The 56,272-nt window shown below is 72.8% G+C and carries 50 protein-coding genes (2 of these 50 cut by a window edge); 23 read left to right on the top strand and 27 right to left on the bottom strand.

The genetic code is table 11. The features are described 5' to 3' along the window. A protein-coding gene (locus ACZ6W9_RS00800; RefSeq protein WP_470116488.1) for a sigma factor-like helix-turn-helix DNA-binding protein crosses the window boundary here: on the top strand, positions 1-643 show its 3' portion. Its footprint begins 893 nt before the window's first position; the window shows 643 of its 1,536 coding nt (coding positions 894-1,536); its start codon lies off the left edge, out of view; it ends in the stop codon at positions 641-643. Positions 644-830: 187 nt separating this feature from the next. Here the strand turns inward: ACZ6W9_RS00800 and ACZ6W9_RS00795 are convergent, their stop codons facing one another. The 3 genes from ACZ6W9_RS00795 to ACZ6W9_RS00785 all read right to left on the bottom strand — a co-directional run bounded on the left by ACZ6W9_RS00795 (position 831) and on the right by ACZ6W9_RS00785 (position 3,651). Then, positions 831-2,048 carry an NADP-dependent isocitrate dehydrogenase gene (locus ACZ6W9_RS00795; protein WP_389958286.1) on the bottom strand — a complete coding sequence of 406 codons (1,218 nt, stop codon included), beginning with the start codon at positions 2,046-2,048 and terminating at the stop codon, positions 831-833. 129 nt (positions 2,049-2,177) lie between these two features. Beyond that, complete coding sequence (locus tag ACZ6W9_RS00790) at positions 2,178-2,462, bottom strand: DUF3017 domain-containing protein (RefSeq protein WP_389958283.1); 285 nt, start codon at positions 2,460-2,462, stop codon at positions 2,178-2,180. 67 nt (positions 2,463-2,529) lie between these two features. Next, complete coding sequence (locus ACZ6W9_RS00785; RefSeq protein WP_470116487.1) at positions 2,530-3,651, bottom strand: citrate/2-methylcitrate synthase; 1,122 nt, start codon at positions 3,649-3,651, stop codon at positions 2,530-2,532. A 180-nt stretch (positions 3,652-3,831) separates the two neighbouring features. Here ACZ6W9_RS00785 and ACZ6W9_RS00780 point away from each other — a divergent pair, with 180 nt between their 5' ends. After that, a complete protein-coding gene (locus ACZ6W9_RS00780; protein ID WP_362945181.1) occupies positions 3,832-4,485 on the top strand; it encodes an FHA domain-containing protein in 654 nt (217 codons plus the stop codon). 22 nt (positions 4,486-4,507) lie between these two features. Here the strand turns inward: ACZ6W9_RS00780 and ACZ6W9_RS00775 are convergent, their stop codons facing one another. From ACZ6W9_RS00775 to purN, 4 genes are all read right to left on the bottom strand, one after another. Continuing rightward, a complete protein-coding gene (locus tag ACZ6W9_RS00775; protein WP_389958276.1) occupies positions 4,508-5,365 on the bottom strand; it encodes a bifunctional methylenetetrahydrofolate dehydrogenase/methenyltetrahydrofolate cyclohydrolase in 858 nt (285 codons plus the stop codon). A 71-nt stretch (positions 5,366-5,436) separates the two neighbouring features. Beyond that, complete coding sequence (locus ACZ6W9_RS00770) at positions 5,437-5,619, bottom strand: hypothetical protein (RefSeq protein WP_389958274.1); 183 nt, start codon at positions 5,617-5,619, stop codon at positions 5,437-5,439. Between the two features lie 229 nt (positions 5,620-5,848). Beyond that, positions 5,849-7,393: a bifunctional phosphoribosylaminoimidazolecarboxamide formyltransferase/IMP cyclohydrolase gene (purH, locus tag ACZ6W9_RS00765; protein ID WP_389958272.1), complete on the bottom strand. Its 1,545-nt coding sequence runs from the start codon at positions 7,391-7,393 to the stop codon at positions 5,849-5,851. Between the two features lie 82 nt (positions 7,394-7,475). Next, on the bottom strand, positions 7,476-8,096 hold the full coding sequence (purN, locus tag ACZ6W9_RS00760) for a phosphoribosylglycinamide formyltransferase (RefSeq protein ID WP_362945173.1): 621 nt from the start codon (positions 8,094-8,096) through the stop codon (positions 7,476-7,478). A 79-nt stretch (positions 8,097-8,175) separates the two neighbouring features. Between purN and ACZ6W9_RS00755 the strand changes: the two genes are divergently transcribed. The 4 genes from ACZ6W9_RS00755 (at position 8,176) to ACZ6W9_RS00740 (ending at position 11,121) form a co-directional block, all read left to right on the top strand. After that, positions 8,176-8,586, top strand: coding sequence for a hypothetical protein (locus ACZ6W9_RS00755; RefSeq protein WP_389958266.1), 411 nt, complete (start codon positions 8,176-8,178; stop codon positions 8,584-8,586). Between the two features lie 305 nt (positions 8,587-8,891). Continuing rightward, positions 8,892-9,506, top strand: a complete 615-nt coding sequence (locus ACZ6W9_RS00750) for a dihydrofolate reductase family protein (RefSeq protein ID WP_389958263.1) — start codon at positions 8,892-8,894, stop codon at positions 9,504-9,506. Between the two features lie 62 nt (positions 9,507-9,568). Continuing rightward, the gene (locus ACZ6W9_RS00745) at positions 9,569-9,892 is read left to right on the top strand and encodes a YciI family protein (RefSeq protein WP_389958260.1); all 324 of its coding nucleotides are present in this window, start codon (positions 9,569-9,571) and stop codon (positions 9,890-9,892) included. Beyond that, on the top strand, positions 9,889-11,121 hold the full coding sequence (locus ACZ6W9_RS00740) for an RNA polymerase sigma factor (RefSeq protein ID WP_389958257.1): 1,233 nt from the start codon (positions 9,889-9,891) through the stop codon (positions 11,119-11,121). Before ACZ6W9_RS00745 ends, ACZ6W9_RS00740 begins: the two co-directional genes overlap by 4 nt. Before the next feature lie 147 nt (positions 11,122-11,268). Here ACZ6W9_RS00740 and ACZ6W9_RS00735 read toward each other — a convergent pair whose 3' ends face one another. From ACZ6W9_RS00735 to ACZ6W9_RS00720, 4 genes are all read right to left on the bottom strand, one after another. After that, positions 11,269-12,990, bottom strand: coding sequence for a cell division protein PerM (locus tag ACZ6W9_RS00735; RefSeq protein WP_389958254.1), 1,722 nt, complete (start codon positions 12,988-12,990; stop codon positions 11,269-11,271). Positions 12,991-13,300: 310 nt separating this feature from the next. Next, complete coding sequence (sucD, locus tag ACZ6W9_RS00730; RefSeq protein ID WP_362945160.1) at positions 13,301-14,176, bottom strand: succinate--CoA ligase subunit alpha; 876 nt, start codon at positions 14,174-14,176, stop codon at positions 13,301-13,303. Next, entirely contained in the window at positions 14,176-15,357 is a 1,182-nt protein-coding gene (gene sucC / locus ACZ6W9_RS00725) for an ADP-forming succinate--CoA ligase subunit beta (protein ID WP_362945158.1), read from the bottom strand. The genes sucD and sucC overlap by 1 nt, the downstream gene beginning before the upstream one ends. A 228-nt stretch (positions 15,358-15,585) precedes the next feature. After that, positions 15,586-15,993 carry a cobalamin B12-binding domain-containing protein gene (locus ACZ6W9_RS00720; RefSeq protein ID WP_362945156.1) on the bottom strand — a complete coding sequence of 136 codons (408 nt, stop codon included), beginning with the start codon at positions 15,991-15,993 and terminating at the stop codon, positions 15,586-15,588. Between the two features lie 259 nt (positions 15,994-16,252). Here ACZ6W9_RS00720 and ACZ6W9_RS00715 point away from each other — a divergent pair, with 259 nt between their 5' ends. After that, a complete protein-coding gene (locus ACZ6W9_RS00715; RefSeq protein WP_389958249.1) occupies positions 16,253-17,008 on the top strand; it encodes a hypothetical protein in 756 nt (251 codons plus the stop codon). 448 nt (positions 17,009-17,456) lie between these two features. Continuing rightward, positions 17,457-18,326: a hypothetical protein gene (locus ACZ6W9_RS00710; RefSeq protein WP_389958247.1), complete on the top strand. Its 870-nt coding sequence runs from the start codon at positions 17,457-17,459 to the stop codon at positions 18,324-18,326. A 203-nt stretch (positions 18,327-18,529) separates the two neighbouring features. Here the strand turns inward: ACZ6W9_RS00710 and pcrA are convergent, their stop codons facing one another. Then, a complete protein-coding gene (gene pcrA, locus ACZ6W9_RS00705; protein WP_389959252.1) occupies positions 18,530-20,788 on the bottom strand; it encodes a DNA helicase PcrA in 2,259 nt (752 codons plus the stop codon). A 141-nt stretch (positions 20,789-20,929) separates the two neighbouring features. Between pcrA and ACZ6W9_RS00700 the strand changes: the two genes are divergently transcribed. Beyond that, the gene (locus ACZ6W9_RS00700; protein ID WP_389958244.1) at positions 20,930-21,649 is read left to right on the top strand and encodes a PIG-L deacetylase family protein; all 720 of its coding nucleotides are present in this window, start codon (positions 20,930-20,932) and stop codon (positions 21,647-21,649) included. A gap of 186 nt (positions 21,650-21,835) precedes the next feature. Here the strand turns inward: ACZ6W9_RS00700 and ACZ6W9_RS00695 are convergent, their stop codons facing one another. The 6 genes from ACZ6W9_RS00695 to ACZ6W9_RS00670 all read right to left on the bottom strand — a co-directional run bounded on the left by ACZ6W9_RS00695 (position 21,836) and on the right by ACZ6W9_RS00670 (position 27,842). Next, positions 21,836-22,696 (bottom strand): CPBP family intramembrane glutamic endopeptidase, encoded by an 861-nt coding sequence (locus ACZ6W9_RS00695; RefSeq protein ID WP_470116486.1) that lies wholly within the window; start codon positions 22,694-22,696, stop codon positions 21,836-21,838. A 187-nt stretch (positions 22,697-22,883) separates the two neighbouring features. Further along, a complete protein-coding gene (locus ACZ6W9_RS00690; protein ID WP_389958238.1) occupies positions 22,884-23,147 on the bottom strand; it encodes a WhiB family transcriptional regulator in 264 nt (87 codons plus the stop codon). Between the two features lie 188 nt (positions 23,148-23,335). After that, entirely contained in the window at positions 23,336-24,028 is a 693-nt protein-coding gene (locus ACZ6W9_RS00685; RefSeq protein ID WP_470116485.1) for a neutral zinc metallopeptidase, read from the bottom strand. A gap of 239 nt (positions 24,029-24,267) precedes the next feature. Beyond that, positions 24,268-25,737 carry a glutamate-cysteine ligase family protein gene (locus tag ACZ6W9_RS00680; RefSeq protein ID WP_470116484.1) on the bottom strand — a complete coding sequence of 490 codons (1,470 nt, stop codon included), beginning with the start codon at positions 25,735-25,737 and terminating at the stop codon, positions 24,268-24,270. A gap of 184 nt (positions 25,738-25,921) precedes the next feature. Then, positions 25,922-26,560 carry a response regulator transcription factor gene (locus tag ACZ6W9_RS00675; RefSeq protein ID WP_362942529.1) on the bottom strand — a complete coding sequence of 213 codons (639 nt, stop codon included), beginning with the start codon at positions 26,558-26,560 and terminating at the stop codon, positions 25,922-25,924. Positions 26,561-26,624: 64 nt separating this feature from the next. After that, positions 26,625-27,842, bottom strand: a complete 1,218-nt coding sequence (locus ACZ6W9_RS00670) for an ATP-binding protein (protein ID WP_362942526.1) — start codon at positions 27,840-27,842, stop codon at positions 26,625-26,627. 143 nt (positions 27,843-27,985) lie between these two features. Here ACZ6W9_RS00670 and ACZ6W9_RS00665 point away from each other — a divergent pair, with 143 nt between their 5' ends. The 3 genes from ACZ6W9_RS00665 to ACZ6W9_RS00655 all read left to right on the top strand — a co-directional run bounded on the left by ACZ6W9_RS00665 (position 27,986) and on the right by ACZ6W9_RS00655 (position 30,914). Beyond that, entirely contained in the window at positions 27,986-29,902 is a 1,917-nt protein-coding gene (locus tag ACZ6W9_RS00665) for a PspC domain-containing protein (RefSeq protein ID WP_470116483.1), read from the top strand. Then, positions 29,892-30,098, top strand: coding sequence for a hypothetical protein (locus ACZ6W9_RS00660; RefSeq protein WP_470116482.1), 207 nt, complete (start codon positions 29,892-29,894; stop codon positions 30,096-30,098). The genes ACZ6W9_RS00665 and ACZ6W9_RS00660 overlap by 11 nt, the downstream gene beginning before the upstream one ends. Before the next feature lie 150 nt (positions 30,099-30,248). Further along, entirely contained in the window at positions 30,249-30,914 is a 666-nt protein-coding gene (locus ACZ6W9_RS00655) for a CGNR zinc finger domain-containing protein (RefSeq protein WP_389958223.1), read from the top strand. A gap of 138 nt (positions 30,915-31,052) precedes the next feature. Here ACZ6W9_RS00655 and ACZ6W9_RS00650 read toward each other — a convergent pair whose 3' ends face one another. Further along, on the bottom strand, positions 31,053-31,724 hold the full coding sequence (locus ACZ6W9_RS00650; protein WP_470116481.1) for a hypothetical protein: 672 nt from the start codon (positions 31,722-31,724) through the stop codon (positions 31,053-31,055). Positions 31,725-32,039: 315 nt separating this feature from the next. Here ACZ6W9_RS00650 and ACZ6W9_RS00645 point away from each other — a divergent pair, with 315 nt between their 5' ends. The 8 genes from ACZ6W9_RS00645 (at position 32,040) to ACZ6W9_RS00610 (ending at position 39,606) form a co-directional block, all read left to right on the top strand. Then, the gene (locus ACZ6W9_RS00645; protein WP_389958217.1) at positions 32,040-32,483 is read left to right on the top strand and encodes a VOC family protein; all 444 of its coding nucleotides are present in this window, start codon (positions 32,040-32,042) and stop codon (positions 32,481-32,483) included. 19 nt (positions 32,484-32,502) lie between these two features. Beyond that, positions 32,503-33,444, top strand: coding sequence for a pyridoxamine 5'-phosphate oxidase family protein (locus ACZ6W9_RS00640; protein ID WP_389958214.1), 942 nt, complete (start codon positions 32,503-32,505; stop codon positions 33,442-33,444). Next, positions 33,441-33,641, top strand: coding sequence for a ferredoxin (locus tag ACZ6W9_RS00635; RefSeq protein ID WP_389958212.1), 201 nt, complete (start codon positions 33,441-33,443; stop codon positions 33,639-33,641). Before ACZ6W9_RS00640 ends, ACZ6W9_RS00635 begins: the two co-directional genes overlap by 4 nt. Then, entirely contained in the window at positions 33,638-34,066 is a 429-nt protein-coding gene (locus ACZ6W9_RS00630; RefSeq protein WP_389958209.1) for a nuclear transport factor 2 family protein, read from the top strand. The genes ACZ6W9_RS00635 and ACZ6W9_RS00630 overlap by 4 nt, the downstream gene beginning before the upstream one ends. A gap of 104 nt (positions 34,067-34,170) precedes the next feature. After that, positions 34,171-34,725 carry a (2Fe-2S)-binding protein gene (locus ACZ6W9_RS00625; RefSeq protein ID WP_470116480.1) on the top strand — a complete coding sequence of 185 codons (555 nt, stop codon included), beginning with the start codon at positions 34,171-34,173 and terminating at the stop codon, positions 34,723-34,725. A 53-nt stretch (positions 34,726-34,778) separates the two neighbouring features. Beyond that, positions 34,779-37,244: a xanthine dehydrogenase family protein molybdopterin-binding subunit gene (locus tag ACZ6W9_RS00620; RefSeq protein ID WP_470116607.1), complete on the top strand. Its 2,466-nt coding sequence runs from the start codon at positions 34,779-34,781 to the stop codon at positions 37,242-37,244. Then, complete coding sequence (locus ACZ6W9_RS00615; RefSeq protein WP_470116479.1) at positions 37,241-38,125, top strand: FAD binding domain-containing protein; 885 nt, start codon at positions 37,241-37,243, stop codon at positions 38,123-38,125. The genes ACZ6W9_RS00620 and ACZ6W9_RS00615 overlap by 4 nt, the downstream gene beginning before the upstream one ends. A 269-nt stretch (positions 38,126-38,394) precedes the next feature. Beyond that, positions 38,395-39,606, top strand: coding sequence for an SRPBCC family protein (locus ACZ6W9_RS00610; protein WP_470116478.1), 1,212 nt, complete (start codon positions 38,395-38,397; stop codon positions 39,604-39,606). A gap of 153 nt (positions 39,607-39,759) precedes the next feature. On the opposite strand, the gene ACZ6W9_RS00605 is transcribed toward ACZ6W9_RS00610, so the two are convergent. The 4 genes from ACZ6W9_RS00605 to ACZ6W9_RS00590 form a co-directional block, all read right to left on the bottom strand. Then, positions 39,760-40,893 carry a CU044_5270 family protein gene (locus ACZ6W9_RS00605; protein ID WP_470116477.1) on the bottom strand — a complete coding sequence of 378 codons (1,134 nt, stop codon included), beginning with the start codon at positions 40,891-40,893 and terminating at the stop codon, positions 39,760-39,762. Beyond that, positions 40,890-41,429: an RNA polymerase sigma factor gene (locus tag ACZ6W9_RS00600; protein ID WP_470116476.1), complete on the bottom strand. Its 540-nt coding sequence runs from the start codon at positions 41,427-41,429 to the stop codon at positions 40,890-40,892. Before ACZ6W9_RS00600 ends, ACZ6W9_RS00605 begins: the two co-directional genes overlap by 4 nt. Positions 41,430-41,552: 123 nt before the next feature. Beyond that, complete coding sequence (locus tag ACZ6W9_RS00595; protein ID WP_389958193.1) at positions 41,553-42,083, bottom strand: GNAT family N-acetyltransferase; 531 nt, start codon at positions 42,081-42,083, stop codon at positions 41,553-41,555. A gap of 172 nt (positions 42,084-42,255) precedes the next feature. Next, positions 42,256-42,822 (bottom strand): hypothetical protein, encoded by a 567-nt coding sequence (locus ACZ6W9_RS00590; protein ID WP_389958190.1) that lies wholly within the window; start codon positions 42,820-42,822, stop codon positions 42,256-42,258. Between the two features lie 455 nt (positions 42,823-43,277). On the opposite strand from ACZ6W9_RS00590, the gene ACZ6W9_RS00585 reads away from it, so the two are divergent. Both ACZ6W9_RS00585 and ACZ6W9_RS00580 read left to right on the top strand, forming a co-directional pair. Further along, positions 43,278-46,559: a bifunctional glycosyltransferase/CDP-glycerol:glycerophosphate glycerophosphotransferase gene (locus tag ACZ6W9_RS00585; protein WP_470116475.1), complete on the top strand. Its 3,282-nt coding sequence runs from the start codon at positions 43,278-43,280 to the stop codon at positions 46,557-46,559. After that, entirely contained in the window at positions 46,556-47,782 is a 1,227-nt protein-coding gene (locus ACZ6W9_RS00580; protein ID WP_389958185.1) for a glycosyltransferase, read from the top strand. The genes ACZ6W9_RS00585 and ACZ6W9_RS00580 overlap by 4 nt, the downstream gene beginning before the upstream one ends. A gap of 155 nt (positions 47,783-47,937) precedes the next feature. Here ACZ6W9_RS00580 and ACZ6W9_RS00575 read toward each other — a convergent pair whose 3' ends face one another. The 4 genes from ACZ6W9_RS00575 to ACZ6W9_RS00560 all read right to left on the bottom strand — a co-directional run bounded on the left by ACZ6W9_RS00575 (position 47,938) and on the right by ACZ6W9_RS00560 (position 54,464). After that, positions 47,938-48,981 (bottom strand): sulfotransferase family protein, encoded by a 1,044-nt coding sequence (locus ACZ6W9_RS00575; protein WP_389958182.1) that lies wholly within the window; start codon positions 48,979-48,981, stop codon positions 47,938-47,940. 3 nt (positions 48,982-48,984) lie between these two features. Beyond that, positions 48,985-49,995 (bottom strand): sulfotransferase family protein, encoded by a 1,011-nt coding sequence (locus ACZ6W9_RS00570; protein ID WP_389958180.1) that lies wholly within the window; start codon positions 49,993-49,995, stop codon positions 48,985-48,987. Positions 49,996-50,020: 25 nt separating this feature from the next. Beyond that, positions 50,021-50,848, bottom strand: a complete 828-nt coding sequence (locus tag ACZ6W9_RS00565) for a CDP-alcohol phosphatidyltransferase family protein (protein ID WP_362942484.1) — start codon at positions 50,846-50,848, stop codon at positions 50,021-50,023. A gap of 202 nt (positions 50,849-51,050) precedes the next feature. Further along, a complete protein-coding gene (locus tag ACZ6W9_RS00560; RefSeq protein WP_470116474.1) occupies positions 51,051-54,464 on the bottom strand; it encodes a bifunctional glycosyltransferase/CDP-glycerol:glycerophosphate glycerophosphotransferase in 3,414 nt (1,137 codons plus the stop codon). 464 nt (positions 54,465-54,928) lie between these two features. Between ACZ6W9_RS00560 and ACZ6W9_RS00555 the strand changes: the two genes are divergently transcribed. Continuing rightward, on the top strand, positions 54,929-56,272 hold the 5' portion of the coding sequence (locus tag ACZ6W9_RS00555) for an NAD(P)/FAD-dependent oxidoreductase (protein ID WP_389958174.1). Its footprint extends 147 nt past the window's final position; only the first 1,344 of its 1,491 coding nucleotides appear in the window; its start codon is at positions 54,929-54,931; its stop codon lies off the right edge, out of view.

Below are 56,272 nucleotides of genomic sequence, written 5' to 3'. Positions count from 1 at the left end.
GGCGCAGCGACTGGCGGGAGGCGGCGAGAAGGGCCTGCGGGTGGAGCCGGCCGTGAGCCCGGACGGTCACCGCGTGGCCTACCTCAGTGCCGCCGAGCGCAGGTACGTCGCCCATGACCTGCGGACCGGGGTCAGGCGGTATCTGTCCCCGGTGCTGGCTCCCTCCGAGGTCGCGGCGGGCACCCGGGTGAGCGTCTCGGCGGACGGCCGCCGGTTCACCGTGGAGCTGGGCGGGCGGCGGCTGCGGACCGACTTCGCGACCGGGAGGACCACGTCCCGGCCGGACGGGCGTCGGGCGGCCTCCGTCCAGACCGCCGGGTGGCTCCGGCAGAACTACCGCGCCTGGTGCGACTCCCCCGACGGCCGGCACTCGGCGGCGGTCAAGGGCGCCGGGGACCTGCACATCATCGACGCCGGGTCGCGGCAGGTGGTCAGGCGCCTTCCGCTGCCCGTCGCGAAGCGTCCGTCCGAGCCCGGGGTCGTCGGCTGGCTGGGCACCCGGGAGGTCGTCGTCAGGCTGAAGGAGAAGGACGGCGGCCGGACGGCCTTCTACCGGGTGGACACCGTCACCGGTCAGGCCCGGCCGGTGGAGGGCCTCCCCGACGGGGAGCCCATCGTGTTCGGCGCCCTGACGGCCCCCTGAGCCCCTCCACACGGGCCTGGAAACGCGAGAAGGGCCGGGGGTACGCGAGAAGGGCCGGAAGCCGCGGACGGACCACGGGAGACGCGAGAAGGGCCGCCCCCGCGGGGACGGCCCTCTCCGTGTCGTTCCGCGCCCCTCCGCGTTCGGGAAGGGACCGGGACGGGTCACGCGGGTCCTTCGGACGGCTTCAGACGGCCATCTTCTTCTTGAGGTTCTCGTCCAGGGCCGCCAGGAAGTCCTGGGTGGTCAGCCACTGGGCGTCGCCGCCGACGAGGAGGGCGAGGTCCTTGGTCATCTGGCCGCCCTCGACGGTCTCGACGCAGACCTGCTCCAGCTTCTCGGCGAACTCGATGACCGCGGGGGTGTTGTCGAGCTTGCCGCGGTGGGCCAGGCCCCGGGTCCACGCGAAGATCGAGGCGATCGGGTTCGTGGAGGTGGGCTTGCCCTGCTGGTGCTGGCGGTAGTGGCGGGTCACGGTGCCGTGGGCCGCCTCGGCCTCGACGGTGCGGCCGTCGGGGGTCATCAGCACCGACGTCATCAGGCCCAGCGAGCCGAAGCCCTGCGCGACGGTGTCGGACTGGACGTCGCCGTCGTAGTTCTTGCAGGCCCAGACGTAGCCGCCCTCCCACTTGAGCGCCGACGCGACCATGTCGTCGATCAGGCGGTGCTCGTAGGTCAGGCCGGCGGCCTCGAAGTCGGCCTTGAACTCGCTCTCGAAGACCTCGGCGAAGATGTCCTTGAAGCGGCCGTCGTAGGCCTTCATGATGGTGTTCTTCGTCGACAGGTAGACCGGGTAGTTGCGGGTCAGGCCGTACCGCATGGAGGCGCGGGCGAAGTCGCGGATCGACTCGTCCAGGTTGTACATCGCCATCGCGACGCCGGGACCGGGGAAGTCGTAGACGTCCAGCTCGATCGGCGCCGAGCCGTCCTTCGGCGTGTAGGTGAGGGTCAGCGTGCCCTCGCCCGGGATCTTCAGGTCGGTGGCGCGGTACTGGTCGCCGAACGCGTGACGGCCGACGACGATCGGCTTGGTCCAGCCGGGGACGAGCCTCGGCACGTTGGACATGATGATGGGCTCGCGGAAGATGACGCCGCCGAGGATGTTGCGGATGGTCCCGTTCGGGGACTTCCACATCTTCTTCAGGCCGAACTCCTCGACCCGGGCCTCGTCCGGCGTGATGGTGGCGCACTTGACGCCGACGCCGTACTGCTTGATCGCGTTCGCCGCGTCGATCGTCACCTGGTCGTCGGTGGCGTCGCGGTGCTCGATCCCGAGGTCGTAGTACTTAAGGTCGACGTCGAGGTAGGGAAGGATCAACTGGTCCTTGATGAACTGCCAGATGATCCGGGTCATCTCGTCGCCGTCAAGCTCGACGACGGGACCCTCTACCTTGATCTTGGGCATGCGTGTGGTTCCCCTTCTGAACTGATCACGGGCCAGAAGTCCTTTTGAGGCTCACTGGCCGTTGAGGCTATCGGACGGGCGGGAACGTCCCGCGCTCCGCCCGTCGCTCCGGCATCGCCGCTTTCGTGCTCATCGCGAGGTGAGCTCCGTCCAGGCGAGTGCGACGGCGCCGCCCATCAGGGCGGCGCCGAAGACGGCGAGGGTCAGGGCGTCGGTCGCCCTGCGGCGTACGGCCAGGATGCCGCCACCGCCCGAGAGCCGGATGAGGGCGGCCAGCACCATGATCATGCCGAGTGCGAACCCGCCCCACCGGGGGTCGCCGACCACGGCCGTGGACGCCACGGCCAGGACGGCGCCCAGCAGGACGAGCGGGTAGGCCCCCCATCGCTCCTGCCGCGGTCTGCTTCGGCTCATCGCTCGCCCCCGTGGCCGCGGCCCCGTCCGGGGGCGGCCGGTTCGTTCTTCGTCACGTCCGTCCGGCTCATCGCTCGCCTATCGGCTTCCACTTCCGGTCGCGCTCGCCGATGTACTCGCTGTCGGGGCGGATGAGGCGGTTGTCGGAGTGCTGCTCGATGACGTGCGCCGTCCATCCCGACATGCGGCTGATCGAGAAGACCGGGGTGAACAGGTCGGTCGGTATGCCAAGGTAGTGGTAGACGGTCGCGGCGTAGAAATCGACGTTGGGGTAGAGGCCCTTCGTCTCGAAGACGACCTCCTCCATCTCCTTCGACATGCGGTGGAGGGTGTCGTCGCCGGAGGCCTCCGCCAGTTCCCGCGACATCCGGCGCAGGTGCGTGGCGCGGGGGTCCTCGGTCTTGTAAACCCGGTGCCCGAATCCCATGATCTTCTCGCCCGCGGCCAGCTTCTCCCGTACGGCCCGCGCGACCCCGGACGGGTCCATGGCCTGGAGGGTGCGCATGACCTGCTCGTTGGCGCCGCCGTGCAGCGGGCCCTTGAGGGTGCCGATGGCCGCGACGACGGCCGAGTGCATGTCCGACAGGGTCGCGGCGCAGACGCGGGCGGCGAACGTCGAGGCGTTCATCGTGTGGTCGGCGTGCAGCACCAGGCAGGCGTCGAAGATCTCCACCGCGCGCCGGTCGGGGATGCGGCCGGTGATCTGCAGCAGGAAGCCGGCCGCGATCCCGAGCTCGGGGTCGGGCCCGGGGAGGTCGGCGCCCGTCCTCGCCGCGTGGTAGCGGGCCACCAGCACCGGCTGCCGGGCGGTCAGCCGGGCCGCCTTGCGCAGGTCGGCCTCGGCGGCGTTGGAGTCCTTGTCGGGGTCGTCCGCGCCGGTCAGCGAGACCAGCGTGCGCAGCGCCTCCATCGGCGACTGGCTCCCGGCGACCCGCGGGAGGCACGACTCGGCCAGCTCGCCCAGGTCCCGCCCTCCGGCGAGCTCCGCCCCGTAGGCCGCGAGCCCCCCGGCGTCGGGGAGCCCGCCGTACTGCAGCAGATGGGCGGTCTCTTCGAAGGTGGCCCGGCCGGCCAGGTCGTGGATGTCGTAGCCCCGGTAGAAGAGGCGACCGGCCTGACCGTCGATGTCACTGATCGCCGTGGAGGCGGCCACGACATCGGCGAGGCCTTTGGTGGGCTTGTCCGCCATAAGTGTTTCCTCCGCTTATCTTGTACGGAGTCTACCTGTGAGCAGGGGAAACCCTCCCCGCCGGGTAAAACTAATTTCAGAACCGATTCTCCTTCTGGCAAAGGAGATTCCCCATCACCTCGTCTGGGTAAGCCGACGCTGTAGGAATAGTTACGGCGGGCTACCTGGGGAGGAACTGCCGTGGAGGGGCCGTTCATACGCATCGAGGACACAGGCGAGGTGGTCCCGTTGCGCCCCGAGATCACGACCATCGGTCGTGGCCGGGGAGTCGACATCCGGCTCACCGATCCGAGTGTTTCTCGGCTGCACGCGGAATTCGTCCGGCGCGGACCCTACCTGTACGTCGTTGATCTGGGCCTGTCCCGCAACGGCACGCGGGTGAACGGCAGGCCGATCGCCCGGAGGGTCCTGGACGACGGTGACGTCGTCTCGTTCGGCGCCGCGCGGGGCCGGATCGGCGGGGTCCCGCGTGAGGACTTCGTCCCGGAGGTCGAGCTCCGCAGGGCCGCGGCACCGGAGCTGACCAGGCGGGAGGTCGACGTGCTGACGTCGCTGTGCCGCCCGGCGCTCTCCGACGAGGCGTTCGTCGCGCCGGCCACCGCGCGGGAGATCGCCGACGACCTGGTGGTGACGGAGGCGGCGGTCAAGCAGCACCTCCTGCGTCTCTACCAGAAGTTCCGCATCCCGGAGGGGACCAACCGGCGCACCAGGCTGGCCAACGAGGTCGTCGCCCTGGGGCTGGTCAGGCCCACCCCCGTGGTGCCGCCCCAGCGCTCGGGCGGTGCGGCGGAGACGCAGGCGGCGGGCACGTCCGGCGGGCGCCGGGCGTCCTGAGCCCGGCCCGGGGCGATCCGGCTCAGCCCGCGGCGGCCTGCTTCTCGGCCGCCTCGACCACGTTGCTGAGCAGCAGGGCCCGGGTCATCGGCCCCACCCCGCCGGGGTTGGGGGTGAGGAAGCCCGCGACGTCGGCGACGCCGGGGTCGACGTCACCGGCGATCCTCCCCTCGACGCGGGAGACGCCGACGTCGAGCACGGCGGCGCCGGGCTTGACCATGTCGGCGGTGATCAGGTGCGGTACGCCCGCCGCGGCGACGACGATGTCGGCGCGCCGGGTGTGCGCCGCCAGATCCTGGGTGCCGGTGTGGCAGAGGGTGACGGTGGCGTTCTCCGTACGGCGGGTCAGCAGCAGGCCGAGCGAGCGGCCCACGGTGATTCCGCGGCCGACCACCACGACCTCGGCGCCCTTGGTCGGCACGCCGTACTCCTGCAGGAGCAGGACGATGCCGTGCGGGGTGCACGGCAGCGGCGCGTCCACCGTGTGGACCAGCCGGCCGAGGTTGATCGGGTGCAGGCCGTCGGCGTCCTTCGCCGGGTCCATCCGCTCGATCAACGCCATGGTGTCGAGGTGGCGCGGCAGCGGGAGCTGGACGATGTAACCGGTGCACTCGGGGGAGGCGTTGAGCTCGTCGACGACGGCCTCGACCTCGGCCTGCGCGGCGGTCGCCGGGAGATCCCGGCGGATGGAGGCGATGCCGACCTCGGCACAGTCACGGTGTTTGCCCGCGACGTAGATCTGGCTGCCCGGGTCGTCGCCGACGAGGACCGTGCCGAGACCGGGGACGACGCCCCGCTCCCGCAGCGCGGCCACCCGCCGCGCGAGGTCCGCCTTGATCTTCGCCGCCGTGGCCTTGCCGTCCATAATCCGCGCGCTCATGGGCCCCATCCTTCCACGGGGCCGCCCACGGCCCGCTCCCGCCATGGGACCGCGGGCCGCGCGCTCCCGCCTCAGGTGAGGTCGTCGGCCGCGCGCTCCCGGCGCTCGATGATCCGGCGGGTGAAGGGGATGATCTCCACGATCTTCGCCCCCAGGTAGGCGGCGCCGACGGCGACGATCAGCAGGAGCCAGGGGCTCTGCCAGAGTCCGCTCATGATCACAAAAGCGTTCAGGACGACGGCAAGCAGCGACATGAGCGATCTCCACGCGCAGACGACACGAATCGCTTCACACTATCCGCGCCCTAAACATGTTTTGGCCAAAGATTTCTGTCCTGTTGGCCACTTCATTGTCTCCCGTACACGGCCGTCCCAGACGCGACGCCCGCCGGGGACACCGCCGAAGCGCCCCGTGAGCACCGCATGAGCACTTGTGCGCCCGCCGCACGGCCCTCGGACGCGGGCCGTACGGCGGGCGGAGGCGTCAGTGGAAGAAGTGCCGGGTCCCGGTGAAGTAGAGGGTGATCCCGGCGGCCTCGGCCGCGGCGATCACCTCGTCGTCCCTGACCGACCCGCCGGGCTCCACGACCGCCCGCACCCCGGCCCCGGTGAGCACCTCCAGGCCGTCCGCGAACGGGAAGAACGCGTCGGAGGCCGCCACCGAGCCGCGGGCCCGATCGCCGGCCCGGGTGACGGCGAGCCGCGCCGAGTCCACCCGGTTGACCTGGCCCATGCCCACACCGACGCTGGCGCCGCCGGAGGCGAGCAGGATCGCGTTGGACTTCACCGCGCGGCACGCCTTCCAGGCGAAGGCCAGATCGGCGAGGACCTCCGGGGAGGCCGCGGGACCGGCCTTCAGCTCCCAGGCGGAGGGGTCGTCGCCGGAGGCGTCCACCCGGTCGGCGGTCTGCACCAGCAGGCCGCCGTCGATCCGCCGGAACTCCGTACGGTTGCCCGGTCCCTTCGGGCAGGTGAGCAGCCGGATGTTCTTCTTGCGGGTGAGCGTCTCCAGCGCCCCGGCGCTGAACGACGGCGCGACCACGACCTCGGTGAACACCTCGGCGATCTGCCCGGCCAGCTCCTCGGTGACCTCGCCGTTGACCGCGATCACGCCGCCGAAGGCGGAGACCGGGTCGCAGGCGTTGGCCCTGCGGTGCGCCTCGGCGACGTCGGCGCCGACCGCGATGCCGCAGGGGTTCTGGTGCTTGATGATCGCCACGGCGGGCTCGGCGAAGTCCCAGGCGGCCCGCCAGGCGGCGTCGGCGTCGAGGTAGTTGTTGTAGGACATCTCCTTGCCGTGCAGCTGCTCGGCATTGGCCAGGCCGTCCCGCTCGCCGGAGTAGAGGGCCGCGCCCTGGTGCGGGTTCTCGCCGTAGCGCAGCGGCGTCCGAAGCTTCCAGGCGGCGCCCAGGTAGCGCGGCCAGGCGCCCTCCTCCGCCGCGTAGACGCCGGAGAACCAGGAGGCGACCGCGGTGTCGTAGGAGGCCGTGTGGGCGTAGGCCGCCGCGGCGAGGCGGCGGCGCTCGGTCACGGTGAAGCCCCCCTCGGCCACCGCTGCGAGCACGTCACCGTAGGCGTCGGGATCGACCACGACCGCGACGGTGCCGTGGTTCTTGGCCGCGGCGCGGATCATCGCGGGGCCGCCGATGTCGATCTGCTCCACGCACTCGGCGTCGGACGCGCCGGAGGCCACCGTCTCCTGGAAGGGGTAGAGGTTGACCACCACCAGCTGGAACGGCTCGATCTCCAGCTCCTCCAGCTGCTTGACGTGCGCCGGGTTGCCGCCGTCTGCCAGCAGGCCCGCGTGCACGCGCGGGTGGAGGGTCTTGACGCGGCCGTCGAGGCACTCGGGGAAGCCGGTCAGCGTCTCGACCGGGGTGACGGGAACGCCGAACGAGGCGATCCTCGCGGCGGTGCCGCCGGTGGAGACGATCTCCACCCCCGCGGCGTCGAGGCCCCGGGCCAGCTCCTCCAGCCCGCTCTTGTCGTACACGGCGATCAACGCGCGCCGGATGGCGATGCGGCTCACTTCCTGGTCCTCCTGATCGGTTCCGGTCATGTCCGGGGCGCCCGGCTCATGTGCCGGGTCGTCCTCCAACGGCGCGCCCGGCTCACCGGCCGGAGCGTCCGAAGCGAAAGGTCCTGCCGGTGACGGTCCAGCCCTCGCGGGCCATCCGGCCGACGACGCCGACGAGCAGGCCGCGCTCGACGGTCTTGATGCGCTCGTGCAGGGCCGCCTCGTCGTCGCCGTCCAGCACGGGCACGGCCTCCTGGGCGATGATCGGCCCGGTGTCGACGCCGGCGTCGGCGAGCATCACGGTGCAGCCGGTGACCCGCACGCCGTACGCCAGGGCGTCGCGGACGCCGTGCGCGCCTGGGAACGCCGGCAGCAGGGCGGGGTGGGTGTTGAGCACGGGGAAGGCGGAGAGCGTCGGCGCGCCGAGGATCTTCATGAACCCCGCGCAGACCACGAGGTCCGGACGGTGCGCGGCGATCCGGGCGGCGAGGGCGCGGTCCCAGTCGTCGCGCGCGGGGTGGTCGGCCAGTCTCTCGACGAAGACCGGGACGCCCGCCCGCTCCGCGCGGGCCAGACCCTCGATCCCGTCGCGGTCGGCTCCCACCGCGACGATTTCGGCACCGTACGCCGGATCGGCCGCGGCGTCCAGAAGGGACTGTAGGTTGGTTCCAGAACCGGACACGAGAACCACGAGCCGAACGGCCTGGGATGACACCGACAAACTCCATTCGGACGGGGATTCACGCCGCTGCAAGGGTATCTGCCTGTCCGCAACCGCTACACAAGGAGGTCAGGTGACGACACCGGTCAAGACGCGTCCTGAGGAGGGGGCGGGACGGCGGGCGCTCTGGCTCGCGGTCGCCGCGGCGGTCCTGACGGTTCTGCTCCCCCCCGCGGGAATCGTCATGTCGGCCATCGCCCTCGTGGTCTCGGTCCGCGCGATCCGGACCCTCCGGTCGGCGACCAGGCCCACGGGCTCCGGCGTGGTCGCGGTGGTCGTGTCGGCCCTGGCGCTGGTGCTGGCGATGGCGCTGGCGGCCACGCAGTTCTACTTCCGCGACGAGCTGGCCGCCTACACCGACTGCCGCACGGGCGCGGGCACCGTCGCCGCGCAGGACGAGTGCCAGCAGCGCCTGGAGCGGGCGATGGAGAAGAAGCTCCCGTTCGTCCGGCCCGGCGAGCTCCACCTGCCGATCGCCCCCTGACCCCGCCGCCGGTCCCGCCGGTACGGCCTCGCGGGTCGTCCGGCGGGCCGCGCGCCGTCCCACCGGTCCGCCGATCCACGACGCCGTCTCCGTCCGGCCGGACGGACCCGTACGCCACGTCCGTGGGCACGACCCGGCCGCTCCCGGGCCCGCCCGGCGGAGACGTACGCGATCCCCGGCCGGGTCCCGCCGGAAATTCTCCGAAGGAATTCCGGGATGCGGTGTCGGATCCGGGCGGAGGCGTTCGTGGTGATGGTGAACGGCCGCCCGCGAGGGGCGCGCCCCCAGAAGAGGGAGCCACGACCATGAGGCTGACGACCATGACGCAGGTCACCATCGACGGAGTGATGCAGGGGAACGGCGGGGTGACGGGCGAGGACCGCGCGGACGGGTTCGATCGTGGCGGGTGGGCCCTCGGGGCGGGCGACGACGAGACCAGGGCTCTCATCGCCGAGACCTACCGGCGCGCCGACGCCTTCCTGTTCGGCCGGCGGACCTACGAGCTGTTCGCCGGCTACTGGGGGGCGACCGAGGAAGGGCGCGCCCACCCCATCGGCGTGGCGTTGAACGAGAAGCCCAAGTACGTCGCGTCGACCTGGCTCACCGGCCCGCGGTGGGCGGACACGACCGTCCTCTCCGGCGACCTCGCCGCCGCCGTCGGCGAGCTGAAGGCCAGGCCGGGCGGTGAACTGCAGGTGCACGGCAGCGGATCCCTGTTCCGCTGGCTGCTCCGCAAGGGGCTGATCGACGAGCTGACCCTCCTCACCGTCCCCGTGGTCCTCGGCCAGGGAGCGCGGCTGTTCCCCGACGCGGGCCCCGACATCGCGCTCGACCTGGTCGACTCGCGTGTCGACTCCAAGGGCGTGACGATCCAGGTCTTCCGGCCCGGCGGGCGTCCGCAGTACGCGCAGACCCGGTGACACGCCGGCCGCAGGGCCGGATACCGCACCGGGACGAGAAGACCACAGGAGATGATCCGCAGATGCGATACCTGCTTTCCGTGATCCACGACAGGAACGACCTCTCCACCCCGGAGGAGGACGCGGCGATCGACGTGTTCAACGACCGCCTGGTGGCCGAGGGCCACTGGGTCTTCGCCGGCGGCCTCGGGGCGCCCGTCGCGGCCACCGTGGTCGACAACCGGGGCGGGGAGGCGATGCTCACCGACGGGCCCTTCCTGGAGTCGAAGGAGTATCTCGCCGGCTTCTGGATCATCGAGGCCGCGGACCTCGATGTGGCGCTCAAGCTCGCCGTCGAGGGTTCGAGGGCCTGCAACCGGAAGGTCGAGGTGCGGCCGTTCCTGTGAACGGGACCGACGTCCAGGCGGCGATCACCCAGGCGCACCACACGGAGTGGGCGCGGGTGGTCGCCACCCTGACCAGGCGCTTCGGTGACCTCGACATCGCCGAGGAGGCGACGGCCGAGGCGTTCGCGACCGCCGTCCAGCGGTGGCCGGCCGACGGCGTGCCCCCCAATCCGGGCGCCTGGCTGACCACCACCGCCGTCCGCAAGGCCATCGACCGGATCCGGCGTGAGAACAGGCGCGACGACAGGCATAAGGAGGCTCAGCTGTTGTACGACGACGACCCGCCCGAGCCTGCCGGCGTCATCGGCGACGAGCGACTCCGGCTGATCTTCACCTGCTGTCACCCGGCGCTGGCGATGGAGAGCCGCGTGGCGCTGACGCTGCGCATGGTCGCCGGTCTGACCGTGCCCGAGATCGCCCGCGCCTTCCTGGTGCAGGAGAGCGCCATGGGACAGCGGATCACCCGCGCGAAGGCCAAGATCAAGGCCGCCCGCATCCCCTACCGGGTGCCGTCCGCGGAGGATCTCCCGGGCCGTGTCGCCGGCGTGCTCGCCGTCCTCTTCCTCGTCTTCAACGAGGGCTACCTGGCGACCGGCCCCGGCACCGACCCCGTGCGTCACGACATGACCGCCGAGGCGATCCGGCTCACCCGCCTGGTCCGTGCCCTCATGCCCGAGGACGGCGAGGCGACCGGGCTGCTGGCCCTGATGCTCCTCACCGAGGCCCGCCGCGCCGCCCGGGTCTCGGGCGGCGGCGAGCTGGTCGCCCTCGGTGAGCAGGACCGCGGGTCCTGGGACGCGGCGCTGATCGCCGAGGGCCACCGGCTGGTGCGCGAGCGCCTGGCCTCCGGGGAGGCCCCGGGCAGATACCAGATCCTCGCGGCGATCAACGCCGTGCACACCTCCGCCCGCGACGTACGCGACACCGACTGGTCGCAGGTCGTCGCCCTCTACGACCAGCTCGCCCACCTGGATCCCTCGCCGATCGTCGCGCTCAACCGGGCCATCGCGGTCGCCGAGCTCGACGGCCCGGAGGTGGCGCTGGCGGCCGTCGACCGGCTCGGGGACAGGCTGGCCGGCTACCACGCCTACCACGCGACCCGCGCCGACCTGCTGCGCCGGCTGGGCCTCGGCCGGCAGGCGCACGCGGCGTACGGCGAAGCCATCGGGCTCGCGGGCAACACCGCCGAGATCGCCTACCTGAGACGCCGCCGCGACCAGCTGGGCTGACGCGCTCCCCGGCCTGGGAGCCGGGGAGCCGGCCCGTGCCGCGCGTTCACGCGGCAGCTCTGAGGCTTCCCGCTTCGCCGCACCCGGCGACGGTCACCCGGGCGGGCCGGGACCCGGCCCGCCCCCGGCGGACCGGGCGGGGCGTCGTCAGTCGCGGTCCCAGGCGTAGGGGTCCACGTAGATCACGTGGCCGCCCCGGTCGTCCGACTCGTCCACGATGTCGCGCCGGGGCGGTCGCGGCGGCGCGGGGCGCGGCACCCTGGGGCCGGTCTCCGCCGGTTTCCCGGCCTCCGGGGCCTTCGGAGCCTTCGGGGCCGTCGCGGGTTCCTGCGGGTCCGCCGCCGAGGCGTGCTCGTCCTCCCAGTCGTCCCTGATCACCGGGATCGGCTGGGTGTCGCACTCGGTGGCGTCCAGCCAGTGACCGGGCAGCGCGCGGTGCTCGTCCGGCTCGGCCAGCCCGACCCGGCCGGCGACCGCCCCCGCCGCCCGGAACAGCCTGGTCCCGGCCCGGCGGACCGGTGCGGTGGCCGTGCCGACCCTGGCGGCGGCCCGGACCACGGCCGCGTTGTGCCCCCGGAAGATCAGCCACCAGTTGGTCAGGCCCGCCGAGATGCCGGCCGCGACGCCCACCTCCAGCGTCACCGACAGCATCACCTCCCAGCCCGCGGGTCCGACCGCGGAGAGGCGCGCCCCGCCGAGCGAGCCGCCGGACAGCGCGGCCAGCGCCCCGGCCGCCGCGCCGGTCACCACCCCGCAGACGAAGCCCCACAGCGGCGCGCCCTCGTAGGAGGGCGAGGGGGCGATCCGCGCCCCCAGCACGCCGGCCACCGTCCCCGCCGCGAACGGCAGCGCGATCACCGCCATCACCCACGCCGGGGTGGGGCCCGCCTCGGGCAGCGCGCCCAGGATCGGCAGGCTCGGCACCGTGCCGAGCTGGACGCCGGTGGGCGCGACCAGCGTGCCGGCGCCGAGGCTGAAGCCCGGTCCCGCGATGTAGGCCATGCCCCAGACGACGGCGTTGAGCAGGTAGAGGCCCTGCAGCAGCAGGAGCAGCAGTCCGCCGACGAACCCGGGGGCGAGGACCTCCGACAGCCTCTGGACCTGGTCGAAACCGGCCGCGACGGCGCCGAGCACCAGGGCGGCGCCCGCGACCAGCATGATCCCCAGCGCCGCGGCGGAGCTCACCACGAGCGAGCGCACCCGCTCGGGCAGCAGGCGCAGCATCGACCGCCACGGCCCGATCGTCCGGGCGACGGCCGCCGAGCCCGCGAGGAAGGCCAGCACCAGGTGGCTTACCAGGGTGTCGCCGAGATAGGGCTGGGTGATCTCGTTCCGGGTGACCAGCGCGATCATCCCGGCCAGCAGCGCGTACGGCGCGGCCAGCGAGACGCCCGCCTGTGCGATCAGGGCCAGCTGCGCCCGGCGGCGGGCGTCGGCCTGCTCCTTGGGGCTGTTCCTCGGCAACCGGGCGGGCAGGCGCAGCCGCAGGTCGGCGTCGCGGGCCATCCAGATCCCGGCGCGGTACAGCAGGAAGGCCGGCAGGACCGTCAGGCCGAGCGGGAGCAGACCGATCGAGCCCCCGGGGATCGCGAACCCGGCGTGGTGGGCCGCCAGCCAGAGCTGCGCCGCGGCGCGGAACACCCCGGGCAGCCCCGGGCCGAGCGAGCCGCGGGGGGAGGCGATCCAGCCGACCAGGGTGAGCGTGGTGAGCACCGCCAGTCCCACGCCCAGGGTCCACGCGGCGGCGAGCATCCCGGAGACGGGAAGCGGGCGGCGGACGTCGTCGTCGTCACCCGTGACGCCGGGCAGGGGGAGGCGGCTGAGGACGTTGCGGGGAGCCGTCCGGAGCTGATCTAGAAGGGCCGTCACGATAACCGATGGTCTCAGGATCTTCCGCGCGGACGAGACTCATCGTCCCGCGTGTCGCGGGCCGTACCGAAAACGGGACGGCGGGCCGTACGGAGAATCGGGACCGCGGGGCGTGCGGGACGGCGGAGAGGCGCACCGCGGGCGTACGGCGGGCGGCGCGCGGGCCGGGCGTACGGCGGAGCGGGCCGGGAGACGGTGAGAGGCGCCCGCGGACGGCGGGCGCCTCTCACCGGTGAGCCGGATGGACCGTCGGACCGGATCGGCCGGACCGGATCGGCCGGGCCGGGCCGCGGTACGGCCCGAGGGCCGGCTAACGGTTCTGCATGATCTCGCGCATCAGGCGGGCGGTCTCGCTCGGGGTCTTGCCGACGCGGACGCCGACCTTCTCCAGAGCCTCCTTCTTCGCCTGCGCGGTGCCGGCCGAGCCGGACACGATCGCACCGGCGTGACCCATGGTCTTGCCCTCGGGGGCGGTGAAGCCCGCGACGTAGGCGACGACCGGCTTGGTCACGTGCTGCTCGATGTAGGCGGCGGCCCGCTCCTCGGCGTCACCGCCGATCTCACCGATCATGACGATCGCGTCGGTGTCCGGGTCGTCCTGGAACGCCTGGAGAGCATCGATGTGCGTGGTGCCGATGACCGGGTCGCCGCCGATGCCGACGGCGGTGGAGAAGCCGAAGTCACGCAGCTCGTACATGAGCTGGTAGGTCAGCGTGCCCGACTTCGAGACCAGGCCGATGCGGCCGGCGGTGGTGATGTCGGCCGGGATGATGCCGGCGTTGGAGGCGCCGGGCGAGGCGATGCCGGGGCAGTTCGGGCCGATGATGCGGGTCTTGTTGCCCTTGGCGACGGCGTAGGCCCAGAACTCGGTGGTGTCGTGGACCGGGACGCCCTCGGTGATGACCACGCAGAGCGGGATCTCGGCGTCGATGGCCTCCTTGACCGCGGCCTTGGTGGCCGCCGGCGGCACGAAGACGACCGACACGTCGGCGCCGGTCTGCTGCATGGCCTCGGCGACGGTGCCGAAGACGGGCAGGCCCTCGTGGGTGATGCCGGCCTTGCGGGCGTTCACGCCGCCGACGACCCTGGCGCCGGAGGCGAGCATGCGGCGGGTGTGCTTGGTGCCCTCACCGCCGGTCATGCCCTGGACGATGATCTTGCTGTTCTCGTTGAGCCAGATGGCCATTACGCACCTACCGCTGCGAGCTCGGCGGCACGCTTGGCCGCATCGTCCATCGTGTCGACCAGCTCGACGCCGGACAGGGCGGCGTCGGCCAGGATCTTGCGTCCGAGCTCGGCATTGTTGCCGTCCAGCCGGACGACCAGGGGGCGGCTGACGGTCTCGCCGCGGCTCTCCAGGAGCTGGAAGGCCGAGACGACTCCGTTGGCGACCGCGTCGCAGGCGGTGATGCCGCCGAAGACGTTCACGAAGATCGACTTCACCGACGGGTCGGAGAGGATGATCTCCAGGCCGGCCGCCATGACCTCGGCGGAGGCGCCGCCGCCGATGTCGAGGAAGTTGGCGGGCTTGGGCTGCCCGGGGAACGCCTCGCCGGCGTAGGCGACGACGTCGAGGGTCGACATGACCAGGCCGGCGCCGTTGCCGATGATGCCGACGCTGCCGTCGAGCTTGACGTAGTTGAGGTCCTTGGCCTTGGCCGCGGCCTCCAGCGGGTCCTCGGCCGCCTTGTCCGCGTAGGCCTCGTGCTCGGCCTGGCGGAAGACGGCGTTGTCGTCGAGGGTGACCTTGCCGTCGAGGGCCTTCACCTGGCCGTCGGCGGACAGGATCATCGGGTTGACCTCGACCAGGGAGGCGTCCTCGTCGACGAAGACGGCCCAGAGCTTCTCGATGATCTCGGCGGCGCCGTCCAGCGCCTTCTCCGGCAGGCCGCCGGCCACGGCGATCTCACGGGCCTTGTCGCGGGTCACGCCGTCCAGCGGGGACACGGGGACCTTCGCGACCTTCTCGGGGGCGGTGTGCGCGACCTCTTCGATGTCCATGCCGCCGGCGGCGGAGCAGATGGCGATGAAGGTGCGGTTGGCGCGGTCGAGCAGGAAGGAGAAGTAGTACTCCTCCGCGATCGCGCTGGCCTCCTCGATCAGGACCTTGTGGACCGTGTGGCCCTTGATGTCCATGCCGAGGATCTGGGTGGCCTTCTGCTCGGCGTCGGCGGCGTCGTCGGCGACCTTGACGCCGCCCGCCTTGCCGCGACCACCGGTCTTGACCTGTGCCTTGACGACGACACGGCCGGTCAGCTGCTCGGCTGCCGCGCGCGCCTCCTCCACGGTGTGCGCGACGATGCCGCGCGGCACCGGGATGCCGTACTCCGCGAAGAGCTCCTTCGCCTGATGTTCGAACAGGTCCACGAGGGTCCGTCCTTGCTTGTCCGGCTGGTGTACTGAAAATGTCGGCGGGCCGGCTCCGTGGTGTGAGGGGAGCCCGGCGGTTTTGCGCCAATGAAGCCTAGCCCCCCGCGCGCATGACCAGGTCACCGGGTCCGCGAACGGCTACGGGCGAGGCCAATGAGGCGAGGGTGGCGAACGTCCTGGGGATCATATCGGGACGCGGCGGGGAAGCGTCCGCGTCCCGCGGGGTCAGACCCGCGCGGGGATCGCCCCCCGCACCCACTCGACGATCTCCTGGGTGGTCGCCCCGGGCGTGAAGACCCGGGCCACGCCCATCCGCTCCAGCTCGGGCAGGTCCGCCTCCGGGATGATCCCGCCGCCGAAGACGACGATGTCGCTCGCGTCGCTCTCCGCGAGCAGCTCGATCACCTTGGCGAACAGCGTCATGTGCGCGCCGGAGAGGATGGACAGACCGATCGCCGCGGCGTCCTCCTGGATCGCGGTGCGCACGATCTGCTCGGGCGTCTGGTGCAGGCCGGTGTAGACGACCTCCATCCCGGCGTCCCGCAACGCCCTCGCGACGATCTTCACACCCCGGTCGTGCCCGTCCAGGCCGGGCTTGGCGATGACAACGCGGATCCTCGGCTCGGCGTCCATCCAGACCTCCTTGTCCGTGTCCCACGCGTGACGTGGGAGCTGAGCTGACGGCAGCCTAACGGCCGCGCCCGGAGCGCTCCGGACCGCGTGCCCGTCACCTCCTCGGGCGCGTGCCCGTCACGCTCCTCCGGGGCCGCGCTTTCCGGTGGGTCTTTCCCACCATCAGTGCTTTTCACCACTTTTATTGTTATGAATGCCTACATTCCATAGGACATGCCATAGGGTTTCTGATCTTCTAGCCTCAGGAGGAAGCTCCCCCATGAAGCGATGGATCATCGTGGCGGCCACCGCGCTGGCGGTGCCCACCGCCGCCGTCCCCGCCACGGCCCAGGCCGCGCCCGCCGACCCGGCGGCCGCGCTGCAGGCGCGGTTCGTCGCGGGCCACGGCGTACGGATCACCGAAAGCGGCCGGACCTACTCCGGGCGCGAACTCCTCTCCGCCCAGATACGCCGGGGCACCGTGGAGTTCGGCCCCTCCGGCGTCACGGGTCACGACATCCGGTCGAAGTCCGCCCTCCCCGGGGACGACACCGCGCCGCTGCGCACCCTCAGCGCCGGCGGGGACACCTACCTCAGCGGCGGGATGGTCGGCAGGAGATGGGTCAAGTCCTCCCGCGCCGCCTCCCCCTTCTTCACCCCGGTCATGCTCCTGGAGCCGGACACGCTGAAGTCGCTGCTGCCGGCCTCGGGGAAGGGCGGTTCGGCCGGGAAGAAGGCCGGTCCGTCCACGCTCAAGGGGACCACCACCCTCGGCGAGCTCTACCGCGTCTCGCCGTCCTACCGCGCCTCCCTCGGCGGGAAGCGGCCCATCGCCGCCATGGCGGCCACGAAGGTGAGCTGGCGCCTGTGGCTCGGCCGCGACCGTCTCCCCGCCCGGCTGGTCACCTCCTGGACCGTGCCGCCGCGCGGCATGCACGTGACCCGCGTCAGCGACGTGCGCTTCACCTCCTGGGGCACCCCCGTCACCCTCACCGCGCCCACCCCGGCCCCCGCCTCCGGAGAGCCGACGAGCTGACATCCGGAGCGACCGGCGGAAACCCGGTGGGCCGAAGCCGTACGGGCTGACACGCCGGAAGAACACGGGCCGGTGAGCCGGAACCGCACGGCCAATGGGCCGAAACCAGATGAGCCGGTGAACCGAAACCATGCGGACCGATGAACCGAACCCATATGGGCCGATGATCCGGAACCGTACGGGTTGATGATCCGAAATCGTGCGGGCCGATGAGCCGAAACCGTACGGACCGGCGAACCGGCGGCAGACGGGCCGGCACGAAATCGCAGAAAGCGAAAGAAGCCGGAAAAGGGCCGGTGGCCGGGGCGGACGATCCCCGGCCACCGGCCCCGCCGGTCTTCGACTTCCCGCTGTTCCCTTTATTTCCCTTTATTTCGTGATCTTTCCTGATAGAAATACTTCCGCCCCTCCCACGCAGGGTGGAGGGAACATTCAGGAGGACTTTCCTTTGAAGCGACACATCGCCGTTCTGGCATGCGCCGCGACGGCCGCGCTGGGCGTCCCCGCGATCGCCACGACCGCGCACGCCCAGACCGCCCGGGCCAAGGACCCGCTCGCCGCGCTGCGGAGCCAGATGGGCGGCGGCCGCGGCGTGTCCTTCGTCGACAAGACGAAGGTCACGAGCCCCCAGGGGAGCCGCGTCCTCGCCCAGCGCGACGGCGTCCTCGGATTCGGCGCCTCCGGAATCGCCGCGTCCGACCAGACGGGCAAGATGCGGATCAAGCTGAGCGATCTCGGCATCGATCCCGACGACGAGGACACGAAGGGCATCGCCGGGTTCGCCAAGCCGGAGAGGGTCGTGCGCGTCGGCAAGGCGAGCTACATCTCCGGCGGATACTTCGGCGAGTTCCTGCCGGAGGGAAAGACCTGGCTCCGCTACCCCGCCGAGACGCTCGGCATGCTCGGCGTCATAACCCAGAAGGTCAACGCCGCCGAGCCCGCGACGCTCAAGGCACTGCTGGCGCACGCCACCACCGAGCGTCCCGGGTTCTACTCCGGAAAGATCACCTACGGCGAGCTGAACAAGATCTCGCCGTGGTTCCGGGCCTCGGTGAGCGGCGCGAGGATCACCGGCAGGTACGCCAAGATCAAGGTGAGCTGGAAGCTCTTCCTCGGCTCCGACCGCCTTCCCCAGCGGCTCGTGACCAGCGAGGCCAGTACGGCCGACGACGGCAGGTCGACGATGGAGACCGACACCCGCTACACCGGCTGGGGCGCCGAGGTGTCGGTCAAGGCTCCGGCTCCTGAGGATGTCGCGACGGCCAAGGACCTCCAGGACGGCGCGACGGCCGAGGTGCCCACCCCGATCGGCAGATGACCGTCTCTCCCCGGAGGCGCTGAGCCGCATCCGGTCCCGGACCGCCTTCGGTTCGGGACCGCGTACGGCTTGGAACCGCGTACGGTTCAGGACCGCGCCCGGTTCCGCGCCGCGCCCGGAACCGGACCTCGTCCGGCCGTGGACCGGCCGGGCGTCACCGGTCCGGTGAGCACCCGCTCACCGGACCGGCGGGCGGGCGCCCGTCAGAGCTTCTCCACCGGCGCGTAGGCGAGGAGCAGGGTCTTCTCGCCGCCGCTACCGAAGTCGATCTTCACCTTGGTCTTCTCCGCGACGCCGTCCACCGACACGACCGTGCCGAGGCCGAACTTGTCGTGGGTGACGCGGTCGCCGGGGGTGAGGCTGGGGATCTGACGTCCGCCGGGCTTCTTCGCGGGCGCGGCGGCACGCGGCTCCCGCCGGGTGGCCGCGACCCAGGCGTTCTTGCCCGGATCGGTGCGCCAGTCGACCAGCTCACCGGGGATCTCGGAGACGAACCGGGACGCCGGGTTGAACGCGGGCGCTCCCCACGCGCTGCGCACGGCCGCCCGGGAGACGTAGAGCCGCTTCTGGGCCCGGGTGATGCCGACGTAGGCCAGGCGGCGCTCCTCCTCCAGTTCCTTGGGCTCGCCCAGCGAGCGCACGTGCGGGAAGACGCCGTCCTCCATGCCGGTGAGGAACACCACCGGGAACTCCAGACCCTTGGCGGTGTGCAGGGTCATCAGCGTGACCACTCCCTGGCCGCCGTCGTCGGCGGGGATCTGGTCGGCGTCGGCCACCAGCGAGACCTGCTCCAGGAACTCCACGAGGGTGCCCTCGGGGTTGGCCTCCTCGAACTCCGACGCCACCGAGATCATCTCGTCGAGGTTCTCCAGGCGGCTCTCGTCCTGGGGATCGCCGGAGGCGGCCAGCTCGGCACGGTAACCGGTGGCCTCCAGCACCTCCTGGGCCAGCTCCGACGGCGGCATGGTGGCGGCCTTGGCGGTCAGGTCGTCCAGCAGGGCGAGGAACTCCTTGATGGCGTTGACCGAGCGGGTCGCCATCCCCGGCGCCTCGCCGGCCCGCCGGAGCGCCTCGGCGAAGGGGATCCGCTCCCGGGCGGCGAACGCCTCCACCATCGCCTCGGCCCGGTCGCCGATGCCGCGCTTGGGCACGTTGAGGATGCGGCGCAGCGAGACGACGTCGCCGGGGTTGGCCAGCACCCGGAGGTAGGCCAGCAGGTCACGGACCTCCTTGCGCTCGTAGAAGCGCACCCCGCCGACCACCTTGTACGGCAGGCCGGTGCGGATGAACACCTCCTCGAACACACGGGAGGCCGCGTTGGTGCGGTAGAACACCGCCACCTGGCCGGGCGTGACGTCCTCCTCGTCGGAGAGCCGGTCGACCTCCTGCGCGACGAACATGGCCTCGTCGTGCTCGTTGTCCGCGACGTAGCCGACGATCTTCGGGCCGGAGCCCTGGTCGGACCACAGGTTCTTCGGCTTGCGGCTCTCGTTGCGCGCGATCACCGCGTTGGCCGCGGTCAGGATCGTCTGGGTGGAGCGGTAGTTCTGCTCCAGCAGGATCGTCTTGGCGTCGGGATAGTCGCGCTCGAACTCCAGGATGTTGCGGATCGTCGCGCCGCGGAAGGCGTAGATCGACTGGTCGGCGTCGCCGACCACGCACAGCTCCGCCGGGGGGATCCCGGCGGTGCCCTCCCTGACCAGCTCGCCGTCGGCGGTGCGCAGCTCGGGGGTGCCGACCAGCTCGCGGATCAGCGTGTACTGGGCGTGGTTGGTGTCCTGGTACTCGTCGACCATGACGTGCCGCCAGCGACGGCGGTAGTGCTCGGCCACGTCGGGGAAGAGCTGGAACAGCGTGACCGTCATCATGATGAGGTCGTCGAAGTCCATCGCGCCGGCCTCGGTCAGCCGCCGCTGGTAGGTGCGGTACGCCTCGGCGAGCGTGCGCTCCAGGTGGCTCGCCGCCTGCCCTGCCGCCGTCTCGTAGTCGATCAGCTCGTTCTTGAAGTTGCTGACCTGCGCGGAGAAGGACCGCGGCGGATAGCGCTTGGGGTCGAGGTCCATCTCGCGGCAGACCATCGCCATCAGCCGCTGGGAGTCGGCCTGGTCGTAGATCGAGAAGCTCGTGGGGAAGCCCAGCCGCCCCGCCTCCCGGCGCAGGATCCGCACGCACGCGCTGTGGAAGGTCATCACCCACATCGCCGCCGAGCGCGGCCCGATGAGCCGGTCGACCCGCTCCTTCATCTCCCGGGCGGCCTTGTTCGTGAAGGTGATCGCGAGGATCTCCTGCGGCCGCGCGCCCCGCTCCTCCAGGAGGTAGGCGATGCGGTGGGTCAGCACCCGCGTCTTGCCCGACCCCGCGCCCGCGACGATGAGCAACGGGCTGCCGTGGTGCACCACGGCCTCGCGCTGCTGGAGGTTGAGCCCGTCGAGCAACGGGTGGGTCACTGAGGCGGCTGGGATCGACACGTCACCTAGATTAGGCCGACCGGCCGACAACCGCGGCCCGCGCCCCGGAGGAATGCCCGCGGACACGCGGGAAGTTGCCAGAATCACGTACAGCTGGATATGAGCGGAAACCGGAAAGCATCGGAAGGGTCAGGCATGCTGTCTGAGAATGAGATAAACCGGGTGCTCGTCGTGACCGCCCATCCCGACGACGTCGACTTCGCCGCCGCGGGCACGATCGCCGGGTTCACCGACCGCGGGGTGGAGGTCGTCTACTGCGTCGTGACGGACGGCGACGCGGGCGGATTCGACCGCGAGCTGGACAACACGGGCATGGCCGAGCTGCGCCGTACCGAGCAGACGGCCGCCGCCAAGGCCGTCGGCGTGACCGACCTGCGCTTCCTCGGTCACCGCGACGGCACGCTGGTGCCCGGCCTGGAACTGCGGCGCGACATCACCCGGGTCATCCGCCAGGTGCGGCCCGACCTGGTCATCACCCACAGCCCCGAGCGCAACTACTCGTTCATCGCCCCCAGCCACCCCGACCACCGCGCGGTCGGCGCCAGCGCACTCGACGCCGTCTACCCCGACGCCCGCAACCCCTACGCCTTCCCCGAACTGCTGCGCGACGAGGGCCTGGACGCCTGGACGGTCCGGGAGGTCTGGCTCAACGGCGGCCCCTCCCCCGACCACTTCGTCGACGTCACCGGCGCCTTCGACCGGAAGATCGCCGCGCTGCGGGCCCACGCGAGCCAGGTCTCCCACGTCGAGGGCTTCGAGGAGTTCCTGCGGTCGCGCTTCTCCCAGGCCGCGTCCGAGGCCGGGCTGCCCGAGGGCAGCTACGCCGAGGGCTTCCAGCGGGTCGCCACCGACTGACCGGCCGACCGACCGCTCGCCACCGACTGACCGCGACCCGGTCGCGTCCGGCGGGCCTGAGCCGTCCGGGTGCCCGGCATCCTCCGGGACCGTACGGCTCAGGCCCGCCCAGGCCGCAGAGGGTTCCACTCAGGCCCGCTCAGACCGTACGGAGGTCTCGCCCAGGCCGTACGGCGGAGGCCCCGCTCAGACCGTACGGCGGGCCGTGCCGCCGGGGTCGCCGGGGGCCAGCCGGGCGAACAGGTAGCCCAGCGAGTTGGTGGCGAGGTGCAGCAGCGCCGGCGCGGCCAGCCCGCCCCGGCGGCGCAGCTCACAGAAGAGCAGCCCGGCGAGCGCGGTCGTCGCCACCGACCCGGCCACCACCCGCGTCGTCTCCACCGCCGTCCCATCGGACATCTCAGCGGACGTCTCACCGGCCCCCTCACCGACCGTCTCGGCAGACGTCTCGGCGGACGTCTCGGCGGACGTCTCGGCGGACGTCTCGGCGGACGTCTCACCGGTGGCCAGGCGGGTCAGCGCGGGGTTGGCGGCGGCCATGTCCGTCGCCGGGAGCACATGCCACAGGCCGAACAGCACCGAGGAGACGGCGGCCGCCACCCGGGGGCCGTGCGCCCGGGCGACCAGGGCGGGCAGCACTCCGCGGAAACCGGCCTCCTCCAGCAGGACCGTGCCGAACGGCACCTGCAGGAGCGCCTCCTCCAGGACACGGGCGCGCGACAGCGACAGCGCCCGCTCGTCGCGGAAGAGAGGGCGGGTGGCCGGGAGGACGATCCCCACCGCGTAGCCGCCGGCGACGGCCGAGGCCAGGAGACCGCCGATCCGCAGTCCCCGGGCGGGGTCGCGGAACCCGATCTCGGCCCAGGTGATCCCGCGGTGCCGGGCCAGGGCCAGCAGCGCGCCGGTGGCCGCGGCCGAGGTCAGCGGGGCCAGACGCGGCGCGACCCGGTTGTTGAGCACGTTGGCCGCCGCCAGCACGGCCACCGCGCCCGCGAGCGCGGCCCCGTCACCTCCGCCGCCCGCCTTCCGGCCCACCCGCACCTCGCCCATGTCTCCCCTTCCGCCTGCTCACCTGCTCACCTGCCGAACCTTCGTCCCGGACCGGTCCCGTCCGCGGCCGGCCCCGGACCGACCCTGCTCGCGGCCCGCCTCAGCCCGATCCCGCCCGCGGCCCGATCCCGCCCGCGGCCCGCTCCGGACCGGTCCCGCCCCCGGGCCGTCTCAGCCGGTTCCGGCGTCAGCCGGCCGCGGGCCGTCGCCATCCGGTGGGGAAGCGCAGGCCGCGCCGCTCCCGCACGGTCAGGCCGCCCCAGATGCCCTCCGGTTCCCCGCTCCGTACGGCGTAGGCCCGGCAGTCGGCCAGCACCGGACATCTGGCGCAGACCGCCTTGGCTCGCGCCTCCTGCTCCGCCGACTGGGTCAGCGGGAAGAACAGCTCGGGATCGCTCGCGCGGCAGGCGCCCCGTACGGCCCAGCCGATCTCGGGCGTCATCCTGCGCATGGCCCACACCCCCCTGGTCGATCACCGGACCTCAGCGTAGGCCGCGCACGGCGGTGCGGCATCAGCCTTCCGGCGTATTCACCGGTGGTCCCGGCGGCTCGCCGGAACCCGGCAGGACAGAGCGGAACCCAGCGGAACCCGGCAGGACCCAGCGGGACCCGGCAGGACCAGGCCGGACCGAGCGGGGCTCAGCAGGAGGAGGTCCCCTCGTTGTAGCCCCGGGCGAAGACCTGCTGGCGCTGCTGCGCCGTACCGTGGGCGTCGGGGCGCAGCCAGTCGTCGGTGGGGTCTCCGGCGGCGGCGAGGTTGAGCAGCAGCTCGTCCTTGTCGCCCGGTTCGGCCTGAAGGGCGTTGCCCCTGACCAGGGCGCCCAGCGTGCCGCCCGCGTAGCAGTCGGCCTGCAGCTCCCGCTGGATGCTCAGGCCGCCCGCGTTGTTCAGCTGGGCCTGCACGGCGTGCCCCAGCTCGTGCGGGATGATCACGTAGACGGAGCCGTCGCCCATCCGGTCGTACAGCCCGCGCATCCAGTTCTCGTCATAGGCGACGAAGTGCCCGAAGGGGCAGTAGAAGGCGTTGTCCGGCACCGCGGGCTGGTTGCCGCAGGCGGGGCCGTTCTGCCCGGTGTAGGGGATGAAGGCGCTGATGGGCCGGTAGCTCATCCCGGCGGCGGCGAAGGTCTGCTTCCAGTACTGCTCGCTGAGCCCCCTGGCCAGGCTGACGTCCGACTCGAAGTCCTGTCCGAGCGGGGCGGGCGTGGTGGCCTCGACGCTTCCCCGGTCGTCGTCGGGCCGCTCCCCGCCGCTCCCCGTGGGTTCGCTGCCGCAGGACACGGTGACGGCCAGCAGGAGGAGCGCCAGGACGACGCGGCGGAAGGTGCTCATGTCCCCATCGTGGCCCAGCGGGCGGCGGCATGCGGGGTACACGCGCGATTACACTCCGGCGCATTCGCTGATCACGACGCACGGGGCGGGCGGGGCCGGTGGGACAGGCGGGACGGGCGGCGCGGGACAGGCGACCCGACGGCGTGAGGGGCTGGTGGGCGGGCGGGCCGTGCGGGCGGACGGGATCAGGAGGACCGGCTCAGGGAGACCGGCTCGGGGGGCCGGATCAGGGAGCCGGATCAGGGGGACGGCCAGGTGTGCACGGGCTCGTTGGTGTGCATGTGCTCGACGTAGCTCAGGGTCATCCGGCGCAGGGCCTCGTGCCGGTCGGCGCCGCCGTACGCCTCCACCGTCTCGGCCTGCCAGTGGGCCCCGGTCCTGCCGGTCACGCAGCGCCGCTCGATGATGCCGAGGAGGCGGTCGCGGACGGCCGGGTCCACCTCCCACCGGTCGAGCCCCTCGTGGGCGAGCGGCAGCAGCCGCCGCAGGACCAGCTCGGCGGCGGCCACCTCACCGATCCCCGGCCAGTAGAGCCGGGCGTCCAGGCCGTGCCGGGCGGCGGCGTGCAGGTTGTCGGCGGCGGCGGCGAAGGACATGCGCGTCCACACCGGGCGCTCGGCGTACGGCAGCACCCCCATGAGGCCGTAGTAGAAGGCGGCGTTGGCGGCGATGTCCGCGACCGTGGGGCCCGCGGGCAGCACCCGGTTCTCCACCCGCAGGTGCGGGACGTTGCCGACGACCGCGTAGACCGGCCGGTTCCACCGGTAGACGGTCCCGTTGTGCAGGGTCAGCTCGCCGAGCTGCGGGGTGACCCCGCGGGCCAGTTCCTCGCGGGGGTCGGCGTCGTCGCACAGAGGCAGCAGTGCCGGGAAGTACCGGGCGTTCTCCTCGAACAGGTCGAAGACCGAGGTGATCCACCGCTCCCCGAACCACACCCTGGGCCGCACCCCCTGCGTCTTGAGCTCCACCGGGCGGGTGTCGGTGGCCTGCTCGAACAGCGGGATCCGGGTCTCCTGCCAGAGCCTGCGGCCGAACAGGTACGGCGAGTTGGCCGCCACCGCGACCTGGGGGCCCGCGATGGCCTGCGCCGCGTTCCAGTTGGCGGCGAACGCCTGGGGGCTGATCTGGAGATGGAGCTGGAGGCTCGTGCAGGCGGCCTCGGGGGTGATGCTGTCGGCGTAGGCGTCGAGGACCTCCTCGCCCTCGATCAGCAGGTGCAGGTCCTCGCCCCTGGCCGCGAAGACCTGCTCGTTGAGCAGCCTGTAGCGGGGGTTGGCCGACAGCGTGCCCTCGTGCACGTCGCCCTCGCGCAGCGTGGGCAGGATGCCGACCATCATCAGGTGCCCGCCGACCGTCCGGGCCCGTTCCTCGGCGTGGTTGAGGCGGTCGCGCACCACCTTCTCCAGCCGGGCGACGCCGTCTCCCGACAGGGTCTCCGGGCTGACGTTGATCTCCACGTTGAACCGGCCGAGCTCGGTGCCCCAGTCAGGCTGCGCGATCGCCGCCAGCACCTCGGCGTTCCTCATGGTGGGCTCGCCGCGCTCGTCGACGAGGTTGAGCTCTATCTCCAGCCCGGCCCTGGGACGGTCGAACTCGAACCGGGACTCTCGCAGCATCTGCGCGAAGACGTCGAGGCACCGGCGGACCTTGTCGCGGTATCGCCGCCGGTCCTCCCGGCTGAACACCATCGCGGGTACGTCACGACCCATACTTCGCAGAGTCGCATATAAGCAACAAGTCGTACAGACCGGGTCTCGTTCCCAGGTCAGAACCGGTCCGGACCCGCCGTACCTCCGGACCGTCACGGCGGTGCGGACCGTACGGCGGGCGGACGGCGGCCCCGTCAGAGCAGGCCGGCGCGACGGCCCCCGTCAGAGCGGGAGGGCGGCCCCGTCAGACCAGGCGGCGCGCGGTGGCCCAGCGGGACAGCTCGTGGCGGTTGGAGAGCTGGAGCTTGCGCAGCACCGACGAGACGTGGGTCTCCACGGTCTTCACCGAGATGAACAGCTCCTTGGCGATCTCCTTGTAGGCGTAGCCTCGGGCGATCAGGCGCAGGACCTCCCGCTCGCGCTGGGTCAGCGAGTCGAGCTCGGGGTCGATCGGCGGGGCCTCGCTGGAGGCGAAGGCGTCCAGCACGAAACCGGCCAGCCGCGGCGAGAACACCGCGTCGCCCTCGGCCACCCGGCGGATCGCGTCGGTGAGCTCGCGGCCGCTGATGTTCTTGGTGACGTAGCCCCGGGCGCCGCCGCGGATCACCCCGATGACGTCCTCGGCGGCGTCGGAGACCGACAGCGCCAGGAACCGGACCTGTGAGCCCGCGCCCAGGACGCGGCGCAGCACCTCCTGGCCGCCCCCGCCGGGCATGTGCACGTCGAGCAGGACCACGTCCGGCGTCAGCTCGCCGATCGCCCGGACGGCGGACTCGACGTCCTCGGCCTCGCCCACCACCTCGATGGAGTCGCCCAGCTCCGCGCGGACCCCCGAGCGGAACAGCCGGTGGTCGTCGACGATCAGAACCCTGATGGCGCCCATGCACCCTCCCCAACGCGCCTCGCGGACCGCCCGCGCCGGCCGCCGCCGCTCCGGGCCCGCTCGATCACGCCTTCTCCAGCTTCATGGTCAACATGACTTCGGTGCCCTCTCCGGGCTCGGTCCGGATACGGGCGCCGCCTCCGTTGCGCTCCATCCGGCCGATGATCGACTGGCGGATGCCCATCCGGTCCTCGGGCACCTGATCCATGTCGAACCCGGCGCCGCGGTCCCGGACGAAGACGGTGACCTCCTCCGGCTCCGCCTCGGCGTAGACGGAGATGACGGAGGATCCAGAGTATTTCGCCGCATTGACCATAGCCTGTCTGGCCGCCTGCATCATCGACGACAGCTCGGGGGTCAGCGGGCAGTCGCCCACGCAGACGACCTCGATCGGGACGCCGTGCGCGTCCTCCTCCTCGGCCGCGACCCGGCGCACGGCCGCGGCCAGGGACGCGTCGGCGTCCTGCTTGGGCTGGTAGAGCCAGTTGCGCAGCTCACGCTCCTGGGAGCGGGCCAGCCGCGCCACCTCGCGGGGATCGTCGGCGTTGCGCTGGATCAGCGTCAGCGTGTGCAGCACGGAGTCGTGCACGTGCGCGGCCACCTCGGCGCGCTCCTCCTGCCGGATGCGCTCGCGGCGCTCGCGCTGCAGTTCCTTCCACAGCGCGGCCAGCCAGGGGGCCGCGATGAGCGCGACACCGCCGACGACGACGAGCGTGAACACGATGCCGGGCCGGGCCGCGTCCAGCTCGTCGGTGGCCACCAGGAAGCCGATCGCGCCCACGACGACCAGCACCAGACCGGCGAACGTGCGCACCCGGTTCCGGCGCACCTGGCCGACCGTCGTGCTCATCCAGCGTCGCCGCCGGTCGGGGTCGGCCTGCTGCCACAGGATCAGCGAGCCGATCCCGCCGACCGCGATCGGCCAGGCGCCGATCCCGCCGGTCCGGGCGCCCGTGAGCCAGCCCAGCGCCAGCAGCGCCAGCCCGACCGCCGCGTAGGAGGCGACCTGACTCCAGTCGCGGGCGGGCTCCTTGCCCTCGTACGGCTCGCGCGACGTGAACAGCCACAGCGCCGCGTACGCCACAGCGCCGATCCCGTCCAGGACGGTGAGCAGCACGAACGCCAGCCGCAGCACGACGGGGTCGAGCCGCAGCTGTGCGGCGGCGCCCTCGGCCACCCCGGCGACCAGGCGTCCCTGGACGGGGCGCACCAGCCGGGGGAAGGGGGCGGGCTCTCCGGAGGTCACCGGGGCCGCGTCACGAATAGTCTCTCGGTCAGCCATATCGTCTGCATCGTCACATGTGAGAGTCTGCCAGCGCATCAGGCGTTCCCCTGATGCGACCCTGACGGCGGCCCGCATCCTCGGGGACCGTTCAGGGGTGTCCCGGATGCGGCCCGGGAGGCGGGAAGGCCACGATGGGTGACATGACCGATTCCGGGAACGCCCACGACCCGGCGAGCCCCCCCACCGGCTCGTCGTCCCACTCCGCCTCCGGGACCGGCCCGTCGTCCCCCCTCGCGTCCGGCGAGCGGGGACCGCTCCGGCGCAGCGACGAGGGCCGCATGCTCACCGGCGTCTGCGCCGGTCTCGGCCGCCACGCCGGAGTCGACCCGCTGCTGTTCCGCATCGGCTTCGCGATGCTGGTCCTCGGCTCCGGCATCGGCATCATGCTGTACGTGGCGGCGTTCCTGCTGATGCGGGAGCCGGACGGCGGCCCGGGATACATGGAGCAGTGGACCCGGCGGTCCTTCGACGGCGAGACCGTGCTGGCGCTGCTGGCGGGGGTGTTCACCCTCGGCCTGATCGTGAACGTGTCCTCCGGCGGCATCGGCACCGGAACGGTCGTGGTCGGCACGCTCTTCGCCATCGCCCTGATGGCCGCGCACGCGCGCGGGGCCGACCTGCTGGCCACGATGCGGTCCCTGCCGGAGCGGCTGCGCGGCAGCCGCGTCCCCGCCGGGTCCGGCACGCCGTACGGTGACCCTCGCGGCCCCCACGGCGGCCCGTGGCACGAGCGGCACGCCGGTCCGTACGGCGGGCCCCTCGCGGGGACGGCCGTCTTCGACCCGGCCGGGTCGTCCGCCTTCGGCTCGGAGGCGCCGCACGCCGCGCCGCGGGAACCGGCCGCGCCGGCCCGGCCCGGCGGGCCCGCCGGGAGCCGTCCCGCGGCGGCGCCGGGCGCGTCCGGGGTCACCGAGCGCCTCCCGGAGCCCGCCGCCCCGCCCGCCGAGCCTCGGCCCGAGTCCGTGACCGGGGTCTCCCCCGCCGAGCCCGTGACCGGGGCCTTCCCCGCCGGGCCGCCCGCCGGGGCCTCTCCTGCCGGGGACTCCCCCGCGGAGCCGCGGACCGAGGCGTTCCCCGCGACCGGCCTGGTCCCGGAACCGGCGTCCGCGTCCTCCGCGGGGCCGGCCCGCGAGGACGACCGGCCCGCCGGGCCGTGGCCCGGCGAGGGCGACCGGCTCACCGGACCGCCGTACCCCGGCTCTCCGGCAGGGCCGGCCACCCCCTCCTACGACTCCTCCGGCGAGCCGTTCTCCCCCTACGGGCCCTACCGGCCGCTGGACCCCCGCATGCGGCAGCCGTACGACCGCCGCTACGGCGGCCCTCCCGGCGACTACGGCGCCCCCTACGACCTCTCCCTGATCGGCGGGCCGGTCGAGACGTCCGCCCGGCGCGAGCGGATCGAACGGGCCGACCGGCCCCGGCGGCCCAGGTCGTTCGTGGCGGGCGTCACCCTGATCCTCGCGCTGATCGTCGGCGGGCTCACCCTGGCGGCCCACCCAGCCTTCGGGACGGCGGACATGACGGCCGCCGTGACGACCGCCGGCGGCGCGGCGCTGATCACCATCGGCTGTGGTCTTCTCGTCGCCGCGTGGTTCGGCCGGGGCGCGGCCCTCGTCGCGGTGGGCACCCTCGTCTCGATCGCCGTGGTGACGGCGTCGCTGCTGGCCGGCATGCCGGGGCGCTTCGGCACCTACGAGTGGGCGCCCACCACGATGTCGGAGGTCACCGAGGAGGGCGGCGGAGGCTACGCGATCGGCGTCGGCGACGGCACCGTCGACCTGAGCACGCTGCCGCTCCCCGCGGGCTCGCGCACGCTCGTGGAGGCGTCGGTGACGATAGGCGAGATGCAGGTGATCGTGCCGCCGACGGCACGGGTCGAGGTCGAGGGGTACGCCAAGGTGGGCGATGTGAAGATCGATCAGATGACCCAGGGCGGCACCGGCGTCCGGCACGTCAGGGTGCTGGAGCCGGAGGTGCGGCCGAAGGGCGACGTGGCGACCATCGTCCTGCGGGTCAGCGTGGGCATCGGGGACGTGGAGGTGCGTCGTGCGGCCTGAGGTGGAGCGGCCCCGCCGCGGACGGGTGCACCGTACGGACTGGATGGCCCTGCTCAGCGGCATAATCTTCATCGCCGCCGGGGTCGTCCTCATCGGCCGGCCGTCGATCGAGCCGCTGATCATGCTTCCGGCCGTCCTGGGGGGCCTGGGCGTCGCGGGGCTGATCACCATCCTCGCCCGGCTGATCCGCCGCTGACCGCTCCGGTGTCCCCGAGGCGCCGACGAGGACCCGGCGGGTCCGCAGGTCGTGGGTGAACGCATGTCCAGGGGCCCTCACCGCCGGGCCGGTGACCCGGCGGTCCCGCGTCTCACGGTTGGAAGTGCCGCCACGCGTTAGAGTGGGACGATGCCGGTCCTGGAGTTCGTCAGCACGATCCGCGCGACGCGGACCGGGCCGGTGGACGTGCTCTCCGATGTCGCGGGCGCGACCGCCTGGTGCCGCGAGCACGCCGCCGACCTGGACCTCCCCGCCGGGTTCACCGCCTCCGAGGAGTTGCGCCGCGAGCTGGTCGGGCTGCGGCAGGCCGTACGGGCCCTGTTCGCCAGGGCCGTCGCCCCCGGCCCGGCGAGCCGCGCGGACGCCGGCCGGCTGCCGGGGTTCGCCGAGTCCCTCGACCTGGTCAACGCCACCGCGCTCGCCGTCCCGACGGCTCCCCGGCTGGAGTGGCCCGCCGGGCCGGCGCCGGCGGGTCCGGCGGGTCCCTCCGACCTGTCGAGTCCGTCGGACCCGGCGAGCCCTTCTGGCCCTTCGGCCCTTTCCGTCCTCCCGGCCCCTTCGGTACGGAAGGTCCCGGCCGTGGCGGCGGACGACTCCGCCCGCGCCCGCGCCGCGCTCGCCGCCGCGGCGATCGGCTTCCTGGCCGGCCCGCACCGCGAGCGGCTCCGCGCCTGTCCGGCCCCCCGCTGCGTGCTGTATTTCGTCAAGGAGCACGCCCGCCAGGAGTGGTGCTCCGTGGCGTGCGGCAACCGGGCCCGCGCCGCCCGCCACTACCGCCAGCACCGGGACGACTGAGCCTCGGCCCCTCCCTCGCCCGGCACACGTCCTCAGGTACGGCCCGCTCGCCCTCGCCGTCCGCTCCTCGTCGCGGCATGCGTCGGCCCGGGTACGGCGGGGCTCCGCCGTACCCGGGCCGTCCGGCCGCCGTCACCGTCAGCGGGCCGCGTCCACGGTCACCGCTCCGGACGCCGTCCCGGCCGGGGCTATCACGCGGCCGTTCACCCTCCACAGCTCGTACGCCAGCCAGAGACCGCCCGCGGCGAGCAGCGCGCCGTGCGCGATCCGGATCGCCGGCGAGCCGTAGAACTGCGGGATGAACAGGACGAACCCCACCGCCAGCGGGACGCCGCTCCACCGCGGGAGAGCACCGGAGCGCCGGATCTCCGCCGCCGCCATGACGACGCCCACGGCGAGCAGCGCGAGGCCGGCGGCGAACATGGCGACCGCCGCGGGTGTGAAGCGGAACTGGTCGACGAGCTCGATCAGGCCGGCGTCGTGGTCCCGTACGGCCCGCGCCCCGATCACCCGCAGGCCGAACGTCTCGGCGCCGTAGTAGGGCAGCGTCAGCCCCGCGCCGAGCCAGGTCACGACCGCGGCGGGCAGGAGGCGGCTCCGGCCGAGCACGAGGTAGAGGCCGAGGATCCCCAGCGAGACGAGGACGAACCCGACCGACGCGGCCAGGTGGACGGCCGTCCAGGAGGGAGAGGCCATCGCCGCGGCGCCCTCCAGGGTGCTCTCGTCGGCGTAGGGCCGGGCGGCCTGGTAGATCAGAAAGAGGACGCCGCCTGCGGCGAAGGCCGAGGCGGTGAGCCGGGCACGGTTCATGGGGGCTCCTGGGACCAAGGGGAGGAACAGCGCTTCTTTGCGAGAGCAATGCTCTCACTATGGAGCGACAGACTCAAGAGCGGTGCTCTCTTTTGTGACCGGCGATTCTCCCCTTCCCTCCAGGGGACGGCGCGCACTCGGACATCTCCCCCACCCCACCAGGGAGAACACCCCTGTCCGACCAGAAGGACGGTCACCCCTCCGGGCATTCCTGTGACGCACATCACTTTTTTCTAACGGAAAAACTTCGCTCTTTGCGTTACATTCTTCCCAGCACCTAACGGAACGATCCGTTAGAAACAGCGAAGGGAACCCATGAGCCTCCGGACCGGCCACATCGGCCTCAACGTCTCCGACCTCGACCGGTCGAGGGACTTCTACGTCAAGGTCTTCGGTTTCGAGGTCGTCGGGGAGTCCGGCCGGGAGGACCGCCGCTTCGCCTTCCTGGGCCTCGACGGCACGCTCGTGCTGACCCTCTGGCAGCAGAGTGAGGGCCGCTTCGCCACCGGTCTGCCCGGCCTGCACCACCTGTCCTTCCAGGTGCCGGACGCCGAAGCCGTACGGCGGGCCGAGAGCGTGGTCCGGGAGCTCGGCGCCACGCTCCACCACGACGGCGTGGTGCCGCACGGCGAGGGCGCCTCCTCCGGGGGGATCTTCTTCGAGGACCCGGACGGCATCCGGCTGGAGATCTTCGCCCCCGACGGGGCCGGTGATCGCCCTGCCCCGACCACCGACGCCCCGACCTGCGGCTTCTTCTAAAATGATCACGAGAGCGGCCATGAGGCACCCGGGAGAGCTGGCGGTGCGGCGACGGGCCGGGGTGGACGCCGGCGACTGGGGCTCGGCCGGGACCCGGCCGGAGATACCGCCGGTGGCGATGGGCTTCCTCGCCGCGCAGCGGATGCTGCTCATCGGGGCGACCGGCCGGGACGGGCGGCCGTGGGGGACCCTGCTGACGGGCCCGGCGGGGTTCGCCCGCGCCGTGGACGACCGGACCGTCGTGATCGACGCCGTGCCCGGCGGGCATGACCCGCTGGCCGGTCTGGAGGAGGGTGAGATCGGGATCCTCGCCGTCGAACCCCACACCCGGCGGCGGATGCGGATCAACGGCACGGTGCGCCGGGACGGCGGACGGCTGACGGTCCGCACCGACCAGACCTACGCCAACTGCCCCAAGTACATCCAGTCGCGGGCCGTCACCGGGGAGGTGGCCGGGCCTTCCACGGGGGCCTCCGCGACCGGCTCCCTCACCGCGGGTCACCGGGCGTGGATCGAGGAAGCCGACACGTTCTTCGTCGCCACCCGGGCCGCCGGGTTCGGCGCCGACCTGTCCCACCGGGGCGGCGCCCCCGGGTTCGTCCGGGTGACCGGCGAGCGGAGGCTGGTATGGCCCGACTACGCGGGCAACGCGATGTTCATGACGCTCGGCAACCTCGAGCTCGACGACGCCTGCGGCCTGCTCTTCCTCGACTGGGAGGGCGGCGACGCGCTGCACCTGACCGGGCGGGCCCGCGTGGAGTGGGAACCGGGCGACGTGCCGGGCGCGCAGCGGCTGGTCGCGTTCGACGTCGAGCGGGTCGTGCACGTGCGCCGGGCGAGCCCGTTGCGCTGGACGTTCGAGAGGCACTCCCGCTTCAACCCGCCGGTCCGCCCCGTGCCCCGCACGGATCCGGCGGGAGCCGTAGGGGCGGGACCCGGGGAGAGAGGGGACGTCCGATGAGGGTCGTGGTGGACCGGGAACTGTGCCAGGTGCACGCCCAGTGCGTGTTCGCCGCGCCGGAGGTCTTCGAACTGGACGACGACGACCGGCTCGTCCACGTCGCCGAACCGGGCGACGAGCTGATCGGCGCGGTCGAGGAGGCCGCGCGGGCCTGCCCCGTGCAGGCGATATCCCTGGAGGACCTGGAGGAGACGTGAACTTCACCGAGGAGACGGCCCGGGCCAAGGTGCGGGCCGCCGAGGACGCCTGGAACACCCGCGACCCCGAACGGGTCGCGCTCGCCTACACGCCGGACTCCGTCTGGCGCAACCGCGACGAGTTCCTCACCGGCCGGGAGGAGATCCGGGGGTTCCTGACCCGCAAGTGGGCCAGGGAACTGGACTACGCGCTGCGCAAGGAGCTGTGGACGTTCGGCGGGAACCGCATCGCCGTACGGTTCCAGTACGAGTGGCACGACGCCGGCGGCCGGTGGTGGCGCAGCTACGGCAACGAGCTGTGGGAGTTCGCCGACGACGGGCTGATGCGGCGGCGCGAGGCGAGCATCGACGACGTCCCGATCGGCGAGGCCGACCGCCGCATCCGCGGCCCGCGCACCGGGGAAGCTGACCTTCCGCTGGCGTGAACCCCGGCTTGGCGAAAACCTTGACCGGGCAGGACAGGGGCGTACGTTCACTCATGTCGGCTTCCATCTCTCCCGCCCCTTTCGGGGGCGTGCCTGGAGGACGTATGCCTCGGATCACCGTCAGCGTCGACGGAGTCACCTACGAGGAGGAGGTCGAGCCGCGCCTCCTCCTCGTCCACCTGCTCAGAGACCGCCTCGGCAAGACGGGGACCCCCGTCGGCTGCGACACCGGCAACTGCGGCGCCTGCACGGTGACGCTCGACGGCCGCAGCGCCAAGAGCTGCTCGGTGCTGGCCGTACAGGCCGACGGGAGCGAGGTCGTCACGGTCGAGGGCCTGGCACAGGGCGGCCGGTGGCATCCCATGCAGGAGGCCTTCCACGCCGAGCACGCCCTGCAGTGCGGCTACTGCACCCCGGGCATGATCATGGCGGCGATCGATCTGCTCCGCGACGACCCCGACCCCTCCGAGGAGGACGTCCGCCGGGGCCTGGAGGGCAACCTGTGCCGGTGCACCGGCTACACCAACATCGTCCGGGCGGTACGGCGCGCCGCGGCGGAGATGGCGCGGGCGCCGGGCGAGCGGGCTCCGGAGGAACGGGCTCCGGAGGAGCGGCCGTCCCCGGGGGCCTCCGGGGAACAGGAGGTGACCGCGTCATGACCGAGGAGCTCGACGCCGGCCTGATCGCCGCACGGATCGCCGAGAGCGACCAGATGAACGAGCCCTCCGCCGCGCGCGAGATGGGCCGGGCGCGCAGGCGCAAGGAGGACGCCCGGCTCGTCACCGGCCGGACCATGTGGACCGACAACATCCAGCTCCCGGGCATGCTGTACGTGGCGTTCCTGCGCAGCCCCATGGCGCACGCCAGGATCACCGGGATCGACGTCTCCGCCGCGCGCTCCCGGCCCGGCGTGGTCGCCGCCTTCTGCGGCCGCGACCTCGCCGGGGAGCAGGGCAGCCTGCCGTGCGCCTGGCCGGTCACCCCCGACATCGTCATCCCCGACCACCCGCCCATGGCGGTGGACGAGGTCCGCTACCCCGGCGAGGCGGTGGCCTGCGTGGTCGCCACCGACCGGTACAAGGCCGCCGACGCGCTGGAGGCCATCACGGTCGACTACGAGCCGCTTCCGGCGGTGCTCGACATGACCGAGGCGCTCGCCGAGGGCGCCCCGAAGGTCCACGAGGCCGGGAACCGCGCCTTCACCTGGAAGTTCGCCGGGGGCGACATCGACGCGGCGTTCCGCGACGCCCCCGTGGTGATGAGGCGCACCTACGTCCAGCAGCGCCTCATCCCGACCGCGATGGAGCCCAGGGCGGTCGTCGCGACCACCGACGGCGACGGCTTCACCCTCTACTCCGCCACGCAGATCCCGCACGTGCTGCGCGTCATGCTGGCGATGACCACCGGCATCCCCGAGCACAAGCTGCGCGTGGTCGCCCCCGACGTGGGCGGCGGCTTCGGCTCCAAGCTTCAGGTCACCGCCGAGGAGGTGCTCGCCCTGCTGCTGACCCGCAGGCTCGGCAGGCCGGTGAAGTGGACCGAGTCCCGCTCGGAGGGCAACCTGACCGTGCACCACGGCCGCGACCAGCTCCAGCGGATCGCCGTCGCCGCCGACCGCGACGGGCGGATCAGGGGCGTGCGGGTGGAGCTGCTCGCCGACATGGGCGCCTACCTGATGCTGGTCACGCCGGGCGTGCCGCTGCTCGGCGCGTTCATGTACAACGGCATCTACAAGATGGACGCCTACGACTTCACCTGCACGGGCGTCTTCACCACCAAGATGCCGACCGACGCCTACCGGGGCGCCGGCCGTCCCGAGGCGACCTTCGCCATCGAGCGGGCCGTGGACGAGCTGGCCTGCGAGCTCGGCATGGACCCCGTCGAGCTGCGGCGCCGCAACTGGATCACCCGCGAGGAGTTCCCGTACACCACGATCGCCGGGCTCACCTACGACTCCGGCGACTACGAAGCCGCGACCGACAAGGCGCTGGCCATGTTCGGCTACGACGGGCTCCGCGCCGAGCAGGCCGCCCGGCGCGAACGGCGCGACCCGGTGCAGCTCGGCATCGGCGTCTCCACCTACACCGAGATGTGCGGGCTGGCGCCGTCGCGGGTGCTGGGCTCGCTCAGCTACGGCGCGGGCGGCTGGGAGCACGCCGCGGTCCGGCTGCTGCCCACCGGCAAGGTCGAGGTCGTCACCGGCACCAGTCCCCACGGCCAGGGGCACGAGACGGCCTGGAGCCAGATCGCGGCCGACGCCCTCGGCGTGCCGTTCGAGGACGTCTCGGTGCTGCACGGCGACACCTCCGTCGCGCACCGGGGCATGGACACCTACGGCTCCCGGTCACTGGTCGTCGGCGGCGTCGCCGTGCTCGCCGCCTGCGAGAAGGTCAAGGAGCGGGCCCGCGAGCTGGCCGCGCACCTGATGGAGGCGTCCGCCGACGACATCGAGTTCGACGGCGGGAGGTTCCTGGTGCGCGGGACCGACGAGGGGCGGACCATCCAGGAGCTGGCGCTGGCCTCCTTCGCCGCGCACGACCTGCCCGGCGGTTTCGAGCCCCGGCTGGACGCCGAGGCGACCTTCGACCCGGACAACTTCTCCTTCCCGCACGGCACCCACCTGTGCGCGGTCGAGGTGGACACCGAGACGGGCCGGTGCGCCATCCGGTCGTACGTCGCCGTGGACGACGTGGGCTCGGTGGTGAACCCGCTGATCGTCGAGGGCCAGGTGCACGGTGGAATCGCGCAGGGCATCGGCCAGGCCCTGTTCGAGGAGGCCGTCCACGACGCCGACGGCAACCTGGTCACCACGACGATGGCCGACTACCTCATCCCGTCCGCGGCGGACCTGCCGGAGTTCACCACCGACCGCACCGAGACCCCGGCGACGAGCAACCCGCTGGGTGTCAAGGGCGTCGGCGAGGCCGGGACGATCGCCTCGACCCCCGCCGTGGTCAACGCGATCGCCGACGCGCTGCGCCCGTACGGTGTGCGCGACGTGCGGATGCCGTGCACGCCGGAACGGATCTGGCGGGCGCTCGCCGAGGCGGAGGCCGCCGTCCCGGGCCCTTCACCCACGCCCGAGTCCGCGTCCGCGTCCGATTCCGCGTCCGATTCCGCGTCCACGTCCGATTCCGAGTCCACGTCCACGTCCGCGCCCGAAGGAGGCTCCCGGTGATCCCCGCGCCGTTCGACTACATCCGGCCCGCGTCGGTGGAGGACGCCTGCCGGGTCCTCTCCGACGCCGAGGCCGCCGGTGACGAGGTGAAGGTGCTGGCCGGCGGCCAGTCCCTGCTGCCGCTGCTGCGGCTGCGGCTGGCCTACCCGTCCGCGCTGGTGGACCTCGGGCGGCTGCCCGAGCTGCGCGGCGTGGAGGACCGCGGCGACCACGTGTACATCGGGGCGCTCACCACGCACGACGAGGTGATGCGCTCCGGCGTCGTGCGCGAGCACGTCCCGCTGGTCGCGCTGGCCACCGCCACCGTGGCCGACCCCGCCGTACGGCACCGCGGCACGTTCGGCGGTTCGATGGCCCACGCCGACCCGGCCGGCGACCTGCCGGCCGTCGCCCTCGCGCTGGACTGCGTGTTCGTGGCCCGGTCGGGTGACGGCGAGCGGGAGATCCCGGCCGCGGAGTTCTTCGTCGACTACCTGGAGCCGGCGCTGGAGCCGGACGAGGTGCTGCTCGGCGTCCGGGTGCCCAAGCTGGGACCCGGCTGGGGCTTCCACTACGAGAAGTTCCACCGGACCGCCCAGGCGTGGGCGACCGTCGGCGTGGCGGCGGCCGTACGGCGCGGCGACGGCGGGGCGATCGAGGAGGCACGGATCGGGCTGACCAACATGGGCCCGACCCCGGTGCGGGCCCGGGTGACCGAGGCCGCGCTGCGCGGCGTCGCCCCCTCCCCCGGCGGCTCCGACGGGAGCGACCCGCTCCGGGACGCCTGCGCCCAGGCGGACGCCGGCACCTCGCCCCCGACCGACCTGCACGCCCGGCCCGACTACCGCCGGCATCTGGCGCGGGTGCTGACCCGCCGGGCGATCGGAGCCGCGCTCGGCTGAGCCGCGCTCGGCTGAACCGCCGGGGAGTCCGGCACCCGCCGGGCGGGGGCCGCCTCCCGGCGGACGAGGCTCGTGTTCCGTCCGGCGGCGGTTCGCGTTCCGTCCGCCGGGAGTTCGTCTCCCGGCGGACGGGGCAGACAAATGGGTGGAAGCCGCCGGTCCGGCGCGGGCAGGTCCGCGCCGAACCGGAGACCGGCGGATCCGGCCGGCGTGGTTGGTGCGGTTGGTGAGAATTGGCCCAGGTTGGTCCGGCGACGAGGAGTGGATCGATGGCGATGCGGTTCGAGCACGAGTTCACCGTTCCGGTTCCGGTCGAGCAGGCGTGGTCCGTGCTGCTCGACGTCGAGCGGATCGCACCGTGCCTGCCCGGGGCCGCACTGGAGAAGGCGGAGGGCGACTCCTTCACCGGCCGGATGAAGGTGAAGGTCGGGCCGATCACGGTGACCTACCGGGGAGAGGCCGCGTTCGAGAACGTGGACGAGGACGCCCGGATCCTGACCCTGCGGGCCTCGGGCCGGGAGACGCGCGGCTCCGGCACGGCGAGCGCGACGGTCACCGCGCGGCTGCGCCCCGATGACGCCGGTGGCCTCGGGCGGCCGGACATGGAGGGCGCAGTGGGCACAGCGGGCACAGCGGATTCCGAGGAGGCCGTGGGCTCGGCGGACACGGCGGCGTCCGGAGGCCCGGCGGGCCCGGCGCGATCGGGCGGCCCGGCGGATTCGGTCACCCGGGTCATCGTCGAGACCTCCTTCAACGTGACCGGCCGCCCCGCGCAGTTCGGCCGGGGCGTGATGGGCGAGGTCGGGGCGAAGCTGATCGACAGGTTCGCGGCCAACCTCGCCGCGCTGCTGGAGGCCGGCGAGGCGGGGACCGCCACCGCGGGCACCGCCCCCCTGACGCCGGTCCCCGCGCCCGAGCCCGCCGTACCGGAGGAGGCCCCGCCCGGCCGGGCGACCGGAACCCCCGAGGCGGCCGTCCAGGGAACGGTTGGAGCACCGCGGGCGAACGGGCAGGGGACGACCGGGGGGCCGGGGACCGACGGTCAGGGCGTGGACGGGGCGTCCGAGGCGGACGGACGGGGGTCGGCCGGCCGGGGCGCCGACGGCCGGAAGGAGACGGCCCGCCACCTCACCGCCGTGCCCTCCCCGACCGAGACGCCCGAGGGGGCCGAGGGAACCGAGGCGACCGAAGCCGCCGAGGCGAAGGAGCCGGAGCGGCCGGACACGCCGGAGACGGCCGGCGCCCCCGCGGTCCTGACCCCGGTCACGGGGCTCCCACCGGTCGCCACCGAGCGGACCGCCGGCCGGGACGCCCATCCGGCCGGGACCTCCCGGACCTCCCTCACCCCCGACGAGGAGGCCCTCGACCTGATGGAGATCGCCGGGATGCCCCTGCTCAGGCGCGCCGCTCCCCTGCTGGCGGCGGTGGCGGGCCTGGCGGTCGCGGCCTGGCTGACCCGCAGGGCCCTGCGCCGCCGCTGACCCGTCCGCCGCCCGCCCGTACCGAGTCCTCAGTCGTTCCATGGCGCGGGCGAAGGCGCGGGGCAGGGGCCGTGCGTCGCCGTACGGACACCTGTCACCGTCCGCAGCCGGTCCGGGCCGGATCGGGACCGAGTCGGACGGCGTACGGCCGGCTCAGCGCAGGCAGTCCTTCTTCCCGTCCGGATCGCATCCCTTCGGGACGACCGGTTCGTCGTCGGTCCAGCCGAGCCGCTTGACCATCCTGGAGTACAGGCGGTTCACCGGAAGGCGCTCCCGGCCGGCGGCCGGGGCGGGCGACACCTGCTGGACCGCCAGCGGCTCGCCCGTCTCCCGGTCGACCACGAGTTGCTTCTCCGGCTCGCCGCGCCCGTCCCCGCGCAGGACGGCCACTCCCGCCCGTCCGTCGGCGTCCCGGATCCCGTCCACGACCCGGGCCCTGGGGAGCCCGGCGAGCATGCGGTAGATGGCCGCCCTGGTCCCCGGGGTGGCGGGGGTGCCCAGGAGGAGGCTCTCACCGATCCCCCACAGCCAGTCGTCCCGCTCGGCGGACTCCGCGCGCACCTGGGCGGGCACATTCTTCTTCATGGCCTTCCACTGGGCGGGCCAGTACGACAGGAGCCTCTCCCTCAGCGCCGCGGGATCCCGGGGAAGATCGCGGATCTCCCGCCCGTTCAGTTCCAGGGCCCCCTGCTGGAGCACCTCCTCCGTGTCGGAGACGATGTACCGCGTCTTCCCGTCGGGGACCATGTCGTTGTCGCAGTCGGTGTCCGCGCCGCAGAGCCGGGGTGAGCCCGCCTTCCGCCACTCGGCCCGGTCGGCGGCGGTCACGGGCCGGGTGCCGAGCCCGCTGATCACGATGGTCCGTTTCCGGCCCGGCCCCAACCACGTGGTCTGCCCGACACGTTCATCGGCGAGGAACGTGTGCCCCGCGACGCCGATCCGCCTCCGGACGACCTCTTCCGTCTCCCCACGCCAGTACCGGCGCCCGGTCGCCTCCGGCCGCCGGGCCAGCCGGTCGGCGGCGGCGGCGAGCACCTCCTCCGCGTTCACCCGCGTCACCGTGACGGCCGGGCCGGCCGGACCGCCACCGAGGCTCGGAACGGCCACGACCGCGACCGCGCCGATGACCGCGGCGGTCGCGGTCGCCGCCGTCAGCACCCCCGCCCATCGAGGGACGCTCCGGCGTCTCCGTCCGCCCAGCACCCGCGCCCTCGCCTCGGCGGCCTTCGCCGGGTCGGGCGGTGCGACGTCGGGCATCACCGCGTCGACGAGCCTGAAATCGTTCATCGGACCTCCATCCCCAGCGACGTGTGCAGCTTGTTCCTGGCCCGGCTGAGCCGTGAGGCCACGGTGCCGTAGGCGACTCCGAGTGCCTGGGCGACCTCGTCGTAGGTCAGGCCGCCGTACGCGACGAGCAGCACCACGTCGCGCTCGCCCTTCGACAGGCCGGTCAGCGCCCCCGAGAGCAGGCCGACCGTCACCCCCGCGGTCACGCGGTCGGCGACCCGCTGGTCGTGGCCGTCGTCGTCGGGTGGCGGGCCGGTCCTGGCCAGCGCCCGGTAACGCCGTACCTCGGCCCGGCGGTGGCGGCCGATCAGGTTGGTGGCTATGCCGTACAGCCAGGGACGGACGCCGCCCCTGGCGGGGTCGAACCGGTGGCGGCGGCGGAAGGCGACGAGGAAGGTCTCGGCGGCGATGTCCTCGGCGATGTCGAGGCCGAGCCGCCGCCCGATGTAGCGGCGGATCTCCTCGTAGTGCGCGTCGAAGACGGCGCCGAACCGCTCGGGATCGGCGACCGACGCGGCGTCGGGGACGGTGATCATGCAAGGGTCTCCCTTGCCGGAAGGACAGGACGTCTCTTCTTGCCCTTCACCCACCACCCCCTTCCCGGGTTTTTTCAGTCGCGCCGTTCCGGCCGGGGCCCGCGCCGCCCGGAACGGCGCGGTTCACCCCTGCCGGGCGAGGCGGTAGTGGGTCTCCTCAATCGGGGGATACGACTCGGACAGCGGGTGGGTGCCGGTGCGGCCGGACGGGACGAAGCCGAAGCGCTCGTAGAAGCGCCGGGACCGGTCGTTGCGGGTCGCGACCCACAGGCCGACCTCCTCGTGCCCGGCGGCGCGCAGCCGGGTCACCGCGTCCGCCAGCAGGGCCCGGCCGAGCCCGGCGGACTGCGCCTCGGGCAGCACGTAGAGGGCGAAGACCTCGCCGCCGCCGATCTCCTCGTCCCGGCTGCGGTTGAAGTTGACGAAGCCGACGATCCCATCTCCGGTCTCGGCGACCACGAGCGGCGTGCGCCCCTCGGCAAGGGCATTGGCCAGCCCCCGCTCCATCTGGGCCACCCTGTCCGGGTCGACCCCGAGCGCGTCGAGGTAGTCGTCGGGCATGAGGCCGCGGTAGGCGGTCCGCCACGTCGTCACCCGCACCCGTTCCACGGCCGCCACGTCCTCGGGGGCACCGGGTCTGATCTTGAATTCCATGGCGGAATGATCCGGTGTCCGCCGCACGGGGGCAACGGGATATCGCGGCCTCATGAGAACGGTTCCCTTGACAGAGAAGCCATATCGTTTACCATGGGTACCGCATGGCTCACTCGGAGTCATGAAGTGAAGCCGGGTTAACCTCCGCAGGTGGTGGCCCGGCTTTCGCGTTTCAGAAGGGTTCACAGCCGACGTATGACAGCACCGGCCCCAGAGCGCAGGCCGTAAGGTCTTCCCCACGGACGAGCGCTCTGGCCGTACTGCTGACGATCACGTCCGCGACCCAGAGGAGCGGCTCCTTCGCGAATGGAGCATGGCTGTACTCGAAACGGGGAGGCCGCCCGGCCAGACCTCCGAGAACTCTGCGGTCATGCCGATCCTGGCTGGCCTCGCGCTCCGCCAGGACCATCCAACGAACCTCCCACGGCAGATCCTGCACCAACCATGCCAAAGCGCGAGCCCGCGCAGCTTCCTTGCGTTTGGGACGTTCGAAGCGACAGCCGTATACCCTCGCAGAGATCGGGAGTGATTTGATCTCGTGGATCAGCGCGGCGCGCGTCTTCTCATCCTCCTGCGACCAATGTGGGGTGCGGGCTGTCGGCACCGCCGAACACAGAAGCTTTCTGGCGTCCTCCGACAGAGCTGGATCCGCGAGCACCAATCCGATCACATAGAGGCAGGCGTCGGTGTGGATGGACTCATCGATGAAACCTGCGAGGGGAAGGCCAGTTCCATGCATAGGGTAATCATGCGGTAAGCCAAAGGTTGGGAGTGGTCTTTTCAATCACTCCACCGCAGCTCACCTGAAATGAGATGCCTCATTTATCCAGATATAGCGAATTAACGCATCCAGAGGTGAAATGTTCACCCGCACAGAGAGATCTCTTTCTCCGCTCTCCCCTAACCCCACCCACGGGAAACGTCGTCGAATGGCTTCATAGTCGAGCGGCTCCTCATCGTTCGCCCTCCCAGAACAGATGCATGCCTCAGGACGGACAGGCCGATCTTCACCGTGAGCGGATTCTGACATAGATCCACCATGCCACCGCGTGGAGAGAAACATCACTTGTTTTCAAGCCCTGCCCAAATGGGCAGGGCTTGTTCGAACACACCCTGGCGGGTTCGGGTAAAAAGTCCTGTGTTTAATGGGCAAACCGAACGAAATCCGTCCCATGCTAGGGAACACCTCGGAATGTGATCAATTCGCCGGACTGCAGCGTGGTCGTCATCACCTGCGACGACGCCGCCCGTCTGCCCCGGGCCGTCCGGTCGGTGCTGGACCAGTCGCTGCGGAACCTCGAAGTGGTCATCGTGGACGACGCGAGCACCGACGGCACGGATCGGGTGGCGCGTGAACTCCAGAGGGAGGACCCCCGGGTCCGCTATCTGCGCCGCGACGTCAACAGCGGCGGCTGCGGCGCTCCGCGCAACCAGGGGACGGCGGCGGCCCGCGCGCCCTTCGTGATGTTCCTCGACAGCGACGACCGGCTGACCCGGCACGCCTGCAAGAGCATGCTGCTGGAGGCCGAGCGGACCGGCGCCGACTTCGTCACCGGGCAGATCTCCCGGCTGTACGAGGCGAGCGGCCGGACCCGCCCCTACTACCCGGACCTGTTCGCCCGGCGCAGGACCGTCGAGGGGATCGCCCGCGAGCCGGAGATGTTCCTCGACTCCTTCAGCACCAACAAGCTCTACCGGGCCGAGTTGCTGCGGCGGCTGCCGTTCCGGGAGGACCTGCACTACGAGGACCACGTCTTCAGCGCCGAGCTGTACTGCGCGGCGCGCCGGTTCGCCGTGGTTCCGTGGGTCGTCTACCTGTGGCACCGGGTCCCCGCCGGCGGTCCGGGCAGGCCGTCGATCTCGCTGCGCATCACCGACATGGACAACGTCCGGCACCGGGTCCGGGCGGCCCGGCTCAGCGACGACGTGCTGCGCGGGAACGGCCTGGATGACCTGGTGCCGGACCGGCGGCGCCGGTTCCTCCGGCAGGACCTACGGGTCTACCTCGACCCGCTGCCGCGCCGCGATCCGGCGTGGGCGGCGGAGTTCGCCGAGGTCGTCGGCCCGTACCTGGCGGAGTTCGGGTCTCGGGAGTTCGCGGGGATCGACCCGGTCGTGCGGGTCTGCTGCCGTCTCATCGTCGCCGGGCGGGCCGACGAGCTGGTGGTGGCCGCCCGGTCGCTCAGCGAGCCGAAGCCCCCGCCGCGCTTCGCCGTACGGCGGGACGGGCGGACCTACTGGGCCCTCGGCCCTCCGGGGACGGACGGAGCGGACGGCGGGGGCCGGGAGCGAGTCCCTTCCGGGGAACCGGTGCGGGCCGGGGAACCGGGCACCGCCGCGTCGGCCGGAGGGCGGAAGCCGGACCTGGTGGCGCCGGAGGGGATGGAGATCACCGCGCTGCGGATGGCCGAGCTGCCGTTCGGCGACTCCCGGCTCCGGCACGAGGTCGCCGTGACCCCCGCGGTCACGGGCGCGGAGGCGGGGACGGGTGCGGCCTCCGGTCCCGGCTCGGACTCGGACTCGGGCACGGGCATGAGCGCCGGCGGTCGCGCGGGGACGGAGGCCGTCCTGACGATCCGTACCTACGACCCGTTCGGGGTGCTGGCCGCCAATCCCGGCTGGCGCGCGTACCTCGACGTCGCGGGCCACAGGACGCGGCTGCATCCGCGGCGGCGGGACGACGGCGTCCACGTCAGCGAGGTGACCGTGGACCTGGCCGTGCTCGGGCGCGGCCGTCCCGGCGCCGGGCTCCATGGACTCTACGGACTCCACTGGCTCCACTGGCTCCACGGGTTCCGCGAGCTCGGTCACGATCCGCGGGTCGTGGTGGTCCGCCCCGACGGCCGGTCCACCGCCGACCCGCTGCTCACCGACCCGGGAACCGGGCCGGTGACCGCCGCCCTCCCCTGGTGCACGGTCGTCTTCGGGGCGGAGGGCCGGGCCGGGTTCCTGCGGGTGCGCCGCCGGCGGCGAGGAGTGCTGCGGCCCGCGGCCCGGGTGGCGAGGATCGGCCGCGCCGCCGTACGGCGGGCGGTCCGGCGGGCCGGGGACCCGCGGGTCAAGCTGCGCGTCTACCGGTGCCTGATCAGGGCGGTCCCTCCCCGCCGGAACCTGGTGCTGTTCGAGTCGGACGTCGGCGCCGGATGCACCGGCAACCCCCGCTACGTCTACGAGGAGCTGCTGCGGCGGCGGGCCCCGTTCACCATGGTGTGGTCGGTGGCGCGGAACCGGCGGAACTTCCCGGCCGGCGCGCGCCTGGTGCGGCGGATGAGCTGGCGGCACGTGTGGACCATGGCCCGCGCGGGGTACTGGGTGGACAGCCACGGCATGCCGCTGGACTTCCCCAAGCCCGCCCGCACCCGCTACCTGCAGACCTGGCACGGGCAGGGCATCAAGACGGTCGGCTTCGACGCCCCGGACCTGCGCGCCGACTTCCCCGGGCCGCGGGCGCGGTGGCGGGCGGCGGTGGCGCGGTGGGACGCGCTGGTCTCGCCCAGCGCGGAGTTCGAACGGATCTTCCTGCCGTCCAACGGTTACCGCGGCCCGGTGCTGCGGTACGGCTCGCCCCGCTGTGACGTGCTCGTGCGCGGCGACGACGAGGCCGTACGGCGGGTGCGGGACGAGCTGGAGATCCCGCCGGAGCGGAAGGTCCTGCTGTACGCGCCCACCTACCGGGACCACGCCATGTCCTCCGGCCGGTCGGTCCGGGCCGACCTGGAGCTGATGGCCCGGGAGCTGGCCGGCGAGTGGACGGTGGTGCTGCGCCCGCACCCCGTCGAGCGGTACGCGGTGCCCCGGCACCTGCTCCACTTCGTCCGCCCGGCCGGGTCGTATCCGGAGGTCAACGACCTCATGCTGGCCTCGGACGCGCTGCTGACCGACTACTCGTCGCTGATGTGCGACTACGCGGTCACCGGACGGCCGATGCTGTTCCTGATCGACGACTGGGACGAGTACCGGCGTCTGGAGCGGGGCGTCCTCCACGACCTGCCCGCGATCGCCCCCGGACCCTGCCTGACCACGACGCGGGAGGTGGTGGAGACCCTGCGGGACCTGCCGGCGGTGTCGGCGTCGTTCGCCGCCCGGTACGCGGAGTTCCGCGCGCTGTGGTGCGCGGAGGAGAAGGGGAACGCCGCTTCGAGGGTCGTCGACGCCTTCTTCGGCGTCCCGCCGGAGCCCGGTTCCGGGCGGGACGGTCCCGGCGGGGACGGGCGGGCCCGCCGGCCGTCCCCCGGGCGGCTCCCGGCCCGGAGCGACGTGGCCACACGCGTCCTCATCCGTGCGGGCCTCCCCGGGCGGCTCCTGACCCGGAGCGGCGCGGCCACACGCGTCCTCGCCCGTGCGGGCCTCCCCGCACGGCTCCTTACGTGGACCGGTCTGTCCAGATTCGCCGAGACCCGGCTGATCGGACGGTTCCCGGTCCGGCGCGGTGCGTTCCGGGCGGCCGGGACACGGTTCCGGAGGACCGGGCGATGACGTCGGTGGTGTTCGCGTGCCTGGACGCCGACACGCTCGGCGGGATCCAGCGGGTCACCCACACCGTGGCGCAGGGCCTGGCCGGGCGGGGCTACGACGTGCACGTGGTGGGACTGCACCGCGCCGAGACCCCCGTCCGCTACGTGGACCGGCCCGGCTACCGCCACCACGTGATCCACGCGACGCCGATGGGTGCGGGCCGGGTCTCCCGGACGGCCGCCCGGCGGGAGCGGCGGTGGCTGCGGGAGGTGTTCCGGCGGGCGGGGCCGGGTTTCGCGGTGCTGACCTCACCGGGCGTGGTGCCCCGGGTCATCGGTGCGCTGCCGGACCGGCTGCTGCCGATCGGCCAGTACCACGGCTCCTACGAGCACGCGCTGGGCTCCTGGCACCTGCGGGCGATCCGCGACCGCTACGGCGCGCTGGAGGCGGCGGTGTTCCTCAGTGAGGACGACGCGTGGCGGTTCGCCGAGCAGGCGCCGCTGCCCAACGCGTGGGCGATCCCCAACCCGCTGCCCGGCCGGGCGCACCGGGCCTCCGGGCTGGACGGGCGGCGGGTGCTGGGGGTGGGGAGGCTGGAGGGGGTCAAGCGGTTCGACCGGCTGATCTCCGCCTTCGCCGAGGCCGTCCGGACCGTGGACGGCGGGCGCCCCGGCGGGCCACCGTACGGCGAGGCGGCTGCGCACGACGCGGAGACGGACGGCGGGACGGCGCACGGCGCGGAGACGGACGGCGGGACGGCGGCGCACGACCCGGCGGGTGACGCGCCGGGCGGGCGGTGGGAGTTGCACCTGGTCGGGGACGGCGCGGAGCGGGAGCGGCTGCGCGAGCACGCGGCGGCGTGCGGGGTGGCGGACCGGGTGGTCCTGCGCGGCGCGGTGCCCGCCTCCGGCATGGAGCGCGAGTATCTCGCCGCGTCGCTGCTGGCCCTCTCCAGCGAGCACGAGGGGCTGCCGCTGGTCGTGGGCGAGGCGGCGGCCTGCGGTGTGCCGGCGGTGGCGTTCGACGTGTCGGGCGGGGTGCGGTCACTGGTCGTCCACGGGCGGACCGGGCTGCTGGTCCCCCCGGCCGACGTGCCCGCCCTCGCGGCGGCGCTCGCCCGGCTGATGGCCTCCCGGGACGAGCGGCGGCGGCTGGGCGCCGCCGCCCGCGCCCACGTCGAGGCGTTCCGGCCCGAGCGGGTCCTGGACCGCTGGGAGGACCTGTTCACGCAGGTCACCCGTTGACCGATCGGCCGGCCGCCGTACCGTCCCGGTGTCCCGCGGTCGTCGGCGCGGGCGGGACGGCGGAGCGGCGGGCCGTACGGGTCACCCGACGGTCGTCGGCGCGGGCGGAGCGGCGGGCGTACGGGTGACCCGTTGATCGGGGCAGGCCCGACGGGTCACCCGTTGACCGAGACGGGCTCGGTGCGCGGCTGCGGCACCCCGGCCAGCACGATCTGGGCGGAGGTGAGCCGCGCGCCCAGCGGGTTGGGCTCACGCAGCCGGATCAGCCGGTCGAAGGCCACCCTCTTGACCCGGGCCAGCTTCCGCTTGGCGGCGGTGCGCTCGTAGGCGACCATCCGCGCGGCGTCGGTCCTGGGCGCCCCGCTGAGCTCGTAGCCGTACGCCTGGAGCCGCTCGCCGAGGACGCTCTCGCACAGGGAGACCTCCCACGGGTCGAGGCGGTCGCGCCAGGAGCCCGTCCTGGCGGTGGTCACCTCGTCGTGGGTGCGCGAGTGCCAGGTCTTGCGGTCCGGGACGGCGATGTCGGCCACCCGCTGCGGCTCGCACATCGCCGGGTCGTAGTCCTCGCCGAGGAACTCGCACAGCCTGCGCAGCTGGGCCTCCGGCGCCGAGGTGAGGTCCTCGTAGCGCAGCTCGTGGTAGCTGCCCGCGGGCAGCTTCGGGGCGCCGTGCCGGGCGAAGTCGATCGCCTCGGCCCACGCCGCCACCGCGCTGTAGACGGTGCCGTTGTACCAGGGCATCTCCTTCAGCGACGCCACGCAGTCGCGGCCGTCCCTGATCAGGTGGACGAACTGGGCGTCGGGGAAGAGCCGCAGCAGCACCTCGACGTGCTGGAAGTACGACGGCCGCTTGTCGCCCCAGCGCGGCCTGCCGTGCCGGGCCGCGTAGGAGCGCAGCACGATGCCCAGCGCCGAGCCCAGCGTCGGCGGGCCCTCGGCGATCTCCTCGATGACCTTCTCGCCGTCCAGTCCCAGCTCGTGGAAGCGGGACTGGCGGCGGTTGACCACCCACTCGGCCAGCTCGCGCCTGCGCGCCGGGTCCTCCAGGTCGCCGAAGTGCAGCCGCCGCTGGTAGGCGGTGACCATGAACCGGGTCTCCGGGGGGATCGCGATGCGGCGGTGGGCGTGCGTCATGAGCTGGAGCAGCGTCGTGCCCGAGCGGGGGCAGCCCACGATGAAGATCGGCCGGTCGGATTCCATCGGTCAGACCTTCGCCAGTTCGCCGAGCTGCCGGGTGGTGAGCTGCGCGGCCACCGGGCTCGGCTCGCGGAGCCGGTTGACGCGGTCGCGGAGCTCCTTGCGGCGGCGTGCCCAGCGCCGCTTGGACGCCGCCTTCTCACACGCCTCGACGTGCGCCTTCTCGGCCTTGGGGGCGCCGGACGGCTCGTAGCCGAACGCCTGGAGCCGCTCGCCCAGCACGGTCTCGCAGACCGAGATCTCCCACGGCTCCAGCCGGGTCCGCCACGAGCCGGACCGGGCGGTGGTCACCTCGCCGTGGGTGTTGCTGTGCCAGACCTTGTGCTGCGGGATCGCCATCCTGGCCACGTGGGACGGCTCGCACATCGCCGGGTCGTAGTCCTCGCCGAGGAACTCGCACAGCCCGGCCAGCTCGGTCGCGGGGTCGGCCGTCAGGTTCTCGTAGCGCAGCTCGTAGTAGGAGTCCGCCGGGAGGTTCTTGGCGTGGCGGCGGCCGTAGTCGATGGCCTCGGCCCAGTTGACCACCGCGTGGAAGATGTCCTTGGTGTACCAGGGCATCTCCTTCAGCGACGCCACGCAGTCGCGGCCGTCCCTGATCAGGTGGATGAACTGGGCGTCGGGGAAGAGCCGCAGCAGCAGGTCCACGTGGTGGTAGTAGCTGGGCCGCTTGTCGCCCCAGCGGGACTTGCCGTACTGCTCGGCGTAGGAGCGGAAGGCGATGCCCATCGCCGAGCCCAGCGTCGGCGGGCCGGCCACGATGTCCTCGATCAGCTTGTCGCCGTCGAGCTTGAGCTCCTTGAACTTGGTGTCCTTGTCGTTGACGATCCACCTGGCCAGCCGGCGCCGGTTCCCCGGCTCGCGCAGGTCGCCGAAGACGAACCTGCGGTAGTAGCCGGGCACCACGAACCTCGTCTCGGGAGGCACCGCGATACGCGGGTGGGAGTGCAACATGAGCTGCAGCATGGTGGTGCCCGAGCGCGGGCACCCGATGACGAACACAGGTCGGTCTGACTGCATGACGACGAACCCCCGTAGAAGATGATCAGACGGCTACGCGCTGCATGCTCTCCGGGCGCGGCGCGGAGGGCACCGCCCGGGCGAAGAGCCACATTCGGTGGATCAGGAAGACCTCGTTCAGCAGGAGCAGCCCCCCTGCCACGACGACCACCGGCAGCAGCGCCACCACCCCGATGAGCGGGGCGACCACGAACACCGCCGCGTGGAACTCGATGCCGCTGATGAGGTGGCTGCGCACCCGGTGCCGGGCGAGGAACCGGTTGGCCCTGCGGCGCAGCGTGGGTCTCCTGGCGGGCCTGGGCGGCCGGGGCTCCACCGGGTGGAGCCCGTCCTGGAGCTCTGCCTCGCGCTCTGTCCGGCGCTCGGCCCGGTTCTCCCTGACCACCTCGCGCACCCGCTTCATCTGCGGCGCGTTCACGTAGCGGAACAGGTCGAGTACGGCGACGCCGGCGCCGAGCAGGATGTAGGCCAGCTCCCCCGTCGCCGCGTACTGACCGAACGCCAGCCCCCCGGCGCAGCAGACGACCCGGATGCGGTCGCCGACGTAGTCGAGCCAGAGGCCGAACGCGGTCCCCGTCCCCTTGAGGCGGGCGATCTTCCCGTCCATGCAGTCGACCGTGAAGCTCACGTAGAACAGCGCGGCCCCCGCCACGAGCTGTCCGAACGCGAAGCACGCCGCCGATCCCATCCCGAGGGCCAGTGACAGACGAGTGAGCCCGTTGGGGGTGACGGAGGTGTGGTTGGCGGCGAACAGGGTGAGCCTGCACGCCACCGGGTCGACCAGGAACACCGTCCACCAGGAGTCTCTTCGTTTGCGGGTCGCGTGAACGTCGTTCAACGAATAGGCCCTCATGCGTCCAAGCATGGCGACACATGGTCGCTTCACATCTACGCTCTGTAACTACCGGACGATGTCCATGCCAGTTCTTGACCGTCCCCCGCCGTTGAGATCGGCGGCTTTGGGAAAGGGAGAGACCGGACCGGTCCGCCGGACACGTGGCCCCCGGCCCCATGGGAACGCCGCCATGGGGAGACCGCCACGGGGGCCCGCGCCGTCAGCCGAACACCCGATCCACGACCCGCGCCGCCGCGCCGCCGTCGTCGAGCGGGCAGAACCTCGCCCGGAACCCCTCGTACAGCGCCGCGTACTTCGTCTCCGCCTCGGCGGCGTCCCTGATCGCCGCCGTCACCTCCTCGGTCGTGCGGGCCAGGGGGCCCGGCGCGTCGGCCTCGAAGCCGAAGGTGAAGCCGCGCAGCTCATCGCGGTAGTGCTCCAGGTCGTGGACATGGAACACCATCGGCCGGCCGGTCACCGCGAAGTCGAACATCGCCGACGAGTAGTCGGTGACCAGCGTGTCGGCGACCAGGTACAGCTCGGTGGCGTCCGGGTAGCCGGAGACGTCCCGGACGAAGTCCCCGCCGGCCCGGGGCACCCGGTCCACCACGTTCGGGTGGCGGCGGATCAGGAGGATGTGGTCGCCGCCCAGTTCCTCACGCATCCGCTGGAGATCGAGCCGCAGGTCCAGCCGGTAGCGGCCTCTGGCGTAGAGCTTGTCGTCGCGCCAGGTCGGCAGGTGCAGGACGACCCGGCGGCCCTCGGGAAGGCCGAGCCGCGCCCTGATCGCCGCGGCGTCGCCGTGCCGCAGGACGTCGTTGCGGGGCAGGCCGGTCTCCAGGATCTCCCCGTCGAAGCGGAAGGCGCGCCGCAGCAGCGGGGTGCACCAGGGGCTCGGCGAGACCAGGTGGCTCCACTGGGCGACCTTCCAGGCCAGCCGTTCGTGGTGGTCGGGCCGGGCGAGCGGCATCCTCTCGACGTCGAAGCCGACGCGCTTGAGCGGCGTGCCGCGGCCGGTCTGCAGCACGACCTGGTCCGGGCGGCGCTCGAACCAGCCGGGCAGGTCGACATTGGTGACGACGTGGCGGCAGCGGGCCAGCGCCTCGTAGTGTTCGCGCCCGTACCGCCGGACCGGCGTGACCCCCTCGGGCAGTTCCACCTGGCCGTCGCGGACGCACCACAGGAACTCCAGGTCCGCGCCGCGCCGCCGCAGCTCCTCGTAGATCGCCCGGGGGCTGTCGGAGAACTGCCGCCCGCCGTGGCTGTCGAACAGGACGGCGTCCCGGGGCGGCTCGGCGCGTCGGGAGGGGTAGAACTCCTCGCGCAGCAGCCGCTGCTGCTTGGGCCTCCCCTCGGCGCCCAGGTCGCCGCTGATCGTGAGGACCGCCTCCGACATCAGGTCGGTCTCGAAGGTGAGAACGCGGCTGCCGGTGGCGTGCTCCAGCGGCTCGGGCTGCCGGAACTCCACCCTCATGTCGCCCGCGGCGGTGCGGACCGTGAAGCCGTGCGCGCCGGACGGCAGCGGCAGACGGCCCCCGAGGGTCTCGGACGCCTCGGGGGTCACCGTGACACGCTCGCCGTCGATCGGGAACAGCCGCTCGCCGAACCGGCCGCGCGAGGTGACGACCAGCCACGCCGGGCCGTCGAGCGGGCGTATCGGGGCGCCGGCGAGTTCCAGGTGGCCCCGCTCGCTCCACCGGACCCGCTCGACGTGGAAGGTCGGCCGCTGCTCGCGCAGCACCAGCCCGCCCGACGCCGACCGGCTCACCACCACGTCGCGGCCGAGCCTGCGGTGCAGGCCGCGCTCCACGCCGTCGCCGACGACCAGCGGCCGGGCGGGCCCCTCCTGGGGGACGACGTCGAAGCGCCACTCGGCCCCGGGGTTCAGGGCGCTCATCTCCAGGCTCGACGGGTCGAGGTCCGGCCACCGCTCGGACAGCACCCCGTCGAGGTCGATCATCACGTCGAACGCTCCGTCGTCCGAGATGATCATCGGGTGACGCCGGTCGCGCCCGCCCTGGGGGCGGGTGAGCCGCAGGTGCGGGCCGGCGCCCAGGTCGTCCTCGCACCGGCCGCTGATCCACAGCCTGCCGTCGACCACCCGGTGCCCGGTGACCCGGGCGGCGGGCCGGTCGACGCGCAGCCTGAGCTCGTCGGCGGCCGTCCACTCCGTCCACGCCACCGTCCCCCGGTCGTGCTCGGCGAACACCGGCCGCCGCGCGACCGGGCCGGGCTGGCCCAGCGTGGCGCGCCGCAGGAGGCCGCGGTGCAGGACGCGCAGCTCGACCCGCCACGACGAGCCGGCGGGCAGCTCCGCCGTGTCGATCGCCAGGCGGAACCCGCACCAGTCCCTGCGGCGCCGCGGGCCGGTGTCCACCAGCGACGGGCCGCGCCGCCTGCGCACCCGGAGCCGGACGCGGCGGCCGGTGTCCTCATCGACCAGCCAGGCGGCGACGTGCTGCTGGATCCGCTTGCGGGGACGCAGGTGACGGGGCGAGATCCGGCCGTCGACGACCAGCCGGTCGTCCTGCCAGCGCAGCTCGTCCACCCGCTGGCGCAGGTCCAGCTCCGTGCGCATCCGGGTGACGGAGCCGGGCAGCGGCACCGGGCAGCCGAGGTGGTAGCCGCGCACGCCGCCGCCGGTGACGCGGGTGTTCGCCTTGGCGGTCCGCTCCCACTCCAGCACCCGCAGCAGGTCGTCCACGCGGTCCTGCCGTACCAGCTCCCACTTGACGCGGCGCGGCGCGGGGACGGAGGCGAGGACCTTCGGGCCGGCCTCCTCCAGGTAGGCGCGGGCCAGGTCGCCGAAGCGCCGCCGGAAACCGTCGTCGGCCTGGTCGAGCACCTGCAGGAAGTTGGGCAGGTCGCTGTCGAGGACCGTCCGGTCCCAGGCGGGCAGATGACGGGCGCGCCCGGTCCGGACGAGGAAGTCCCGCACCGCGCGGACCGCGGCGAAGCGGTCCTCGACGCCCTTGACGTGCGCCCGGTTCTGGGTGATCGAGGTGCTCTCCCCCTCGCGTTCCCGCCACAGGTAGACGGGGACGCTCAGCACGTCCACGGCCTCGGCGAGGAAGTGCGCGGGCAGCGCGACCGCGATGTCCTCCCACAGCACCCCCTCGGGGAAGCTCAGGTCGTTGCGGTCCCAGAAGGCGCGGCGCCACAGCTTGTTGGTGACCAGCCGGTCCTTGAGCAGGATGTCGTCGCGGGTGACGTGGGTCCGCCGGGCCGGGCGGGCGAAGATGGCCCGGTGCATCGGCGACTGGCGCACCCCGTGGCCGCTGAAGCGCAGCACGTTGCCGGTCGCCAGGTCCGAACCGCTCTCCAGCAGGGCGCACGCCATCGTCTCGATCGCGGTCGGCGGGAGCAGGTCGTCGCTGTCGAGGAAGGCGAGGAACTCGCCGGAGGCGTGCCGGACGCCGGTGTTGCGCGCCGTGCCCAGGCCGCCGTTCTCCTGCCGGACGAGCCGGAACCGCCCGTCGCGGGCGGCGAAGGCGGCGGCGATCTCCGCGCTTGAGTCGGGCGAGCCGTCGTCCACCATGACGACCTCGATGTCGCCCCACGTCTGCGCCGCCGCCGACGCCAGGCACGCCTCCAGGTACGGTTCCACGTCGTAGATGGGCACGATGACGCTCACTAGGGCCACGATCGGTCCTCCGGTAGTCGAAAATCGCCCGCCCGGCCCGCCTGCCCGGCGTGGCCGCGTCCGCGAGTCAGCATGGCCGCGTCCACGGCCCGGCGGGCACGGAATGCGGCCGCGATGGAGGCGAGCTGACCGAGTCTTGACCGTCTTCCTTCTCACTCGCTTTCACTCAGGTACCGGCCCTTGTGACATGGTCACAGCCCGCCACCTTCTGCTCACTGTGACGGCGCGAGATCCTGCTGGGCCACCGGGCCGGCGTGCGGCTGTGCGCCTTCTTCAACGAAGGTCCATCGTCTTCCCGGTGAAAGGTCAAGGCTGAGAATGCACACTCCCTAGCAAGTCGCGATGACCCTCCGTAATCATCCTCGGTCCGACACGATCGACTCGCCGGGCCGCCGGGCCGCCGGAAACGGCCGGGATCGGCAGGGAACGGGGAAATCGTCCGCGGGGGGAAGCGCATGGAGTCGACAGTCGTCGTGGGAGCGGGGCCCGCCGGGCTCACCGCCGCCTACGAGCTGACCCGGCGGGGCCTGCCGTGCGAGGTCTTCGAGGCCGACCACGTGGTCGGCGGGATCAGCCGGACCGTGGAGCGCGACGGCTGGCGCTTCGACATCGGCGGCCACCGCTTCTTCACGAAGGTGGCGCGGGTGGAGGAGTTCTGGAACGAGATCCTCGGCGAGGAGGACTTCCTGCTGCGGCCGAGGATGAGCCGCATCCACTACGGCGGCCGCTTCTTCGACTACCCGCTCCGGGCGTCCAACGCGCTGCGCAACCTCGGCCCGCTGGAGTCGGCGCGCTGCGTGGCCTCCTACGCCCGTGCCCGGCTGCGCCCGCCCGCCGACCTGTCGACGTTCGAGGGCTGGGTCACGGCCAGGTTCGGCCGCCGGCTGTACGAGATCTTCTTCCGCACCTACACCGAGAAGGTGTGGGGCGTGCCCGCCTCCAGCATCCAGGCCGACTGGGCGGCGCAGCGGATCAGGAACCTCTCGCTGGGCCGGGCCGTGCTCGCCGCGCTGCGGCCGGGCAGGGGCGGCACCGACGTCACCAGTCTGATCGAGGAGTTCCGCTACCCCCGGCTGGGGCCGGGCATGATGTGGGAGGCCTGCGCCGAGCGGGTCCGTGAGCGGGGCTGCCCGGTCCACCTGGGCGTCCGGGTCGGGCGGGTGCGCCGCGGCCCCGATGGGCCGGTGGTCACCGTCCTGGGCGACGGCGTCAGCCGTGAGGTCCGCTGCGGCGCGCTGATCTCCTCCATGCCGCTCGGCGACCTCGTCCGGGCGTTCGGCCCGGACGTGCCGGACGTCGTGGCCGAGGCCGCGGCGGGCCTGCGGCACCGCGACTTCCTGACGGTGGCGCTGGTGGTGCCCGAGCGGTTCTCCTTCCCGGACAACTGGATCTACATCCACTCCCCCGAGGTACGGCTGGGCCGCGTGCAGAACTACGGCTCCTGGTCGCCCTACCTTGTGCGGGAGGGCCTGACCTGCCTGGGCCTGGAGTACTTCGTCAACGAGGGCGACGACCTGTGGGACGCCCCCGACGACGACCTCGTGTCCTTCGGCACCGGGGAGCTGGAACGGCTCGGCCTGGTCACGCCCGGCGCGGTCCGCCAGGGCTACGTGGTGCGGATGCCGAAGGCGTATCCGGTCTACGACGCCGGTTACGCGGACCACGTCGAGACGATCAGGAAGTATCTCGACGTGGAGTGGCCGGAGGTCCACCCGGTGGGCCGCAACGGCATGCACCGCTACAACAACCAGGACCACTCCATGCTCACCGCGATGCTGGCCGTGGAGAACGTCGCCGAC

This window comes from Streptosporangium sp. NPDC053982 (assembly GCF_055585205.1).
Note: the sequence above shows the minus strand (reverse complement) of the source record. Positions and strands in the feature narration are given on the sequence as shown.

Excerpts from the sequence above, each read along its gene's own strand:
- ACZ6W9_RS00645 (WP_389958217.1), top strand. The coding sequence starts at position 32,040 with ATGAGCCTCCGGACCGGCCACATCGGCCTCAACGTCTCCGACCTCGAC.
- ACZ6W9_RS00695 (WP_470116486.1), bottom strand. The coding sequence starts at position 22,696 with ATGGGCGAGGTGCGGGTGGGCCGGAAGGCGGGCGGCGGAGGTGACGGG.
- ACZ6W9_RS00785 (WP_470116487.1), bottom strand. The coding sequence starts at position 3,651 with ATGGCGGACAAGCCCACCAAAGGCCTCGCCGATGTCGTGGCCGCCTCC.
- ACZ6W9_RS00750 (WP_389958263.1), top strand. The coding sequence starts at position 8,892 with ATGAGGCTGACGACCATGACGCAGGTCACCATCGACGGAGTGATGCAG.
- ACZ6W9_RS00570 (WP_389958180.1), bottom strand. The coding sequence starts at position 49,995 with ATGCAGTCAGACCGACCTGTGTTCGTCATCGGGTGCCCGCGCTCGGGC.
- ACZ6W9_RS00700 (WP_389958244.1), top strand. The coding sequence starts at position 20,930 with ATGCTGTCTGAGAATGAGATAAACCGGGTGCTCGTCGTGACCGCCCAT.
- ACZ6W9_RS00670 (WP_362942526.1), bottom strand. The coding sequence starts at position 27,842 with ATGGCTGACCGAGAGACTATTCGTGACGCGGCCCCGGTGACCTCCGGA.
- ACZ6W9_RS00655 (WP_389958223.1), top strand. The coding sequence starts at position 30,249 with ATGCCGGTCCTGGAGTTCGTCAGCACGATCCGCGCGACGCGGACCGGG.
- ACZ6W9_RS00565 (WP_362942484.1), bottom strand. The coding sequence starts at position 50,848 with ATGAGGGCCTATTCGTTGAACGACGTTCACGCGACCCGCAAACGAAGA.
- ACZ6W9_RS00795 (WP_389958286.1), bottom strand. The coding sequence starts at position 2,048 with ATGCCCAAGATCAAGGTAGAGGGTCCCGTCGTCGAGCTTGACGGCGAC.
- ACZ6W9_RS00650 (WP_470116481.1), bottom strand. The coding sequence starts at position 31,724 with ATGAACCGTGCCCGGCTCACCGCCTCGGCCTTCGCCGCAGGCGGCGTC.
- ACZ6W9_RS00745 (WP_389958260.1), top strand. The coding sequence starts at position 9,569 with ATGCGATACCTGCTTTCCGTGATCCACGACAGGAACGACCTCTCCACC.
- ACZ6W9_RS00635 (WP_389958212.1), top strand. The coding sequence starts at position 33,441 with ATGAGGGTCGTGGTGGACCGGGAACTGTGCCAGGTGCACGCCCAGTGC.
- ACZ6W9_RS00580 (WP_389958185.1), top strand. The coding sequence starts at position 46,556 with ATGACGTCGGTGGTGTTCGCGTGCCTGGACGCCGACACGCTCGGCGGG.
- ACZ6W9_RS00680 (WP_470116484.1), bottom strand. The coding sequence starts at position 25,737 with ATGGGTCGTGACGTACCCGCGATGGTGTTCAGCCGGGAGGACCGGCGG.
- ACZ6W9_RS00720 (WP_362945156.1), bottom strand. The coding sequence starts at position 15,993 with ATGGACGCCGAGCCGAGGATCCGCGTTGTCATCGCCAAGCCCGGCCTG.
- ACZ6W9_RS00590 (WP_389958190.1), bottom strand. The coding sequence starts at position 42,822 with ATGCATGGAACTGGCCTTCCCCTCGCAGGTTTCATCGATGAGTCCATC.
- ACZ6W9_RS00685 (WP_470116485.1), bottom strand. The coding sequence starts at position 24,028 with ATGAGCACCTTCCGCCGCGTCGTCCTGGCGCTCCTCCTGCTGGCCGTC.
- ACZ6W9_RS00665 (WP_470116483.1), top strand. The coding sequence starts at position 27,986 with ATGACCGATTCCGGGAACGCCCACGACCCGGCGAGCCCCCCCACCGGC.
- ACZ6W9_RS00690 (WP_389958238.1), bottom strand. The coding sequence starts at position 23,147 with ATGCGCAGGATGACGCCCGAGATCGGCTGGGCCGTACGGGGCGCCTGC.
- sucD (WP_362945160.1), bottom strand. The coding sequence starts at position 14,176 with ATGGCCATCTGGCTCAACGAGAACAGCAAGATCATCGTCCAGGGCATG.
- ACZ6W9_RS00575 (WP_389958182.1), bottom strand. The coding sequence starts at position 48,981 with ATGGAATCCGACCGGCCGATCTTCATCGTGGGCTGCCCCCGCTCGGGC.
- ACZ6W9_RS00595 (WP_389958193.1), bottom strand. The coding sequence starts at position 42,083 with ATGGAATTCAAGATCAGACCCGGTGCCCCCGAGGACGTGGCGGCCGTG.
- ACZ6W9_RS00600 (WP_470116476.1), bottom strand. The coding sequence starts at position 41,429 with ATGATCACCGTCCCCGACGCCGCGTCGGTCGCCGATCCCGAGCGGTTC.
- ACZ6W9_RS00770 (WP_389958274.1), bottom strand. The coding sequence starts at position 5,619 with ATGTCGCTGCTTGCCGTCGTCCTGAACGCTTTTGTGATCATGAGCGGA.
- ACZ6W9_RS00640 (WP_389958214.1), top strand. The coding sequence starts at position 32,503 with ATGAGGCACCCGGGAGAGCTGGCGGTGCGGCGACGGGCCGGGGTGGAC.
- ACZ6W9_RS00605 (WP_470116477.1), bottom strand. The coding sequence starts at position 40,893 with ATGAACGATTTCAGGCTCGTCGACGCGGTGATGCCCGACGTCGCACCG.
- ACZ6W9_RS00675 (WP_362942529.1), bottom strand. The coding sequence starts at position 26,560 with ATGGGCGCCATCAGGGTTCTGATCGTCGACGACCACCGGCTGTTCCGC.
- ACZ6W9_RS00775 (WP_389958276.1), bottom strand. The coding sequence starts at position 5,365 with ATGAGCGCGCGGATTATGGACGGCAAGGCCACGGCGGCGAAGATCAAG.
- ACZ6W9_RS00625 (WP_470116480.1), top strand. The coding sequence starts at position 34,171 with ATGCCTCGGATCACCGTCAGCGTCGACGGAGTCACCTACGAGGAGGAG.
- ACZ6W9_RS00620 (WP_470116607.1), top strand. The coding sequence starts at position 34,779 with ATGAACGAGCCCTCCGCCGCGCGCGAGATGGGCCGGGCGCGCAGGCGC.
- ACZ6W9_RS00715 (WP_389958249.1), top strand. The coding sequence starts at position 16,253 with ATGAAGCGATGGATCATCGTGGCGGCCACCGCGCTGGCGGTGCCCACC.
- ACZ6W9_RS00790 (WP_389958283.1), bottom strand. The coding sequence starts at position 2,462 with ATGAGCCGAAGCAGACCGCGGCAGGAGCGATGGGGGGCCTACCCGCTC.
- ACZ6W9_RS00610 (WP_470116478.1), top strand. The coding sequence starts at position 38,395 with ATGGCGATGCGGTTCGAGCACGAGTTCACCGTTCCGGTTCCGGTCGAG.